The sequence below is a fragment of the Streptomyces sp. NPDC057249 genome (genome assembly GCF_042669245.1).
GTDB lineage: Bacteria > Actinomycetota > Actinomycetes > Streptomycetales > Streptomycetaceae > Streptomyces.
Window position 1 is genome coordinate 1 of sequence record NZ_JBHUXS010000023.1, and the last position, 57,274, is coordinate 57,274.

Below are 57,274 nucleotides of genomic sequence, written 5' to 3' on the forward strand. Positions count from 1 at the left end.
TCGACGTGCTCTGGGCGATGCTGCGTGACAAGAGGCTGTTCACCTCCGCCCCACCGGTCACGCAGACGGCTTGACTTCATCATTGAGATTCCTCGTCGGTGTCTTCCCGGCCCATTCTCACCCCACGGGTACCTCGGCGACGCGGCCGACCGCCTTGTAATAGAAGGTCGTCGGCTTGAGGACCCCGTCCGGGCCGGCCGCGTAGTCCGGAACGGAACCGCACTCCGTCCATCCCGCCGCGCGGTACAGCCGCTCCGCGGGGCTGCCGCTCTCGGTGTCCAGGACCAGGAGCGTGACGCCGTCCTCGGCCGCCGTGCGCTCGGCCGCGGCCAGCAGCTCGCGGCCGAGCCCGCGCCCGCGCGCCGACGGGCGGACCATCAGCTTGGTCACCTCCGCGCGGTGGCGTGCGTTGGGCAGCGGCGCCCGGACCAGGCCGATGGTGCCCGCGACGCGTTCCCCGTCCCGGGCGATCCACGCCTGGAGCCCGCCCGCCTCCACGGCCGCGGCCCGGGCGCGCCACCACTCGGCGGCGGCGCCCCGGTCCAGCGGCGCCAGGAAGCCCACGGACGAGCCGGCCTCCACGGTCTCCACCAGCAGGGCGGCCAGCTCATCGGCGTAGGTGACCAGCTCGGGGCCGGACACCGGGACGATCTCGGTCATGGGGGCAGGTCCTTCCCTGGGACGCCGGGCCGCATTCCCGCGCGGACCGGCTGCGACGTGATCCTAAGCGGGTGTCCGGCGAGCAGCGGGTGGGTGGTCGGTCAGCCCCGTGCCCGCCGGACTGCCGGACACGCGTCCTCGTGACACTCTGGAAGCGGAACGTCCGGTTCGGCACCGGTCCGCGCCGGGCGGCCATGCCAGAAAAGGAGGCCCGACATGGCCAACACGGGCAGCGCACCGGCGGCTTCACACGGCACCGACGGCTCACACCATCCCGCCCGCGCGGGCTGGACCGCGTTCGCTGCGGTCCTGATGATCTTCGGCGGCGCGATGGCGATCTTCCAGGGCATCGCGGCCATCGCCGAGGACGACGTGTTCGTCGCCACGCGCAACTACGTCTTCCAGTTCAACCTGACGGGCTGGGGATGGATCCACCTCATCCTGGGAATCGTCATCGTCCTCGCCGGCTGCGCACTCTTCACCGGCGCCTTCTGGGCAAGGGCCGTCGGGGTGGTCCTCGCCGGGCTCGGCGCGCTGGCGAACTTCCTGTGGCTGCCGCACTACCCGCTGTGGTCCATCGTGCTCATCGCCATCGACATCTTCATCATCTGGGCGCTCTGCGCGGGCCCGGACCACCACCGCGCGAAAGCCTGACCGGGCCTCACGGCTCCCTCAGCAGAACGAGCGTGTCGCCCGGAGCCGGCTCCGGGCGACCGCTCTGTGTGACCGGGACGAGCCGGCCCTCCGGCCGCACCACGAACAGCAGGTGCTCCCCGGGCGCCGGCGGACCGTCCGCGGGCCGCGTCACCACCCGCGCCCCGGCCCCGTACCTCCGGGCGATCTCGGACCGGGTGAGACCGGGCCCGAACAGGGCATCGCCGTCGGTGTACGGGGCCACCACACCGTGGTTCGCGGACGGCGGGGCGAGCCGGCCGATCTCCCCGTCGACGCTCTCCCGGAGCGTGAGCGACGCCAGCGCGTTGAAGTCGTCCTCGCCGGTGAGCAGCAGCACCGAGGTGATCCCCTCCAGCTCCGCACCGGCCCCGGTGGCCGAGGCGAGCAGTTCCCCGGGCGCCAGCTTCAGCCCCGCGGCCCTGATCCGCGCCCGCTCCTCCTCCGCGCCCGCCCACATCAGTACGTCGAGCCCCGCCGCGCTCAGTGCGCCCGCCAGGTCCACCGCCCAGGGCGCCCCGCCCACCAGCAGCGGCCGGGACCGGGCGGGCCGCAGCACCCCCAGCCGCCGCGCCGCCGGGAACGCCGTCAGGCCGTAGAGCGTCACCGTCGCCACGATCACCACGAAGGTCGCGGGCAGGATGCGCTCCGCGCCGGCGACGTGGTGCCCGGCCAGCTCGGCGGAGAACGTGGAGGCGGTGGCCGCGGCGACGATGCCCCGGGGCGCCATCCAGCCGATGAACCACCGCTCCCGCGCGGGTACGTCGGTGCCGGCCGCCGCGAGGTGGGCGATGAGCGGCCGGGTCACCAGGACGAGGAGGGCGGTCAGCGCCAGCGCGGGCAGCACCACGTGCCGCAGCGACGCCGGGGTGACCGTCGCCGAGATGGAGACGAAGAGCAGGCCGATGATCAGGGAGACCAGCGTCTCGAAGAAGGGCCGGCGCGCGGGCAGATCGAGACCGGGGAGATTGGCCATGGCCATTCCCATGACGACGGCCGAGATCAGCCCCGTGTCGTCGCGCAGCGCGTCGCAGGCCGCCGCCACCCCGACCACGGCGGCCAGCTGGAGCGACGTCTCCAGTTCCTCGCTGAGCCGCACCCGCCGCAGCACCAGCCACAGCACCGCCGCTCCGGCCGCGCCCGCCCCCACGCCCACCGCCGCGCTCGCCAGGAAGTGCCCGAGCCCGCTGCCGAACCCGGGCCGGTCGCCCGCCACGACCCCGTGGAAGACGAGCGCCCCCAGAATCCCGCCGACCGGGTCGATCAGAGCGCCCTCCCAGATGAGGATGCGCCGCAGCCGCTCCGTGGGCCGTACGAAGGCGAGCAGCGGCCCCACGACCGTCGGGCCCGACACGACGAGGATCGCCGCGAGCATGACCGCCGCCTGCGCCGACATGTCCAACACCGGGACGGCGAAGAGCGCGGCGGACACCAGTGTCAGCAGCGCTCCCAGCCACAGCAGCCGGATCACCACCCGGCGGTTGTGTCCCGTCAGCCGCTTCAGGTCCAGACCCAGCCCGGCGTCGTACAGGATCACGGCCACCGCCAGCGACACCAGCGGCGAGAAGGCGGGGCCGAGCAGCCGTTCGGGATCGATGTCGTCGGTGAGCGCCCCGGCGGTGAACCCGGCCGGCAGCAGCACGAGCAGCGCCGGCACCCGCAGCCGCTTCGCCAGCAGCTGCGAACCGACCGCGAGGACCACGATCAGCCCGAGCCCCACATACACCTGGTCCGCCGTCATCGACCCGCCTCCTCCGGCGCGCCCGGGTGCCGGACGCGACCCGCACAGCAGCGCGCGCGACCACCTTCCGTGCCGCCGCCCGGCCGGGGCGCGAGGGCTCGCCTCAAGAAGCGCACCCGGTGACGGGGATCGCCCGGACGGACTATCCGTCACGGTGGGGCGGCGCGCGGAGGGCCGGTCTCACGGCCGCACGCGGGACTCCGGCCTCACCGCCGGACGCGCTCCTCGGCGACGTCGAACGCGGGTGCGAGCGGGGCCAGTGCCGCGCGGAGCCGGTCGTCCAGGGAGCCGGCGGGCACGACGAGTCCTCCGGTGCCCGCAGCCCCGGCCGGCTGCATCCAGCCCTCCAGCGCGATGCGGACGGCGGCGGCCGCGCTCGCCGCGAGGACCCGGGCAGCCGGCGCCGATGCGTCGCCCAGGCGCGCGGCGATCGCCGTCGTGAGCGGCGGTTCGATGCCGGCGGTGGCGTCCAGGAAGGCGGCGCGCAGCGCGGGCCGGGTGGTGACGAGCAGCAGCGCCTCCGGGCCGTGCGCACCGGGGTCCGTGTACTGCTCGACCACCGCCTCGGTGACGGCGTCGGCCAGGCCCACCTCCGCCGGCCGCGCCGCGACGGCCGCCGCGACGCGCGCCTCCCGGTCGGCGGTGACGGCCGAGACGATCGCCTGTTCCCGGCTCGCGAAGTAGTTGTTGTACGTGCGCGGCGAGACGCCGGCCGCCTCGGCGATGTCCTCGACCCGCACCCGCTCGGGCCCGTGCTCGACGGCCAGGCGCAGCGCCGCCTCGCGCAGCGCCTCGCGGGTGGCCTGCTTCTTGCGCTCCCGCAGTCCCGGTGGTGTCGTCACCGCACCAGCGTTCCACAAGGGCTGCGTGCACGCAAACTTGCGTGCACGCACTTTTCCTGCGAGCCTCGGCCGGACCGACCTATCGAGAGGACGCCGCCATGCGGGCAAGAGGAATGACCTACGACACCGGATTCGTCCTGCACGGCCGCACCTCGCGCCAACACTTCGACCTCGCGGCGGTCCGGCGGGAACTGGCGATCATCCGCGACGACCTGCACTGCGACGCCGTCCAGATCATCGGCGGCGACCCGGACCGGCTGGAACAGGCCGCGTCCGCCGCCGCCGCACTCGGCCTGGAGGTCTGGTTCTCGCCCTACCCGCTGGAACTGGAACCGGAGCAGATCCTCACGCTCTTCCGCGACTGCGCCGCACGAGCGGAACGGCTCCGGCAGGAGGGCGCCGCGGTCGTGTTCGTCGCGGGCGTCGAGCTGAGCGTGATGAACCGGGGGTTCCTGCCCGGGGAGAGCCCCGAGGAACGGGTCGGACACCTGATGAGCCGCCCCGAGCGACGGGCCGAGGCGATCCGCGGACTCGGCGTCCGCGTCAACGCGTTCCTCGGCGACGCGGTGGCCGCCGTCCGCGAGCGCTACCGGGGCACCCTCACGTACGCGGCCATCCAGTTCGAGCAGGTCGACTGGGCGCCCTTCGACATCGTGACGTACGAGCTGATCCGCTCCGCCGAGATCGCCGACCGGTTCCGCGACGCGGTCCGCACCCTCGCCCGGGGCCCGAAGCCGCTCGCCGTCACCGGGTTCGGCACCGCGGCCTACCGCGGCGCGGGGGACCGGGGCGGGCGGGTCCTCGAAGTGGTCGAGCACGACCCGCTGACCAAGGACCCGGTGCGGCTGGACGGCGTCTACGAGCGCGACGAGGCCGGCCAGGCCGCGTACCTGAGCGAACTCCTGGAGGTCTTCGAGACCGAGGGCGTGGACAGCGCGTTCGTGTTCCTGTTCGCCCTGCCCGGCTACCCGCACCGCCCGGACGGCGATCCCCGGGACGACCTGGACCGGGCAGGACTGGGCATCGTCAAACTCCTCGAAGGGCGCCGGGGGCGGACCTACCCCGACATGGAGTGGGAGCCCAAGGCCGCCTTCGAGGCGGTGGCACGGAGCTACCGGAAGTGAGGGCCGTTACTCCCGCTTGTCGTCCCAGGGCGTGCCCAGCCAGCTGTCGAAAGAGGTGATCAGCGCCGTCAGCGCCGCCGCCAGCCGCTGGTCGGCCCACTGCGCGTGTACGACGAGCTCGCCGTCGGCGTGGAACTCGAACGGGGTCTCGCCGGCCGCCCGCCAGCGGATGCGGCGGGGCCCGCGCGGCACATCGCCGCCGCCGTTCAGCATGCTGCCCACGCCGATCGCCAGCCACAGCGGGAACAGCAGCCACCACACGTACCACCAGAAGATCCGGCCCTTGAGGCCGACGGCCTCGGGGCAGCCGGTCTGGGTGACCGTCCAGCGGGTGCGCAGGCCCTTGCCCGAGCACGCCTTCTCGCGGACGACGGTGCCCAGCACTTCCCCGTAGCCGCCCCGTACCTGGTACGCCGAGACCCCGTCACCGGCCGACGCTGTGACGACCGTCGCCAGCCGGGCCCGGCGCTCCGGGTCGGCCCACAGCACGAAGGAGCGGGTGCCCTCCTTGCGGGCGGCGAGGTACCCGGGTATGCCGCCCGGCGGCAGCTCCCGCTCCAGGTGGGCCAGCACCCGCGACTCCCCGCCCGGCACGTCCGTGACCTTGACGACATGGCTGAAGGGTGAGACGGGAGGGGGCGCCGGAACGCCCTTCCTCGGCTTCTTCCCCGTGGCGACGGGACTCACTTTCAGGACGGTGGCCACGTGCGCGCTCCTCCGTTGTGATGATCCGGAAGTCGAACAGTAGCCCTACCGCCTTGCGGGATTACGCGGACGGGGCGTCGCCCAGCCGCCGGAACAGACCCTCCTGCACCACCGACACCAGCAGATTGCCCGCACGGTCGTAGATCCGGCCGCGCGCCAGCCCCCGCCCGCCCGTCGCGACCGGCGACTCCTGGTCGTACAGGAACCACTCGTCCGCACGGAACGGGCGGTGGAACCACATCGCGTGGTCCAGCGAGGCCATGTCGAAGCCGCGCGGCCCCCACAACGGCTCCACCGGGATGCGGACCGCGTCCAGCAGGGTCATGTCGCTCGCATACGTCAGTGCGCAGGTGTGCACCAGCGGATCGTCGCCCAGCGGCCCCACCGCGCGCATCCACACCGCGCTGCGCGGGTCCGCGTCCTTGATCTCCTCGCGCGTCCAGCGCAGCCGGTCCACGTAACGGATGTCGAATGGCTGGCGCCGCGCCATCCGTTCCAGCGCCTCCGGCAGACCGCCCAGGTGCTCGCGCACCTCCTCGGCGACCGTCGGCAGCTCCTCGGGGTCCGGCACCACCCGGGCAGGCGGCAGCTGGTGCTCGAAGCCCGCCTCCTCCGGGCGGTGGAACGACGCCGTCAGGTTGAAGATCGTCCGGCCCTGCTGGACGGCCGTCACCCGCCGGGTGGTGAACGACCTGCCGTCCCGGACGCGCTCCACGTCGTACACGATCGGCACCCCCGGACGGCCCGGCCGCAGGAAGTAGGCGTGCAGCGAGTGCACCGGCCGGTCCCCGTCCGTGGTGCGGCCGGCCGCCACCAGCGCCTGCCCCGCGACCTGCCCGCCGAAGACCCGCTGCAGGGACTCGTCGGGGCTGCGGCCCCGGAAGATGTTGACCTCGATCCGCTCCAGGTCGAGCAGGTCGACCAGACGCTCGGCGGGGTTCGTCATGCCGTTCTTCTCCACTCTCACAACTGGCCCACGGACGTGACCCGCACGACCGCCCGGCCCTCCTCGTCCGACGCCGCGAGGTCGACCTCCGCGCTGATGCCCCAGTCGTGGTCGCCGTTCGGGTCGGCGAACGTCTGCCGGACCCGCCACACACCGTGCGCCGCGTCCTCGTCGATCTTCAGCAGCTTCGGGCCGCGCGCGTCGGGACCGGTGCCCAGCTCCTCGTACTCGTCCCAGTACGCGTCCATCGCCTCGCCCCACGCGTCCTCGTCCCAGCCCGCGTCCGCGTCCAGCTCGCCCAGGTCGCGGACCCGGTCCAGCGCGGCCAGCTCCACCCGGCGGAACATCGCGTTGCGCACCAGCACCCGGAACGCGCGGGCGTTCGCCGTGACCGGCTTGACCTCGTCGGCCCGCTCCTGCGCCTGCTCGGCGGTCTCCACCTCGGGGTTGGCCAGCTGCTCCCACTCGTCCAGCAGACTGGAGTCCACCTGACGCACCATCTCGCCCAGCCAGGCGATCAGATCCTCCAGGTCCTCGGACTTGAGGTCGTCCGGAATGGTGTGCTCCAACGCCTTGTACGCACTCGCCAGATACCGCAGCACGATGCCCTCGGTCCGCGCCAGCTCGTAGTTCGACGTGAACTCCGTGAACGTCATGGCCCGTTCGTACATGTCACGGATCACCGACTTCGGCGACACCGGATGGTCGCCCACCCACGGGTGGCTGCGCCGGTAGACGTCGTACGCGTGCCACAGCAGCTCGCTCAGCGGCTTCGGGTACGTCACCTCCTGGAGCAGCTCCATCCGCTCCTCGTACTCGATGCCGTCGGCCTTCATCTGCCCGACCGCCTCACCGCGCGCCTTGTTCTGCTGCGCGGCCAGGATCTGGCGCGGATCGTCCAGCGTCGACTCCACCACCGAGACCATGTCCAGCGCGTACGACGGCGAGTCCGGGTCCAGCAGCTCGAAGGCGGCCAGCGCGAACGTCGACAGCGGCTGGTTCAGCGCGAAGTCCTGCTGGAGGTCCACGGTGAGCCGCACGATGCGCCCCTCCGCGTCCGGCTCGTCCAGCTGCTCCACCACACCGCCGTCCAGCAGCGACCGGTAGATCGCGATGGCCCGGCGGATGTGCCGCAGCTGCGCCCGGCGCGGCTCGTGGTTGTCCTCCAGCAGATGCCGCATCGCCTCGAAGGCGTTGCCCGGGCGGGCGATCACGGAAAGCAGCATCGTGTGCGTGACCCGGAAACGCGAGGTCAGCGGCTCCGGATCGGACTGGATCAGCTTGTCGAAGGTGGTCTCCGACCAGGCGACGAAGCCCTCGGGGGCCTTCTTGCGGACGACCTTCCGCTTCTTCTTCGGGTCGTCACCCGCCTTCTTGACCGCCTTCTCGTTCTCGATGACGTGCTCGGGCGCCTGGGCGACGACGAAGCCCGCCGTGTCGAAGCCCGCCCGCCCGGCCCGGCCGGCGATCTGGTGGAACTCCCGCGCCCGCAGCGTCCGCACCCGGGTGCCGTCGTACTTGGTGAGCGCGGTGAACAGCACCGTGCGGATCGGTACGTTGACGCCGACGCCCAGCGTGTCCGTACCGCAGATCACCTTCAGCAGACCCGCCTGCGCCAGCTTCTCCACCAGCCTGCGGTACTTGGGGAGCATGCCCGCGTGGTGCACACCGATCCCGTGGCGTACGTACCGCGAGAGGTTCTGGCCGAACTTGGTGGTGAAGCGGAAGTTGCCGATGAGATCGGCGATCTTCTCCTTCTCCTCCTTGGTGCACATGTTGATGCTCATCAGCGACTGCGCCCGCTCCACCGCCGCCGCCTGCGTGAAGTGCACGATGTACACCGGCGACTGCCGGGTCTCCAGCAGCTCGGTGAGCGTCTCCGTGATCGGCGTCAGCCGGTACTCGTAACTCAGCGGTACCGGACGGGTCGCCGAGCGGATCACGGAGGTCGGACGGCCGGTGCGCCGCGTCAGGTCCTCCTCGAACATCCGGACGTCGCCGAGCGTCGCCGACATCAGGACGAACTGCGCCTGCGGCAGTTCCAGCAGCGGGATCTGCCACGCCCAGCCCCGGTCCGGCTCCGCGTAGAAGTGGAACTCGTCCATCACGACCTGGCCGATGTCCGCGTACTTCCCGTCACGCAGCGCGATCGACGCCAGCACCTCGGCGGTGCAGCAGATCACCGGGGCGTCGGCGTTGACCGAGGCGTCCCCGGTGAGCATCCCGACGTTCTCCGTACCGAACAGCTTGCACAGGTCGAAGAACTTCTCCGAGACCAGCGCCTTGATCGGCGCGGTGTAGAAGGTGACCTTGTCCTGGGCCAGCGCCGTGAAGTGTGCCCCCGCCGCGACCAGGCTCTTCCCGGACCCCGTGGGCGTGGAAAGGATCACGTTGGCCCCGGACACCACCTCGATCAGCGCCTCCTCCTGAGCGGGGTAGAGGGTGATCCCCTGCGTCTCGGTCCAGGACGAGAAAGCCTCGAAGAGAGCGTCGGGATCGTCGGTCGGGGGGAGCTGATCGATAAGGGTCACGCCCCCATCTTGCCTGTCTTCCGCCCCGATGAGGGAACCGGACGACGGCCCGAAGATCACGAACGATACGCTTCCCTCTCAACTCGGCCACGCCGCACCGGCGGTGCCGGATCTCGCGCCCGGACACCACCAGGCGCACTCGGCGACACCTACGGGGGCTCGGCAGTCATGATGGGACCGGCACACTCTCTGTCAGGGGCGGCGGCCTGGCTGGGGGTGGGTGCCGCGGCGGCGGCCACCGGCCACACCATGCCGTGGCCCGTCCTCGTCGTCGGCGCGCTGATCAGCGCGGGCGCCGCGCTCGCCCCCGACCTCGACCACAAGTCGGCGACCATCTCACGCGCCTTCGGGCCCCTCTCGCGCGGGATGTGCGAGATCGTCGACAAGCTCTCGCACGCCGTCTACAAGGCCACCAAGCTGCGGGGCGACTCCCACCGCAACGGCGGCCACCGCACCCTCACCCACACCTGGGCCTGGGCCGTCCTGATCGGAGCGGGCGCCTCCGCCGTCGCGTACACCGGCGGGCGCTGGGGGGTCCTCGCGATCCTCTTCATCCACCTGGTCCTCGCCGTCGAAGGACTGCTCTGGCGGGCCGCCCGCGTCTCCAGCGACGTCCTGGTGTGGCTGCTCGGGGCGACCAGCGCGTGGATTCTCGCCGGGGTCCTCGACAAGCCGGGCAACGGCGCCGACTGGCTGTTCACCGACCCCGGTCAGGAATACCTCTGGCTCGGTCTGCCGATCGTGCTCGGCGCCCTCGTCCACGACATCGGCGACGCGCTGACCGTCTCGGGCTGCCCGATCCTGTGGCCGATCCCGTTGGGCCGCAAGCGCTGGTACCCGATCGGTCCGCCCAAGGCCATGCGCTTCAAGGCCGGCAGCTGGGTGGAGATCAAGGTGCTGATGCCCGTCTTCATGATCCTCGGGGGCGTGGGCGCGGCGGCGGCGATGAACGTCATCTGAGCCGCCCGGGGGGGCCGGCGCACCGGCCCCCCGGACCCGTCAGCCGTGCCAGGAGCGCCAGAGCGCCGCGTACGCCCCGTCCGCCGCCACCAGCTCGTCGTGGCTGCCCAGCTCGGTGATCCGGCCCTGCTCGACCACGGCGATCACGTCCGCGTCGTGCGCCGTGTGCAGCCGGTGCGCGATCGCCACCACCGTACGGCCCTCCAGCACCCGGGCGAGCGACCGCTCCAGGTTGCGGGCCGCCCGGGGGTCGAGCAGCGACGTCGCCTCGTCCAGGACCAGCGTGTGCGGATCGGCCAGCACCAGGCGGGCGAGCGCGATCTGCTGGGCCTGCGCCGGGGTGATCACCAGGCCCCCCGAGCCGACCTCGGCGTCGAGCCCCCGCTCCAGCGCCCGCGCCCAGCCGTCCGCGTCGACCGCGGCGAGCGACGCCCACAGCTCCGCGTCCTCGGCGTCCGTACGCGCCAGCCGCAGGTTGTCCCGCAGCGAGCCGACGAACACGTGGTGCTCCTGGTTGACCAGCGCCACGTGCGACCGCACCCGCTCCGTCACCATCCGCGACAGGCGCGCGCCGCCCAGCGTGACGTCGCCGTCCCGGGGCGCGTAGATCCCCGCCAGCAGCCGGCCCAGCGTCGACTTGCCCGCACCCGACGGCCCGACCAGCGCCAGCCGCGTGCCCGGGGCGACGTCCAGCGACACCCGGTGCAGCACGTCCACCCCGTCCACGTACCCGAAACGCACCTCGTCGGCCCGCACGTCCCGGCCGTCCGGGGACACCGACGCGTCCCCCGCGTCCGGTTCGATCTCCCGGACGCCCACCAGCCGCGCCAGCGACACCTGGGCCACCTGCAACTCGTCGTACCAGCGCAGGATCAGACCGATCGGGTCCACCATCATCTGGGCGAGCAGCGCACCCGTGGTGAGCTGGCCGACGGTCATCCACCCCTCGATGACGAACCAGCCGCCCAGCAGCAGGACCGCCCCGAGGATCGTCGCGTACGTGATGTTGACGACCGGGAACAGCACCGTCCGCAGGAACAGCGTGTACCGCTCCCACGCCGTCCACTGCTTGACGCGCAGGTCCGACAGCGCGACCCGGCGCGCCCCCAGCCGGTGCGCCTCCACGGTCCGCCCCGCGTCCACGGTCTCGGCCAGGGCCGCGGCGACCGCCGCGTAGCCGACGGCCTCCGAGCGGTACGCCGAGGGCCCCCGGCGGAAGTACCAGCGGCAGCCGATGAGCAGCACCGGCAGCGCCACGACCACCGCCAGGGCCAGCGGGGGAGCGGTGACGGTCAGGGCGGCGATCAGCAGCCCCACCCACACCACGCCGATCGTCAGCTGCGGGACGGCCTCGCGCATGGCGTTGGCGAGCCGGTCGATGTCGGTGGTGATCCGGGACAGCAGATCACCCGTACCGGCCCGCTCCAGCACGCCCGGTGGCAGCCGCACCGACCGGACGAGGAAGTCCTCGCGGAGGTCGGCGAGCATCTCCTCGCCCAGCATGGCGCTGCGCAGCCGCATCATCCGGGTGGCCACCGTCTGCACGACGAGCGCCAGCGCGAACACCACGGCGGTGCGCTCCAGATGCAGGTCGCGCACCCCGTCGGACAGGTCCTCCACGAGCCCGCCCAGCAGGTACGGGCCCACGATGGAGGCGATCACCGCGAACGTGTTGAGCAGGGTCACCACCGCGAACGGCTTGCGGTGGCGCCGCATCAGTTCCAGGACGTAGGCCCGCACGGTCGCGGGCCGGCCGACCGGCAGGGTGGTCGCCGTCTCGGGGGCGGCCGGGTCGTAGGCGGGAGGTACGTGGGCCGGTGGGGCGACGCCGGTCATTGCCTGTCCTTTCATGCCCGTTCCTCGATTTCCCGCGGCGCCTCGTGGGGCGCGGCGGTCTCGTCGTCGGTCTCGCGGGTGACGACGGCGCGGTAGCGCTCCTCGGTGCGCATCAGCTCGCGGTGCGTACCGACCGCCACCACCGTGCCGCCGTGCACCAGCGCCACCCGGTCGGCCAGGTCGAGGAGCAGCGGCGACGAGGAGAACACGACGGTCGTACGGTCCGCGCGCAGGGCCTTGACGCCCGCCGCGACCCGGGCCTCGGTGTGCGAGTCGACCGCTGAGGTGGGCTCGTCCAGGACGAGCGTGTCCGGGTCGGTGAGCAGCGACCGGGCCAGGGCGAGCCGCTGGCGCTGGCCACCGGACAGGGACCGGCCGCGTTCGGTGATCCGGGTGTCCATCGGCTCGCGACCGGGTTCCGGGGACGCCTGGGCCAGAGCGGCCAGCACGTCGTCGCACTGCGCGGCGGACAGGGCGGCCGAGGCCGCCACCTGCCCGGACGACGGCACGTCCAGCAGTTCGCGCAGGGTGCCGGAGAGCAGCACGGGGTCCTTGTCCTGGACGAGTACGGCGGTCCGTGCCGCGCCCGGTTCCAGTTCGTCCAGCGGCACACCGCCCAGCAGGACGGAGGGCGGTTCGGGGGCGCCGGCCTCGGCCTCGGGCCGGGCGTGCCCGCCGAGCCGTTCCGCCAGCCGCCCCGCCTCGTCGGGGTCGCCGCAGACGACCGCGGTGAACGCGCCCCGCGGGGCCAGCAGCCCGGTGACCGGGTCGTACAGGTCGCCGGACGGGACGGTGTCGACGGTGGCCGGGCGGGTGTTCCGGCTCAGCGACAGCACGCGTACGGCGCGCTGCGCGGAGGGGCGGGAGAAGGAGTACGCCATGGCGATCTCCTCGAAGTGCCGCAGCGGGAACAGGCTCAGGGTCGCCGCGCTGTACACCGTGACCAGCTGGCCCACCTCGATCCTGCCGTCCCGGGCCAGCGCGGCCCCGTGCACGACCAGGGCGAGCAGCAGGGCGCCCGGCAGCAGGACCTGGACCGCCGAGATCAGCGACCACATCCGGGCGCTGTGCACCGCGGCCTCGCGGACCTCCTGCGAAGCGCGCCGGTAGCGGTCCAGGAACAGCTCCTCGCCGCCGATGCCGCGCAGCACGCGCAGCCCGGCCACGGTGTCCGAGGCGAGTTCGGTGGCCCGGCCGCCCTTCTCGCGCTGCACATCCGCCCGCCGGGTGGCACGCGGAAGCAGCGGCAGGACGGACAGGGCGAGGAACGGCATGGCGACCGCCACCAGAACGCCCAGCGACGGAAGGTAGAGGACGAGCCCCACGCTGATGACCACGAGGACCGTGGCGGCGGCGAGGAACCGCGAGAGCGCCTCGACGAACCAGCCGATCTTCTCCACGTCACCCGTGGACACCGCCACCACCTCGCCCGCGGCGACGCGGCGGGTCAGGAGCGAGCCCAGCTCGGCGGTCTTGCGCGACAGCAGCTGCTGGATACGGGCGGCGGCGGTGATCCAGTTGGTCACGGCGGCCCGGTGCAGCATCGCGTCGCCCAGCGCGGTCAGCACGCCCAGCAGCGCGGTCAGCCCGCAGGCCAGCGCGAGCCTGCCGCCGGACCGGTCCACGACCGCCTGGACGGCGAGTCCCACCGCCAGCGGGTACCCCGCGATCGAGCACTGGTGCAGCAGCCCCCAGAACAAGGACTTGAGCTGCCCGCGGATCTGATTGCGGCCCAGCCACAGCAGGAAGCGAGGGCCTGAACGGACGTCGGGATCGCCGGGGTCCGAGAACGGAAGATCGCGAATGTGCATGACATCCCAAGGGATCGGAAGCGGCCGGGCCCGCGAGGCGCCGCGGAAGCGCGTCGGGGCAGCACCGGGTCGCCCACGGGCTGCGCGGGCGGGGGAACCGGACCGCGTAAGCCTTGCCGGTCGCCGTGGTCGCGGCAAACGGTTTTACGCGGCGGCTGATGCGGCTGCGGCCCGAGGTGCCGGTGGGACGGGACCGGGCCGCGCACGCCCCGGACGGGTAAAGATTCGGCACGCTTTCGCCGGGGCCGCCCGGGCCGGCCGACCGCGGACGTGGCCAGGTGCGAGCATGGACGGATGCGTATAGCCGGTGCGGTTCGGATGGTGGCCTCGGCGGCCGCCTGTGGTGTCCTGCTCACGACCCTGACGTCCTGTGGTGACGGACAGGACACGAAGAAGGGCGCCGCCGCCGAGCGGCCGGCCGCCGGGAAGGGCCGTACGAAGGCCCCCGTCGAGGACCTGACGCGCATCCCCGATGTGGGCGACCGGCTCCAGTCGAAGATCCCGGCCGACTCCCGCCAGGTCGTCGCCGTCTACGGTGCCGGCAAGGACTCCGCGGACTCCACGGTCGTGCTCTACACCAAGTCCGGCTCCACCTGGGACAAGGCCGCCTCCTGGAAGGGCCACAACGGCAAGAAGGGCTGGACGTCCGACCACCACGAGAACGACAAGCGCAGCCCCGTCGGCGTGTACACCCTCAGCGACGCGGCCGGCGTCCTGCCCGACCCGGGCGCCCGCCTCCCGTACACGCAGACCGCCTCGATCCAGGCCCCGCACTACTGGGCCAAGTCCCACTGGCACGACTTCGACTACGTCATCGCCATCGACTACAACCGGGTCAAGGGCACCCCGCCCAACGACCCGACGCGCCCGCAGGGCCAGACCAAGGGCGGCAGCATCTGGCTGCACATGGACCACGGCAGCGGCACCTCGGCGTGCGTGAGCGTGTCCAAGCAGGCCATGGAGAAGCTGCTGCGCACCCTCGACCCGGAGCAGCACCCGGTCGTCGTCATGGGCGACCGGGCCAGCCTCCGCGCCTGACCCGCACCGCTCAGGCGGGGCCCGGGCGGGTCGCCCACTCCAGCTCCATCAGAGCCGAGTGGTACGAACGGCCCGTCGCCCGGTCCATGCCGATCTCGCACATCCGGTTGGCCGAGAGGTACGCGTCGTACTCCCGGGACCGCACCTCGGCGGCCTCCTTGGCGGTCGCGGACGCCGTCAGCTCCTTGTGCAGCATCCCGCGGTCGCCCGCGAAACCGCAGCACGCGGCGTCGTCCGGGATCACGGCCTCCTCCGCGCAGGCGTCGGCGACCGCGCGCAGCCGGTCCACATCGTCCAGATGCTCCATGGAACAGGTCGGATGCAGCACCGCCGAACGGGACCTGCGTACCACCGTCAGCTCCGGGAGCAGTTCGTCCGCCGCCCAGACCAGGGAGTCGACCACGGTCAGCTCGCGGTGCAGCGCCCGGTTGTCCTCGGTGAGGTACGGGACCACCTCGTGCGCGATGCCCAGCGTGCACGAGGAGGCGTCGACCACCAGCGGAAGCTTCCCGCCCGCCGTCCAGCCCCAGGCCGCCTCCACGATCCGGTTGGCCATCACGGCGTTGCCGGAGTCGTACCCCTTGGAGTGCCAGATGGTGGCGCAGCAGGTGCCGTTGACGTCGTCCGGAATCCACACGGGCTTTCCCGCCCGCGCCGACACGGCCACCACGGCCTGCGGCAGCGACGGGCCGCGATGGCTGTCCGGGCTGCCGAAGATGCGGTTGACGCAGGCCGGGTAGTAGACCGCGCTCGCCCCCGCCCTGGAGGTGCGCGGCAGCTTGCGGGGCGCGGCGCCGGGGACCTCCGGGAGCCACTCGGGGACCAGATCGGGGTGCACCGCCCGGCGGGCGAGCCGGGTCACCCCTTGCAGCAGCCGGTCGTCGATCCTGCTCGCCGCGGCGACCGCGAGCCGCGCCGCCGTCTCCGCCGTACGGAAGTGCTTGGCGGCGAGCGCGGCGATCCGCTCCTCGCGCGGGGAGTGCCGCTGGTGGCGGAAGCCCTTCATCATGGCGCCCGTGTCGATGCCGACCGGGCAGGCCAGCTTGCAGGTGGAGTCACCGGCGCAGGTGTCCACGGCGTCGTAGCCGTAGGCGTCGACCAGGCCCGTCTCGACGGGGGAGCCGTCGGGCTGGCGCATCATCTCGCGGCGCAGCACGATCCGCTGACGCGGTGAGGTCGTCAGGTCGTGGCTGGGGCAGGTCGGTTCGCAGAAGCCGCACTCGATGCAGGGGTCGGCGACCGCCTCGACCTTCGGGATGGTCTTGAGCCCGCGCAGATGGGCCTTCGGGTCGCGGTCGAGGACGATCCGCGGCGCCAGCACCCCGTCGGGGTCGATGACCTGCTTCGTACGCCACATCAGTTCGGTGGCCTGCGGACCCCACTCCAGTTCGAGAAAGGGGGCGATGTTGCGGCCCGTCGCGTGCTCCGCCTTGAGCGATCCGTCGAACCGCTCCACCGTCAGCCGGCAGAAGTCCGCCATGAAGGCGGCGTACCGGTCGACGTCGGAGGGCCGGGCCGCGTCGAAGGCCAGCAGGAAGTGCAGGTTGCCGTGCGCCGCGTGCCCGGCGACGGCGGCGTCGAAGCCGTGCTCGGCCTGGAGCGCGAGCAGCGCCTCGCAGGCGTCGGCCAGCCGGGACGGCGGGACCGCGAAGTCCTCGGTGATCAGCGTCGTACCCGAGGGGCGGGAGCCGCCGACCGCGGTGACGAACGCCTTGCGGGCCTTCCAGTAGCCGGAGATGGTGCGGGCGTCCCGGGTGAACTCGTTGGTCACCGAGGTGACGGGCCGGACCAGCTCCAGCCGCCGCACCACATCGGCCGCCGCCCGCTCGTACGCCTCCTGGCCCGCCTCGTCCGGGGCCCGGAACTCCACCAGCAGCGCGGCGGTCTCCTTCGGCAGCCCCGCCCAGTCCGCGGGAACACCCTGCACGCTCACCGAGGCGCGCAGGGTGTTGCCGTCCATCAGCTCGACGGCGATCGCCCCCGCCTCGTTGAACAGCGGGACGGCGGCGGCCGCGGCGGTCAGCGAGGGGAAGAACAGCAGCGCCGTGGAGATCCGGCGGTCCAGCGGCAGGGTGTCGAAGACGACCTCGGAGATGAAGCCGAACGTCCCCTCGGAGCCGACCATGAGGCCGCGCAGGATCTCCACCGGGGTCGAGCCGTCGAGGAACGCGTCCAGCCGGTAGCCGTTGGTGTTCTTGATCTCGTACTTGGCGCGGATACGCGCCGTGAGTGCCGCGTCCGCCTCGATCTCCGCCTTCAGCGCCAGCAGCCCCTCGCACAGGCGCGGCTCGGCCCGGGCCAGGTCCTCGTCGGCCGCCGGGTCGGCGGTGTCCACGACGGTGCCGCTCGGCAGCACGAAGGTCAGCGAGGAGACGGTCCGGTACGAATTCCGGGTGGTCCCCGCGGTCATGCCCGAGGCGTTGTTGGCGACGACTCCGCCGATCGTGCACGCGATGGCGCTGGCCGGGTCGGGGCCCAGCAGCCTGCCGTGCCGGGCCAGGGCGGCGTTGGCCCGTACGACCGTCGTCCCGGGGCGGATGCGGGCGCGGGCCCCGTCGTCCAGGACTTCGATGCCCGACCAGTTCCGCCGGACGTCCACCAGGATGTCCTCGCCCTGGGCCTGGCCGTTGAGGCTGGTGCCGGCCGCGCGGAAGACCACGTTGCGACCCTTGCCGTGCGCGTACGAAAGGATCGCCGAGATGTCGTCCAGGTCCTCGGGGACGACGACCACCTGGGGCACGAACCGGTACGGACTGGCGTCCGAGGCGTACTTCACCAGGTCGGAGACCTTCCAGAGCACCTTCTCCGCGCCGAGCAGGGCGGTCAGGCCGGCGCGCAGCTCCTCCGGCGCGCCCTGCGCCCGCACGTCGGGGACGCGGTCGTGGGCGGGCGGGCGCACCGCCGCGGGGCGCAGCGTGTCGGGGTCCGGCTCCAGCAGCGGCATGTGGTTCTCCTCGGCGGACTAGTCGGTCGGACGGCTCGGCGCCGCGGCCCGTGACCGGTCAGCAGCGGCGCGCCGGCATTCCGTCGACCAGGGTGGTCAGCAGGCCGCCGAGCACCTCGCGCTGGTCGGCGGTCAACGGAGCCAGGATCTCCTCTGCGGCCGCCCGGCGCGCGTCGCGCAGCGAGCGGAGCGTGGCGATGCCCTCGTCCGTGATCTCGATCCGGACCACCCTACGGCTGTCCGGATCGGGGACACGGCGCACCCTGCCGCTCGCCTCCAGGGCGTCGACCAGCGTGGTGACGGCGCGGGGGACCACGTCGAGGCGCTGCGCGAGATCCGCCATCCGGGGCGGCCCGTCGTAATGAGCGACGGTGCGCAGCAGCCGGAACTGCGCGGGCGTGATGCCGATCGGCTCCAGCTGGCGGCCCTGGATGCGCTGGAGCCTGCGCGTCAGCCGCAGCAGCTGTTCGGCGAGCATGCCGTCGGGATCGGGGGAGTCCATGGGGGAACGATATCAGGACCCCGTTCATTGTGAGTGTGGGTAACAATGAGCTATGCTCTCATTCGGCTCGACTGTCACGGTCGCGATCCCCGCGCCCGGGCGGCCCGCCCCGTCCCGTTGCCGCACGTCCGACGAAGGAGCCCATGAAGCCCGACGAACCCACGTGGACCCCACCGCCCGAGGACGCCGCCCGGCCGCCCGCCGAGCTGCGCCGCATCCTCCGCCTCTTCCGCCCGTACCGCGGCCGCCTCGCGGTGGTCGGACTGCTCGTCGGCGCCTCGTCGCTGGTGTCGGTCGCCTCGCCGTTCCTGCTCCGCGAGATCCTGGACACCGCCCTCCCGCAGGGGCGGACCGGGCTGCTCACGCTGCTCGCCCTCGGCATGATCCTGACCGCCGTGATGAACAGCGTCTTCGGCGTGCTCCAGACCCTCATCTCCACCACCGTCGGCCAGCGCGTCATGCACGACCTGCGCACCGCCGTCTACACCCAGTTGCAGCGGATGCCGCTCGCCTTCTTCACCCGGACCCGCACGGGCGAGGTCCAGTCGCGGATCGCCAACGACATCGGGGGCATGCAGGCCACCGTCACCTCGACGGCGACCTCGCTCGTCTCCAACCTCACCGCGGTCATCGCCACCGTCGTCGCCATGCTCGCGCTCGACTGGCGGCTCACCGTCGTCTCGCTGCTCCTGCTGCCGGTCTTCGTCTGGATCAGCCGCCGGGTCGGCCGCGAACGCAAGAAAATCACCACCCAGCGCCAGAAGCAGATGGCCGCCATGGCCGCCACCGTCACCGAGTCGCTGTCCGTCAGCGGCATCCTGCTCGGCCGCACGATGGGCCGCTCCGACTCGCTCACCCAGGGCTTCGCCGAGGAATCCGAGCGGCTGGTCGACCTCGAAGTGCGCGCCAGCATGGCCGGACGGTGGCGGATGTCCACGATCGGCATCGTCATGGCCGCCATGCCGGCCGTCATCTACTGGGCCGCCGGCACAGCCCTGCACTCCGGCGGACCCGTCGTCTCGATCGGCACCCTGGTCGCCTTCGTCTCCCTCCAGCAGGGCCTGTTCCGCCCCGCCGTGAGCCTGCTCTCCACCGGAGTGCAGATGCAGACGTCCCTCGCCCTCTTCCAGCGGATCTTCGAATACCTCGACCTCACCGTGGACATCACGGAGCCGGAGAATCCGGTGCGTCTGGAGAAGATCCGCGGCGAGGTCCGCTTCGAGAACGTGGACTTCAGCTACGACGAGAAGAGCGGCCCGACCCTCAGCGGCGTCGACGTCACGGTTCCCGCCGGAGCCGGACTGGCCGTCGTCGGCCCCACGGGGTCCGGCAAGTCCACCCTCAGCTACCTGGTGCCCCGGCTGTACGACGTGACCGGCGGCCGGGTCACCCTCGACGGGGTCGACGTGCGCGACCTCGACTTCGACACCCTCGCCCGTGCGGTCGGAGTCGTCTCGCAGGAGACGTACCTCTTCCACGCCTCGGTCGCCGAGAACCTGCGCTTCGCGAAGCCGGACGCCACGGACGAGGAGATCGAGGCGGCGGCCCGCGCCGCACAGATCCACGACCACATCGCCTCCCTCCCCGACGGCTACGACACCCTGGTGGGGGAACGCGGCTACCGCTTCTCCGGCGGCGAGAAGCAGCGCCTGGCCATCGCCCGGACGATCCTGCGCGACCCTGCGGTGCTGATCCTGGACGAGGCCACGAGCGCGCTCGACACCCGGACCGAATTCGCCGTGCAGGAGGCCATCGACGCACTCTCCGCCGGACGCACCACGATCACCATCGCCCACCGGCTCTCCACCGTCCGCGACGCCGACCAGATCGTCGTCCTCGACGGCGGCCGCACGGCGGAACGCGGCACCCACGAGGAACTGCTCCGGCTCGACGGACGGTACGCGGCACTGGTCCGCCGCGACACGGAGATGGCCCCGGTGGCGGGCTGACCGGGAAACATACCGCCGGGCATGGCGTCCCCGGGGCCGGGACCGGCGCGGGTTAGCGTGCCCGCATGGCGCACGAGACCCCGGACATCCCGCCTCCGGTCACCCCGCCCCGCCGCCGCACGCGCCTGACCCGGCGCGGCCGCCTGACGCTGCTCATCGGCTCCCTCCTCGTCCTCGTCGTGGCCGCGGCGGTGCTCGTCCCCGTGCTCACGCGAGGGCCGAAGACCCAAGAGGCGGCCCGCACCCTGGTGATCCCCGAGGGCCGCCGGGCGACCCAGGTCTACGCGGCAGTCGACCAGGCCCTCGGCATCCCCGCCGGCACGACCGCGGGGGCGGCGCCGACGTCGGACCTGCCGCTCCCGGCCGCCGCCAAGGGAAACCCCGAGGGCTACCTCTACCCGGCGACGTACCCGGTCACCTCCGCGACCACCCCGAAGAGCCTGCTGCGCTACATGACCGACACGGCGGGCCGCCACTTCGACGCCGACCGCATCACGGCGGGCGCACGCCGCAACGACGTGACCGTGTACCAGACGGTGACCATCGCCAGCATCGTCCAGGCCGAGGCGGACACCGAGGCGGACATGGGCAAGGTCGCCCGCGTCATCCACAACCGCCTCGACCGGGGCATGCCCCTCCAGATGGACTCCACCCTCAACTACGCGTTGAACCGCAGCACACTGGACACCACCACGGGCGACACGAAGCTCGCCAGCCCCTACAACAGCTACGCCCACAAGGGCCTCCCGCCCACCCCGATCGGCAACCCGGGCGAACAGGCGATGACCGCGGCGATCACCCCCACACCGGGCCCCTGGCTGTACTTCGTGACGGTGGGCCCGGGCGACACCCGCTTCACGGACGACTACGCGGAGCAGCAGCGGAACGTGGCGGAGTTCAACCGGAACCGTGAGGGAGGGGGATGAGACGAGAGGGTGCCTGCCCTCAGGCGAAGGCGGGCACCTCCGCGGGCGCCGCGGCCTGCTCCTCCCGCAGCAGCGCGACGATCTCCCGCACGGCGGCCCGTCCGGCGCGGTTGGCGCCGATCGTGCTGGCGGAGGGGCCGTAACCGACGAGGTGGACGCGCGGGTCGCGTACGGCTCGGGTGCCCTCGACCCGGATGCCGCCGCCGCGCTCCCGCAGCCGCAGGGGGGCGAGGTGATCGATGGCCGCGCGGAACCCGGTGGCCCAGAGGATGACGTCGGCCTCGATGCCGCGGCCGTCGTCCCAGGCGACACCGGTGGGCGTGATCCGGTCGAACATGGGGAGCCGGTCCAGCACCCCGGACTCGCGGGCCCGCCGGACGGAGTCGTTGACGGGCAGCCCCGTCACGCTCACCACACTCTGCGGCGGCAGCCCGCGCCGCACCCGCTCCTCCACCATGGCGACCGCGGCCCGCCCCTGGTCCGCCCCGAAGGGCCCCTCCCGGAAGACCGGCGGCCGGCGCGTGACCCAGTGGGTCTCCGCCGCGACCTCGGCGATCTCCATCAGGTGCTGCGTCCCGGAGGCGCCGCCGCCCACCACGACCACCCGCTGTCCGGCGAACTCGGCCGGGCCCGGGTATCCGGCCGTGTGCAGCTGCCGGCCCCGGAAGGTCTCCTGCCCGGGGTAGCGGGGCCAGAAGGGCCGGTCCCAGGTCCCGGTCGCGTTGACCAGGGCCCGCGTCGCGTACGTACCCTCGGAGGTCTCCACCAGCAGTCGGCCGCCTTCGCCCTCGCGTACGGCGGCGACGTCGACCGGCCGGTGCACGCGCAGCCCGAAGGCGCGCTCGTACCGGTCGAAGTAGGCCCCGATGACCTCGGACGAGGGCCGCTCCGCGTCCGCACCGGTCAGCGTCATGCCCGGCAGCGCGTGCATGCCGTGCACCTTGCCGTACGTCAGCGAAGGCCACCGGAACTGCCAGGCGCCGCCCGGTGCCGGCGCATGGTCGAGGACCACGAAGTCGCGGTCCGGCTCCAGCCCGCTGCGCCGCAGGTGGTACGCGGCGGACAGCCCCGCCTGCCCGGCGCCGATCACCACGACGTCCACCGACCGCATCGCCATATCGTTCACGCTTCTACCAACTAAGACGGGCTCACGGAACTTCCCGCGTGCCCGTCGCTCAGCGGATTCGGCCCGAGGGCGCGGCAGGATGGGCAGCATGTCTTCTGCCGCCTTCACCACCACGGTCCTGCACCTCACGACGGGCTCGACGGAGACCGTCACCGACCTGACATCGGACTGCGAACAGTTTCTCACCCGCGCGGCCTCCGGCCGCGACGGCCTGCTCAACATCTTCGTCCCGCACGCCACCGCCGGGATCGCGGTCCTGGAGACCGGCGCGGGCAGCGACGACGACCTCCTCTCCGCCCTCCACACCCTGCTCCCGGCCGACGACCGCTGGCAGCACCGCCACGGCCACCCCGGCCACGGCCGCGACCACGTGGTCCCGGCCCTCGTCCCCCCGCACGCGACCCTGCCGGTGATCGAGGGCCGCCTGGAACTGGGCACGTGGCAGTCGGTGTGCCTGGTCGACACGAACGTCGACAACGCGGAGCGGCGGGTGCGGTTGAGCTTCCTGGGATGATCGGAGGCGCTGCGGTCGGCTGCTTCCGCGCGCACCCCCTCTACGTGCTGTTCAGACGGTGCGTCTCACCTGCAGTGCACGCCGAGTCAGGAGAAGCCGGGACCAGACATGACCGACGAACTGCCTTCAGGTGCCGACGCCCCCGTTCTGCGCGACCGGTCCGGCCGGAGCTATCCGCTGGACGATCCGCGCTGGCGGGGCGACGACGGGGGTCCCCTCGCCGTCAGTGCGCTGCCGGGGCTGCGGCCGGAGCAGATCGACGCTGCCGAGCGCTCCCTCTGGCGCTATCACGCCGCCCTCCCCGTCCCGGCCGGCCGCCGGGTGAGCCTGGGCGAAGGCTGTACGCCGATGATCCCGGTCGACTGGGGCGGCCGGCGGGTGCACTTCAAGCTGGAGTGGTTCAATCCGACCTCCAGCTTCAAGGACCGGGGGGTGTCCGTGATGATCTCCCACCTTGCGGCGCAGGGCGTGGACCGGGTGCTCGAGGACAGTTCGGGGAACGGCGGCTCCGCGGTGGCCGCGTACGCCGCCGCTGCCGGTATCCGCGCCAGGATCATCGTCCCGGCCGCCACCTCGGCGGCCAAGATCCTCCAGGCCCGGGCGTACGGAGCCGAGATCGAGCTCGTGGCGGGGACCCGCGACGAGGTCTCGGAGGAGGCGATCCGGCAGTCGGAGCGGATTCCCTACGCGAGCCACAACTGGCACCCCATGTTCCTCCAGGGCACCAAGACCGTCGCCTACGAGATGTGGGAGTCCCTGGGCTTCACCGCGCCCGACAACGTGGTCCTGGTGGCCGGAGCCGGCAGCAACGTCATCGGCTGCGACCTCGCGTTCGGCGAGCTGCTCGCCGCCGGACAGATCGACAGGCGCCCGCGCCTCTTCGTCGGCCAGCCCGAGCACTGGGCGACCATCGCCGACACGCTCAACGGCGTCGCCCCGGGCCACCGGGGCGAACGGGTGCCGACGATCGCCGAGGGCGCGTCCATCGCCCGACCGGTCCGGCTGCCCGAGGCGGTGGCGGCCGTCCGCCGCTCCGGCGGAGCCGCGTACGCCGTGCCCGAGGCGGAGATCCACGCCGCCGTACGCGCCCTGAGCGCACGCGGCCTGTACGCCGAGCCGACCAGCAGCGTCGCGGCGGCGGCCCTCGACCACTTCATCGCCTCCGGTGAGATCGCGTCGGACGAGACGACCGTCGTCGTGCTCACCGGCGCGGGCCTCAAGTCCGCCGAGAAGATGGCCGCGGTGTTCACCGGTTACGGTGACGGCGTCCGGGAAGCGGACAGCACGGAGTAGCCGTGCCGACGAGCGAGGGACCCATCATGAGTGAACCGGCCAAGCCCGAGGTCGAGGTGCCGGAGGGCGCCGCGCCCACCGAGTTGACGACCCGGGACCTGGTGGTCGGGGAGGGGCCCGAGGCGCTGCCGGGCAGGGTGGTCCGGGTCCACTACGTCGGGGTCACGTTCGCGACCGGGAGGGAGTTCGACTCCTCCTGGGAGCAGGACCGGCCGTTCAAGTTCGCCGTCGGTGGCGGCAAGGCCGTCAAGGGCCTGGACCGGGGCGTGCGCGGCATGAGGGCCGGCGGCCGGCGCGAGATCGTCGTGCCCCCGCGTCTCGGGTACGGCAAGCAGGCACCCTCCGCCTCCATCCCGCCGGACTCGACCCTGATCTTCGTCGTGGACCTTCTCACGGTGGTGGGGCCGGGCGGCGCGGCCTGAACCCGGCGCGCCCTACCTTCCGCCCCGCCGCCGACGCGCGCGCTCGAACGCGGCGTGGTCCGAGATCCACGGGCCCAGTCCGTCGAGCGCCGCGCAGCCGCCACGGACGAAGGCGCTCACCAGGCTCCGGTACCCGCCGATTCCGTCGACCAGGCCGTACTCGACCCGGTACTCCGGGCCGGCCCCGCCCGCGCCCTCGCGCACGGTCGTGATCCGGGCGGCGGAATCCGCGTAGAAGTGGACCTGGATTCCTTCGCCCCTCTCCTCGTCCTCGATGGTGAAGACCTCGTTGTCCGACGCGACACGATCCTCGACGAACTGCCAGAACTCCACCGCGGCGCTGCGGGGACCGCCCGGGCGCCACTTCTTCTCGGCGTCCTTGTCGTCGGTGAACGTCAGGACCGTGCGGCCCTCGGCGGTCTCCTCGTACGCTTCCAGGGGGGTGCTCCTGGCGCGGTCGACGGCCTCGGAGCACATCAGGAATCCCACGCTGCGCACCGCCTCGTCGGCGAGGCCCGGGTGCGCCCGGCGGACGGCCGCCCCGACCGCCGTCGCCATCCGCTCCCAGTCCGCCTTGTCCGTGCCCCGCCGGCCCCGGCGCGGATCGCGGCCGATCCGCAGGCCGGCGCACGCGTGCTCCGCGGTCGCGACCACCCGCATGACCTCGGGCAGCAGCACGGCGTCGACGGCGTCGGGCAACCGTCGCGGGACCGTCGCGCCGTGCACGTACTGGCCGGTGTACCTCAGAACCGCCGCGTCGAGCGGCCCGAGCACGGTGCCGCGCTCGGCACGACGGCGTCGGGCGTGGTACTCCTGGGCCCGTTTCGCGTCGGACGCCTCCGTCGCGGTGCGCATCGCCGCACAGACCTGCCCCCGGTCGAGCAACTCGACGCCGGCTCCGTGCGCGACGAGCCGGCCCCTGTCCCAGGGGATGCGCCGGAAGTACGCGTCGACGGCGGCGGGCCCGGCGAGCAGGACCGGGTCCAGGAGCGCGACGGCGGCTTCCTCATCGAGAGGGCCCCGTGTTCCGGCGGCATCGCACAGCGGAAGAACCGCGCTCCACAGCAGCAGATGCCGGCCCAGGTCCTCCCGGATAACCGCGAGATGCTCCTCCGCGATCGGGAACGAGAACGTACGGGGCTCATGATTGGCATCCGCCCCGGCCCCGAGCACCAGCCTCAGCACACCGTCCTCGCGGACCACGCTCGGAATCCAGCCGCTCCCGCGCGTGAACACGACATCACTCATGGCCCCAGTCTTCCCCACCGGCCGAGACCGGCTCCGTCCGGGCTTGACCGGGCGGTACGGCTCCGGGGATACCTTGACGCATGGATCTTCGTACCCGGACCTCCCCCTGGCTCACGCGTCGTCGCGAACGGGGCGGCGCGGCGCTCCACGTGTATGTGTTCGCGCACGCCGGGGGGTCCTGCGGAGAGTATCTGGCATGGGGTGACCTGGTGCCGGAGGTGCAGTTCTGGGGCGTGCAGTTGCCCGGGCGGTCCGTACGGCGGGCGGAGGACGCGCACACCTCCGTCGGGGCGCTCGTCGGTTCGCTGGTCGGTGAGACGCGGTTCGCCGGGCCCTTCGTGCTGCTCGGGCACAGCTTCGGCGGGCTGCTGGCGTACGAGACGGCGCGGGCGTTGCGGCGGCTGGGGCGGGAGATGCCCGAGCAGGTGATCCTGTCGTCGTGCCCCGCGCCGCACTCCTTCGGCGGCGCGGAGCCGGCCCGGTGGCTGCACACCCTGCCCGACGACGACCTGATCACCGCCGCCGAGGCGCGGTGGGGGCCGCTGCCCGAGCAGGTGCACGGGGACGCGCGGCTGCGGCGGCTCGTCCTCGCACCGCTGCGGGCCGACATCCAGCTCTTCGAGACGTACGCCCACGCGCCGGGGCCCCCGCTGGACGTGCCCGCGACCCTGCTCTGCGGCACCGAGGAGCAGGACCGGCTGGCCGGCGAGAGTGCCGGCTGGGGGCGGTGGCTGAGCCGGGTCACCCGCCGGCTCGCCCTGCCCGGCGGGCACTTCTACTTCCGCGAGGACCCCGGGCCGCTGCTCGACGTCGTCCGCATGGTGGCGGGGGAGGTCCGTGAGGCGCGGTCTACCAGGCGTCCTCGTCCAGCGTCATGAGGACGGCGTCGTCGCGGTCCGCGATCTCCCGCTGGGCGGCGACGAGCGGAAGCACCTCCGCGGCGAAGAAGGCCGCCGTCGCCACCTTCCCCCGGTAGAAGGAGCGCTGGGCGCCGCTCCCGGCGGTGGCGGGGTCCGCGAGCAGGCGCGTCGCCACCCCGGCCTGCCGCAGGAGCAGCCAGGCCAGCAGGACGTCGCCCGCCGCCATCAGCAGCCTCGTCGTGCCGCGCCCCACCTGGTAGGCGGCCTGCGGGTCCTCCAGGGACGCGAGGAGGTGTCCGCCGAGGCCCGTCGCCATGGCCTGGAGATGGTCGGCGGCCCGGGCGAGCAACGTATGGGCGTGGGCGAGCGTGCCGTCCTCCGGGGTCCCGGCGGCGGTCGCCCGCACCTCGTCGAGGAGGGCGGAGAGCGCGCCGCCCTGGTCCCGGGCGATCTTGCGGAAGAAGAGGTCCATCCCCTGGATCGCGGTCGTGCCCTCGTAGAGCGTGTCGATCCGGGTGTCGCGGATGTACTGCTCCATCGGGAAGTCCTGCGTGTAGCCCGCGCCGCCCAGGGTCTGCAGCGCGTGCCCCAGCTGCTCGCAGGCCCGCTCGGAGCCGTAGCCCTTGACGATGGGCAGGAGCAGGTCGTTGAGGGCGTGCGCCGCGTCGTCGCGGGTGCCCGCCGCCTCCGCTTCCGCGATCCGGTCCTGGACGGCCGCCGTGTGCAGGACGAGGGCCCGCAGCCCCTCCGCGTACCCCTTCTGCAGGAGCAGCGAACGGCGCATGTCCGGGTGGCGGAGGATGGGCACCCGGGGCGCCGACTTGTCGGCCAGTGCGGTCAGATCGGCTCCCTGGGTACGGGACTTGGCGTACGCGAGGGCGTTGCGGTAGGCGGACGAGAGCGTCGCCATCGACTTGGTGCCGATGATCATCCGGGCCTGTTCGATGATGTGGAACATCTGCCGGATGCCGTCGTGCCGTTCGCCGAGCAGCATCCCGACGGCCGGTTCCCCCGCGCCGAAGACGAGTTCGCAGGTGGCCGACGCCTTGAGGCCCATCTTGTCCTCCAGCGCGGTGGCGAACACCCCGTTGCGAGGCCCCGGTTCACCCGTCAAGTCGGCCGGCCGGTACTTGGGGACCAGGAAGAGCGAGAGCCCCTTCGTCCCGGGGCCGGCGCCCTCCGGACGGGCCAGCACGAAGTGCAGGATGTTCTCCGCCAGATCGTGCTCGCCCGAGGTGATGAACCGCTTCACGCCCTCGATGTGCCAGGTGCCGTCCGGCTGCGGGACGGCCCTGGTCCGGCAGGCGCCCACATCGCTGCCCGCCTCCGGCTCGGTCAGGACCATCGTCGCGCCCCACCCGCGCTCCACGAGCAGCCGCGCCAGCCCCCGCTGGCCGGGCGTGCCGAGGCGGTCCAGGATCTTCGCGAAGCCGGCGGTCGACTGGTACATGTACAGCGCCGGGTTGGCGCCCAGCACCAGTTCGGCCACGGCCCAGCGCAGCGACGGCGGCACGCCCGCCCCGCCGAGCGACTCGGGGAGGTCGAGCAGGTGCCAGCCGGAGTCCGTCCAGCGGGCGTACGCCTTCTTGAACGCCTCGGGCAGCGTGACGGTACGCTCCGCCCGGTCGTACATTGGCGGGTTCCGGTCCGCCTCGACGGCGGAGTCGGCGAGCTCGTGCACGGCGAGGCGTTCCACCGCGGCGAGGATGTCCCGGGCGGTCTCCGGCGTGGTGCCCGCGAAGGGCCCGCGGCCGTACGCCCGCGCGCGGCCCAGGACCTCGAACAGGTTGAACTCCAGGTCCCTGAGGTGCGACTTGTAGTGGCTCATCGCCGGTGATCTGCTCCTTCTCGCCTCGTACGGCGGCGTGGATACGGGTGGGGCCGTCCGGAGGGGCTGGCGGCACGGGCCGCCGGCCCCTCCGGCGGGTCAGGCGAACGTCACCCGGGCGACGGGTTCGATCAGGCCCTCGTCGAGCAGGGCGCGGCAGCGGAACCGCTGGATCTTCCCGCTGGGCGTCTTCGGGATCACCCCGCGCGCCAGGAACAGGCACTCCGCGAGTGCGACCCCGGTCCGCTCCAGGGCCAGCAAGGCCGCCTCCTCGGCGATCGGCCGGAAGTCCTTCGGGTTGCCCTGCGCCTCCACCATCAGCACCAGCCGGGCCGTCCCCGAGTCGCCCGCGTCGACCACGGCCGCGCACCCCTTGCGGATGTTCCTCAGCGCGTCGACCGCCGACTCGATCTCGGAGGCGTACACCTTCCGGCCGCCCACCGAGAGCATGTCGTCGGCGCGTCCGAGGACGTACAGCTCGTCGTCCAGCACGAAGCCGAGGTCACCGGTGCGCAGCCGGCCGTCCTGGAAGCGCGCGGCGGTGCGCTCCGGGTCCGCGTAGTAGCCGCCGGCCAGGCTCGGCGACGACACGAGGATCTCGGACACGGAGCCCGCGCCGCCCGCCCGGACCGAGACGCCCGGCAGGGCCACGCCGTTCGAGACGAGCCGGGTCGCCCTCGGGTGGTCCGGCGCCACCTCCACCACCGAGCCCTCGACCAGCGCCGGACCGTCGAACGCGAGGGCCTTCGGCGCCTGCGCCCACGGCTTCCCGGCCACCGCGAGCGTCGCCTCGGCCATCCCGTACGCGGGCTGGAAGGCGGTGTCGGCCAGACCGAAGGGCCGGAACTTCTCCGTCGCCGCCGCGAGGGTGTCCCAGTCGACGCGCTCCGCGCCGATCACGGCCGCCCGCAGTTTCAGCTCCTTGGGCAGCGTCCCCCTGCCCTGGGCCCGCGCGGCCAGATACACGGCGGTGCTGGTGCCCGCCGTCATCGTCGCCCCGTACTCGGACATGTCACGGAACCAGGTGCGCGGCGCCATGCCGAACCGCTCGGGCGTCGACAGCACGAAGTCGAAGTCGTACGCCCACGAGTACAGCAGACAGCCGAACATGCCCATGTCGTGCGAGACGGGCAGCCAGGAGGCCACGGTGTCCGCTCCCGGGCGGCCACCCGTCAGATGCAGGATGATCCGCAGCTGCTCCTCGATCGCCCGGGTGGTGAGCGCGCAGCCCTTCGGGGTGCTCGTCGAACCGGACGAGTACTGGATGAAGGCCACGTCGTCCCGGCCCGGCGGGCTCGGCTCGACACGCCCCGTGCCGCGCAGCATCGCCCACCCGTGCACCGGGAGCTCCTTGCTCAGCTCCGCCGGGACCATCGGGGTCAGCGCGTCGTCGGTCACCAGCAGCGTGGGGTCCAGCCGCGCCGTGAGCGCCACCAGTTGCTCCCCGTACGCCTCCTGGCTCTGGCCCCGGGTCGGCAGCGGCAGCGAGGCCACCGCGCCGCCGGCCAGCCACGCCGCCAGGAGGCCCCGGACCGAGTCCGGCGTGTTGGTGAGGACGGCGGCCACCCGGGTGCCCGGCCCGACGCCCAGCGCACGGAGCTGGGCGGCCATGCCGTGGGCGTCCCTGACGACTTCGCGCCAGGGGGTGTGCTCGAACGCCTCGCCCGTCCACTCGTGCAGCACGCCGTGCGCGTCGCCGTAGGTCAGGGCGTTGAAGAACTCCATCTGCGTGATCCCCCTCTGCTCGTCTCGTTGTGCGGTGGCCGGGCTATTCCACGTCCACCAGTGAGGCGTCGGCCTCGCGGGCGGAGCGGGCGCGCTCCGCCATGGGCGCGATGTTCTGCTGGGTCTCCAGGAGCTGCCGCTTGTCGGCGGAGGCCGCGTTGACCCGGCTGACACCGGCCTCGCGCATCTCCATGCGCTCGGGATCGATGCGCACGACCTTCCACGCCAGACGGGTCTTCTCCAGGCTCCAGATGAGGATCGCGGAGAGGTCGACCTCGTACCACTTCATCCCGTGCCGGGCCGAACGCGGGAAGGCGTGGTGGTTGTTGTGCCACGCCTCGCCGAAGGACGGGATGGAGAGCCAGGCGACGTTGCGCGACTGGTCGGTGGTGTCGAAGCGGCGGCGGCCGAAGACGTGCCCGACCGAATTGACCGCGTACGTCATGTGGTTGATCAGGAAGATGCGGACGAGGCCGCCCCAGAGCATGCCGGTCAGTCCGGCCCGCCAGTCGCCGCCGGTGATGCCGTACGCGATGAGGCCGGGCAGCACCACGCTGGACGCGGTGACCAGGACCAGGTGTTCGCTGAGCCACCGCAGCGACTTCTCGCGGACCAGGTCCGGGCAGTAGCGCATCGGGTCGGAGGTCAGGTTGACGTCGAACAGCCAGCCCAGGTGGGCGTGCCAGAGCCCGGCCATCGTGCCCTTGAAGCCCGGCTCGAAGTCCAGCACCGGGCTGTGCGGGTCACCGGGCTTGTCGGCGACGCGGTGGTGCTTGCGGTGGTGCGCCGCCCAGATCAGCGGCGGCCCCTGTCCGGCCATCACCCCGGCGGTGGCCAGCGCGACCCGGATCGGCTTGTACGTCTCGAACGAGCGGTGGGTCAGCATGCGGTGGTAACCGGCCGAGATACCGAAGCCGGAGATCGCGTACATGATGACCAGGACCACCACGTCCGACCAGCCGAAGATCCGGTTCCAGAGCAGGACCATGGCGCCGAAGACCGCGACCAGCGGTATCAGCGACGCCCCGAGTATGAACCAGCGGTGCTTGAGTCCGTCCATGTGCGTGTGCCTCTCACTTGCGGAAGTCGGGTGTACGGGTGGCGCCGCGGGCGCTGCGGAACACCGGCAGCACCACCGCGCGCAGCACGGGGAAGAGCAGGGGGCGGGGGGTGTGGCGGCCCGCGAGGTACTGGGCCTTGGCGGCCGGCCCCGGGACCACCAGGCGGCGTCCCCGGGCCATGCCGCGCAGACCGGCCTCGGCGACCCGCTGCGGTGTCAGCCAGGCCAGGAACGCCTGGTCCTGGAGCCCGGACATGCCGGCCACCGCGTAGAAGTTGGTGCGCACGGGGCCGGGGGCGAGCAGGGTGCAGCTCACCCCGGTGCCGCGCAGCTCGACGTGCAGGGCCTCGGCGAAGGAGTTCGCGAACGCCTTGGTGGCGGAGTAGGTGGCCGCGGTCGGCACCGGCTGGCAGCCCGCGGTCGAACCGGTGATCAGGACGGAGCCGCGCCGCCTGGCGAGCATGCCGGGCAGCAGCGCCTGCGTCAGCGCGTGCAGCGCGACCACGTTGAGCTGGATCTCCGCGCGCTCCTCGGCGGGGTCGTTCTCGCTGAACGGCCCGCAGGTGGGGAAGCCCGCGTTGGCGCAGAGCACGGAGACCGGCTCGGTGGCCAGTTCCTCCGCGAGGACCTGCCGGGCCGCCGGGTCGGCGAGGTCGCAGGTGCGCACGTGCACCGGGACGCCGTGCCGGCCGCGCAGTTCGGCCGCCAGCTTCTCCAGCGCCTCCGTCGAGCGGGCGACGAGCCACAGCCCGTGGCCCCGGGCGGCCAGGCCCCGGGCCAGGTGCTCCCCGATGCCCGAGGAGGCGCCGGTGACGACGGCCCACCCGGCCGGGCCGCTCACGCCGCCGCCCCGGGCGCCGAGGGCGAGGCGAGGTGGGCGGCGAGCCGGCCGGCCGCGGCCCGGCCCGTACGGGCGCACGCCTCGATGGACACGCCCTGGATGTAGTCGCCGGCGAGCTCCAGACCCGCGACGCCCGCGACGTTCTCGCGCACCTCGGCGAGGAACCCGGCGTGGTACGGGAGGTAGCCGCTGTAGGCCGCCTTCCAGTGCTTGACCAGGAGGTTGACCCGTTCGGCGCGCGGTGCCCCGAGGTACTTCACGAGGCGGTCCTCGGTGGCGGTGGTGAGCCGGTCGATGTTCTCCGGGCTGAGGTCGGTCAGGCGTCCCTCCCGCCCGCTGTACGTGTAGCGGACGATGTGCCGCTCCTCCATCCCGTACGAACCGGCGTTGCTGCACGGTCCGTCGTCCATGGCGAGCGCCCGCACGTCGTGGTCGAAGACGGGGCGGTCGTACTCGACGAGCACCACGGTCGACGGGAAGTAGCTCACGTCGGAGAGCCGCCGGGCCAGTGCGGGGCGTGCGGAGCGGACGATCTCGGCGGTCGCGTAGGCCGGGGTCGCCAGCACCACGCCGTCGTAGTCGCTGGTCCGTGGCGGCTCCCCGCCCTCGCTGACGCGCAGCCCGGTGACCTTGCCGTCGCGGACCTCCAGCCCCTCCACCGTGGCGCCGAGGCGCACCGGTACGCGCTTGGCGAAGGCTTCCAGGACGGGCTGGATGCCGCCGGACAGCTGGTCGTAGTGGTCCATCAGCATGGCCAGGTTGGTGCCGAACGTGCCCGGGTACACCTCGTCGGGCTCGGCCCCGTTGTTGCGGATGACCATGGGCCGCACCAGCATGTCGGTCATCTCGCGGCCGAAGAAGGAGCTGAGCGGGGCGTGGTCGTGGCGCCGTGAGACCCCGCTGAAGTACCGGGAGCCGAGGAAGCGGTTGCGGCCGTCGGCGCGGATGCGGGCCGCCATCGCCGCCATCCGCGCGAAGTCCCGGGCCGAGCCCATCCGGCGGATGTTCTTCAGGGTCTGGCTGCGCCGCTCGCTGTCGATGGTGAGGATCTCACCGTCCTTGATGCGGGACGCGTTGTAGCCGAAGGACTCGTACGCGTCGGCGCCCAGCTCCGAGGTGAACCAGCGGAAGGTGTGGTAGCGGCGGCCGATGTTCTTGCCGCCCGTCATGACGGGCCGGTCGCCGAGCCTGTCGAGGCCGAACCGGCCGCCGAGGATGTCGGCCGACTCGACGACCTCGACGTCGTAGCCGAGGAGGTCGAGGCGCAGGGCCGCGGTGAGGCCGGATATGCCCGCCCCCACGACGGCCACGCGCCGCCGGGTGCCTGTGCGCTCGTTCGTGTGTGCAACTGCCATGGATCAGACTCCGTGCGCTTGCTCGGTGGATGGGTGGTGCGGGGCCGTGTCGGGCAGCAGGTCGATGCGCCCCTCCACGACGGGGCTGCCGAACTGCCGCAGGACCACGGTGACCGGGACGCGGCCGTCCGCACCGGGTGCGCCGACCTCCGTCTCCTGCACCAGGTCCGCCTCGAATTCGGCGAAGTCCAGGAAGGCCGCCTCGCAGCCGACGGTCAGGGCGTGCGGGGTGCCCGTCGCCCCGGCCCGGTGGGCGGCGGCCACGGCTGCCTGCCGCATGGCCTCCACCATCAGCGGCCCCGGGATGTGGTCGTACTCGTGGTCGAAGAAGCCCGGATGACGCGGGTCGGCCGCCAGCAGGAAGCGGGACGCGCCGGAGGCGTCCGCGTTCTCGGGGACACCGATGACGACGTTGCGCGGGTTCTCGCGGCCCACCAGCTCGGGGCCGAGCCGCCGTACCGGGGTCAGCCGTGCCCGCGCGACCGGTTTCTGCCCGCGCTGGAACGCCCGGAAGACGTCGTAGTCCTCCTGCGACATGAACGCGAGCACCGCGCTCAGCGTCATGGCGCGCAGCCCGCCGATCTCCATGACCCCTTCGAGGACCATGCTCACCACGTCGGAGCCCTTGCCCCGCCGCTCGGCGACCCGGTAGTGCAGACGGCCCCGGAGCGCCGACGTCCCGTCCTCGGCGTACGCCTGCGGATGCGTCACCCGCAGGGCGATCCGCTGGAGACTGAACGGCAGCCCCACGGGCACCCCGACGTGACGGTGCAGCAGCACGAAGATGGACTGCCGGGCCGCCTCCACGGACGCGAACGGGTCGTGGAAGCCGGCCTTCCGGTCCGACCAGTGGCTGTGCGCGCGGGGGATCTCGAACGCGAGGTGGAAGTCGTCGTCGCCGCTCTGCGCGGAGTCCGTGACGAACACCTCGCCGATCTGACGGCGGTGCGCGAGGGACCGCGGCACGGTCTGCTCGAAGGTCAGTTCGATGTCGGAGGGTGGCAGGGGGCCGCGCACGGCGGCGGGAGGGATCGTGCTCGTCATCGGCTCAGCTCCGGTTCGGGCGTGTCCTGCTGGACGGGGCGTGGTGAGGGGCCGCTCCGGAAGACGGGTCTGCGCATCGCCTTCCTGCGCCGGACCTCGGTGGTCGCGAGGTGCCCGAGCTCGCCGAGCACGGCGCGGCGCCCGCCGGGGGCGCGCAGCAGGTGCCCGGCGGTGGCCCCCAGCACCCGGGCGGGCGTGAGGACGTCCAGCACGGAGGCGCGGTGGCTGAGCAGGTTCAGCACACCGTCGAGCCTGCCGCGCGCGTGCAGACCGCCCACGACGCGGGGCACGACGCCGGCGATCGGCCCGGCCACGCCGAGGTCCGCCGCCAGGCCGTAGTACTCGGCGTACGTACGGTCCCGCCAGCGCCCGAACTCCGCCGCCGCCCGGTCCACTCGGGCGTCCGGGCCCGGGAGCGCGTCGCCGAGCGCTTCGGCGAGCCGTTCCGCCTGGTGGAAGGCGTCCCCGATGCCGCGTCCGCCCGCCGGGTCCTTGAAGTGCCCGGCGTCGCCGAGCAGCACCCAGCCGGCGCCCGCCGCCTCGCGGAAGTAGCCGAAGAAGCGCCGTATCCCGTAGATCCTGGTCGCCCTGGTGGCCCCGGTGAGCGCCTCCGCGATCGGGGCGCAGCGCAGGGCGTGGGCGCGGACCGAGGCGTCGAGGTCGGCGCGGAAGCTGTCCCGCTCGTGCTGCTGCGGGGAGACGCCGACGATGTAGAGGCCGTTGTCGGCGGGGCCGCCCAGCATGTGCCGGTCGCCCCAGCGGTGGAAGACGAACGTCGGCCGGGGGCCGGTGTCCGCGCCCTCGAAGTACGTCCAGTAGTAGCTGCGTTCGCCGGGGCTGACGTGGTACATCCGTGCTCCGCACGCCTCGGCCACCTTGGAGTTCCGTCCGTCGGCGCCGACCACCAGGCGGGCCCGCAGCCGGGTCTCCACGCCGCCCGAGACCACCCGGACCCCGGCCACCCGACCGGCCGCGCGGTCCACCCCGACGACCCGGGTGCCCAGCCGCACGTCGGCACCGGCCGCGCGGGCCGCGTCCACGAGGACCGGGTCCAGGACCTCGCGCCGGATGCACGCCGCGCCGCCCACGTCACCGGGCTCCTGCGGGAACGCGGCCCGGCAGCGGAACTCCTCCAGCCGCATGTCGACATGGCTCATGGTGGTGACCCCGGCGGCCCGCAGCCGGTCCATCACGCCGAGCCGGTTCAGGAAGGCGAGGGAGTCGGCCTGAAGGATGTTCGAGGAGAGCGTCGAACGGATCTCGGCGGCCTGGTCGAGCACGGCCACCCGCAACCCGCGACGCGCCAGCAGCGCGCCGAGCGTCGCCCCGGCGCAGCGGGCCCCGACGACCACCACGTCGAACTCGGTCTCCGTGGACGGGGTTTCCCCGGGCGGGCCGCCCTGCTCGTGCGTCTCGTACGCCCCGCTCATGAGGCCCCGTTCCAGCGCACCGCGGCGGCGGCGGCGAAGTCACCGGCGTGCGCGAACCCCGACATCACCACGAGGTCGCCGTCCCGCAACCGCCCGGCGCGGGCCGCCCGGTCGAGGGTGACGGGCACGGCCGCGCCGTACAGGTTGCCGCAGGTGTCGAAGGTGTCCAGATGGCGTGCCTCGTCCAGCTTCAGGGCCTGGCGCCAGTTCTTGAGGAAGATCCGGTTCGGCTGGTTGGTGACGAGCACGTCGATGTCGGACGGCTGCTCCCCGAGGTCGGAGCAGAGCTTCCCCACGAGTTCGGGCACCAGGCTGTTGCCGCGCTGAAGGATCTCCGCGGTCTTGCCGGCGTCGAAGTGGATGTCCATCTGCCCCTCGCCCGGCTCCCAGTACTTGCGCCCGTCGGAGGTCTTGATGCCGAGGTCCGCGGAGTACGCGGGGATGCTGCGGGTCCGTACGCCGAGGATCGGCGAGCCGGCCCCGGCCTCCAGATAGGCCACCCCGCAGCCGTCGCCGGGGATCGGCGCGTGGGACAGCCTGCGCACCTCGGACTGGGCGAACATCTGGCCCGCGGTGTTCTGCACGTTGGCGATGAGCGCGGTGCGCGCCGCCCCGTCGGCCATGATCTTCTGTGCCAGCGAGAGCATGTACGGGAACGAGGCGCACCCTCCGTTGTGCAGGTCCACGACCCACTGGGGGTCGATGCCGAGCGCGTGCGCGGCCTGGGCGCCGACGCCCATGAAGGGCTCGTCCGGAAGCAGCACGTTGGTCAGCAGGACGTCGACCTGACCGGCCGGGTCCTTCCCCAGGCGCTCGAAGACGGGCCGGGCGGCCTCGGCGATCATGTCGGCCGCCCGCTCGGTGGGGGCGACGTGGTGCCGGGCCGGCGGGACACGGAACAGCGGGGTGTTGGCGAGGGGGTCGACCGGGGCGTTCTCGTCCAGGAAGAACTCGGGGCCCACCACCTTCTCGGGCAGATAGCTCCCGAAGTCGACTATGCCGACGGGCTGCATGACAGTTCCTTTCGAAGCCAGTCCTCGACGGTGCGTGCCGTGTGAGCGGCGTGCTCCTCAAGGAGCGAGAAGTGGTCGCCGGTGACGGGCGCGACGGTGGCCGCCGCCTGCCATGGACGCCATGCGGCGCCTTCGGGCGCGTCGGGCCCCCGCTCGGCGGTCAGGAGCAGGGCGGGCGCGGTCAGCCGATCGGCCGCCCAGTCGTCGAACAGCCCCAGATAGCCGCCCATGGCCAGCACACCGTCGTCGCCGATGCCGGCCGCCGCGTCCGCACGGGCCAGGATGCGGCCCATCGCCCAGGCGAACACCTCCCGCTGCTGCGCGGGTTCCGGTTCGTAGGTGTCGATCAGGACGACGCCCGCGACCCGGTGCCCGGCGCGTTCCAGCGATGCGGCGGCGGCATGCGCGAGGGCGCCGCCGATGGAGTGCCCGGCCAGGACGAGCGGGGCGCCGCCCGCCGCGTCGAGGGCCGCCCCGGCCACGGCGTCGACGGCCGCCGGCCACGACCCGGGCAGCAGCGGTGACGCCCCGAGCCCGGGCAGCGTGAGCGCGGACATCCGCGGGCGGTGGGTGAACCCGGCGGCGAACCGCGCGAACTGGTGCGGTCCGGAACCGGCCAGGAAGGACGGCACACAGACCACCGCCGGTGCGGCCGGTCCGTCCGAGAGCAGCACGGCGCCCGAGGGGCCCGGGGGCCGCGATCCGGCCGTGGCGAAGACGGGACGGTCCGCTGCCGCCGCCCGCAGCAGGGGCACGGCGTCGGTGAGCCGCCCCTGCCGGTGCAGGGCCCTGAGCAGGTCGGCGGGGCCGCTGCATGCGTCGGGGGCCAGCCGCGGTCGCAGGTGTTCCGCGAGGGCCGCCGGTGTGGGGTGGTCCACGAGCAGGGTGGCCGGGAGGTCCAGCCCGGTGACCGTGGCCAGGCGGCGCTGCAGGCGCACGGCCCCGAGCGAGTCGATGCCGAGGTCCAGCAGCGACAGGTCCGGGTCGATCGACGCGCCGTCCTCGTACCCCAGGACGGACGCCGCCTGGGCGAGCACCAGTTCGAGCGGGTCCTGGCCGCGCGGGGATTCCTCCAGGCGTTCCGGGTCCGGCGCCGGGCCGGAGGAACGTTCCGCCGCAGGGTTCTCCCGCGTGCCGCGCACGGTCTGCGGGACGTCGATCCAGTGGCGGCGCGGCTGGAAGGCGTACGTGGGAAGGGGCACCCGGCGAGCGGCCTCCCGGGGCAGCAGGGCGGCGAGGTCGCCGCTCACGCCGTGCGTGTGCAGTTCGGCGAGTGCGGCCATGAGGGCGACGGGCTCGGACGCCCGCCCGTCTAGCGCGGGAGCGAGCACCACGGGGCCGGGGTCCCGCAGGCAGTCCCGGGCCATCGAGGTCAGCACCCCGCCGGGCCCCAGCTCCAGGAACGCCGTGACGCCCGCGTCCTCCAGGACGCGGATTCCGTCGTGGAAGCGGACGGGGCGCTCCGCGTGCCGGACCCAGTAGTCGGGCGTGGCCAGGGCGGCGGCGTCGGCCGGCGCCCCGGTCACGTTCGACACGATCGGCACCCTCGGGGCGTGGTAGCTCAGACCGGCGGCCACCGCCGCGAGTCCGTCCAGGGCGGGCCGCATCAGGGGCGAGTGGAAGGCATGGCTGACGCGCAGCCGGCGCGTGCGGCGGCCCGCCTCCCGCCATGGCCGCAGCCACTCCGTGAGCGGTTCGCCGGCCCCGGAGACGACGACCGAGCGGGGCCCGTTCACCGCGGCGACCGCGAGCCCGTCCCGGCCGCGCAGGCTCTCCAGCACCTCGTCCTCGGCCGCCTCCACGGCGACCATCGCACCGCCGTCCGGCAGCGCCTGCATGAGCCTGCCCCGCGCGGCGACCAGCGCGCTCGCGTCGGCCAGCGACAGCACCCCGCCGACGTGCGCGGCGGCCAGCTCGCCGACCGAGTGGCCCATCAGGAAGTCCGGCCGGAAGCCCCAGGACTCCACGAGGCGGTAGAGGGCCACCTCGACCGCGAACAGCGCCGGCTGCGTCCAGCCCGTGCGGTGCAGCAGTCCGGCCTCGGGAGCGCTCTCGGGGGCGTCCATCACCTGGTGCAGGGGACGTTCGAGATGCGGGTCGAGCGCGGCCCGGACCTCGGCCAGGGCGTCGGCGAACACCGGGTACGCGTCGGCCAGTCCACGCCCCATGCCCACCCGCTGCGAGCCCTGCCCGGAGAACAGGAACGCGGTCCTCGGAGCCCGCGCCGCCACGCCGAGGGCCGCGTTCCCGGGCAGTTCGCCCGCTCCGAACGCCGCCAGGTCCGCGAGGAGTCCGGCGCGCCCGGTGCCGGTGAGGACGGCACGGTGGTCGAAGTGGGCGCGGGTGTGCGCGAGGGCGGCAGCCACATCGGCCGGCGCGGCACCGGGGTGCGCGGTGGTCAGGTGCGCGTGCAGGCGGCGGGCCTGGGCGCGCAGGGCGGCGGGGGTCCTGGCGGAGAGCAGCCAGGGCACCACGGGCGGCGCCGCCGGCCCGGTCGGGCCGGCCTCCGGCGCGTCGAGCGGGGCTTCCTCCAGGACGACGTGCGCGTTGCTGCCGCTGATGCCGAACGAGGACACTCCGGCCCGGCGGACGCGTTCGCCGCGGGGCCAGGGTGCGGGTTCGGTCAGCAGGGAGATTCCGCCGTCGGCCCAGTCGGCCTTGGGTGTGGGTCGGTCGACGTGCAGCGTGCGGGGCAGTGTCTCGTGCCGGAGGGCCTGGATCATCTTGATCAGTCCGCCGACGCCGGCGGCGGCCTGGCTGTGCCCGATGTTCGACTTCAGGGACCCGAGCCGAAGCGGCCGCGTCGCGGAACGCCCGCGCCCGTAGACCGCCGCGAGGGCGTCGATCTCGATCGGGTCGCCCAGGGTGGTCCCGGTGCCGTGCCCTTCGACCGCGTCGATGTCCTCGGGCCGCAGCCGGGCCGCGGCGAGCGCCTGGGCGATGACGCGCTCCTGGGAGCCGCCGTTGGGCGCGGTCAGCCCGTTGCTGGCGCCGTCCTGGTTGACCGCGGAGCCCGCGACGACGGCCAGCACCCGGTGATCGTTGCGGCGGGCCTCGCTGAGGCGCTCCAGCAGGACGACCCCGACGCCCTCGCCCCAGCCGGTGCCGTCGGCGGCCTCCGCGTACGAACGGCACCGGCCGTCCGGCGACAGCGCGCGCTGCCTGCTGAACTCGGTGAAGACCCCGGGCGTCGACATCACGGTGACCCCGCCGGCGACGGCGAGCGAGCAGTCTCCGTTGCGCAGCGCCTGGGCCGCCAGGTGCACGCCGACCAGCGAGGACGAGCACGCCGTGTCGACGGTGAGGGCCGGACCCTCGAAGCCGAGTACGTACGAGACGCGCCCGGAGAGCACGCTGCCCGCCGAGCCGATGCCCCAGTATCCCTCCAGCTCGTCCGGACCCGACCGCGCCAGTTGTGCGTAGTCCTGGCCCGTCGTCCCCACGAACACCCCGGTCGGCGAGCCGCGCAGGCCGCCCGGGTCGATGCCCGCGTGTTCCAGGCACTCCCACACGGTCTGCAGGAGCAGCCGCTGCTGCGGGTCCATCGCCTGCGCCTCGGTGCGGCCGATCCCGAAGAACTCCGCGTCGAACTCCGTCGCCCCGTCCAGGAAACCGCCGCCCCTGGCGTACGTCGTGCCGGGGTGGTCCGGGTCGTCGTGGAAGAGCCTGCCGAGGTCCCAGCCCCGGTCGGCCGGGAAGTCCGAGACCACGTCCCGCCCGGCGGCGACCAGGTCCCACAGACCGTCGGGGGAGTCCACCCCGCCCGGGTAGCGGCAGGCCATGCCCACCACCGCCACCGGTTCGTTGGCGCGCTGCTCGATGCGCAGTAACTCCTCACGGGTGGACTGCAGTTCGGCCGTGACGCGCCTGAGGTACCGCAGTGTCCTGTCGTCGTCCCGCATGGTTCAGCCCACCCCCAGGTCGTTGTCGATCAGCGCGAAGAGGTCGTCGGCCGACGCCTCGTCGATGCGTTTCCTGCGCAGGCCGTCACCGCCCTCGCCACCCCTGTCGTCCAGCGTGGCGAGCAGCGCGCGCAGCCGGGCGCGCACATCCGGCACGTCGGCCTCGGCGACCACGGGCAGCAGCCCGGCGAGCCGGTCCAGATCCCCGCGCACATCGGGCGCCGCAGGCTCCGGGTCCCCGGCGGCCTCCTCGTCCAGCAGCGTCCGCAGATGCGCGGCGAGCGCGAGCGCCGTCGGATGACCGAACACCAGCGTGGACGGAAGGGTGAGTCCGGTGACCCGGCCCAGCCGGTTGCGCAGCCGTACCGCACCCAGCGAGTCCAGCCCCAGCTCCTGGAAGGGGCGCTCCGGATCGACCGCGCCCGCGTCCTCGTGGCCCAGGACCGCGGCGACCTCCGCCGCCACCGCCGACAGCACCAGCGCGTCCCGCTCCTCGGGCGCCGCGGCCGCCAGCCGGCCGGGCAGCGCCGCTCCGGCCCGGTCCGCGAGCCCCTGCGCCGCCGCCGGTACGAGGGCCCGCAGCACGGCGGGGAGCGCGCCCTCACGGGCCTGGGCGCGCAGGGCGGCCTGGTCGAGCCGGGCGGGCAGCAGCAGCGCGTCCCGCGTGCCGTGCACCGCGTCGAACAGGCGCAGCCCGTCGGCGGTGGTGAGCGGCGCCAGCCCCGATCTGGCCAGCTGGGCCACCCCGGAGTCCCCGAGGTGCCGTGTCATGTCGCTCGCCTCCTCCCAGAGCCCCCAGGCCAGCGAGACGGCCGGCAGCCCCTGGGCGCGGCGCCACTGCGCCAGCGCGTCGAGGAAGGTGTTCGCGGCGGCGTAGTTGGCCTGCCCCGGACCGCCGATGGTGCCCGCGACGGACGAGAACAGCACGAACGAGCGCAGCGGCGTCGACGCCGTCAGCTCGTGCAGGTGCAGGGCCCCGTCCACCTTCGGCCGCAGCACCCGGTCCAGCCGCTCCGGCGTCAGCGCCTCCAGGAGGCCGTCGTCCAGCGTCCCGGCGGAGTGCACCACGGCGGTCAGCGGATGCGCGGCGTCGACCGACGCGAGGAGCGCCGCCGTCGCCGCCCGGTCCGTCACGTCACAGGCGGCGACGGTCACCCGCGCGCCGAGGGCGGTCAGCTCGGCCGTCAGCTCCGCCACCCCCTCCGCGTCCGGGCCACGGCGGCCGGCCAGCAGCAGGTGCCGCGCACCCCGTTCGCCGGCGAGGTGCCGGGCCACCAGTGCGCCGAGCCCCCCGGTGCCCCCGGTGACCAGGACCGTGCCCTCCGGGTCGAAGGGCAGCGGTCCGCCCTCGGCGCCCCGCTCCCGGACGGCACGCGGTACGCGCAGGACGCCGTCGCGGACCGCGAGCTGCGGCTCCCCGGCGGCGAGCGCCCGGGGCAGCACACCGGCGGGATCGTCGTCGGCGTCCGGCGCCAGGTCCACGAGGACGAAGCGGTCCGGGTGCTCCGACTGCGCGCTGCGCACGAGCCCCCACACGGGCGCCAGTTCGGGGGCGACGGACTCCCCGGGAGCCGTCGCCACGGCGCCACGGGTCACCAGCACGAGGCGTGCTCCCGCGAAGCGCTCGTCGGCCAGCCAGCCGCGCACGAGGGCGAGGGTCCGGTGCGCGCGGGCCCGGACCGCATCGGCGGTGGGCGCGCCGCCGGCCCCGGCCACGAGCGCGACGACGGTCTCCGGCACGGGCTCGCCCGCGTCGGCGAGGTCCGCGAAGGTCACCGCACCGTCCTCGCCGGCGAGGGCGTCCTCCGTCAGGACCGCCCAGCGGCCGGACAACGGCACGGGGGCCGGCTCCGGGACCGCCTGCCAGTCCACCCGGAACAGGGAGCCGGCGGTCCCGCGCGCCCCGGCCAGCCGGGCCGGGGACACCGGGCGGGCGACGACCGAGTCGACGGTGACCACCGGTGCGCCGGCCGCGTCGGACGCGGACATCGCCGCGGTCCCCTCGCCGAGCGCGGTGAGCGACACCCGCAGCCCCGTGGCCCCCGGCCGCAGGACGCGCACCCCGGACCAGGTGAACGGGAGCCAGGCGTCGCCGGACGACCCGTCGGCACCGGCGAGGCCGGTCAGCTGGGCGTGGAACGCGGCGTCGAGCAGGGCCGGGTGCACCCCGTACCCCTCGGTGTCCGCGCGGTCCCCGCCCGCCACCTCGGCGAGGAGCGCGTCCCCGGACCTCCAGGCCGCGCGCAGCCCCCGGAAGGCGGGCCCGTACTCGAAGCCCCGGTCGGCGAGGCGGTCGTACAGGCCGTCGACGTCCAGCGGGCCGGCACCCGGCGGCGGCCAGGCAGCGGCACCGGGGGGCGCGGCGGAGGGGGAGGCGGAGTGTGCGGGCGCCGGGGCGAGGAAGCCGCTCGCGTGCCGCGTCCACGGTGCGCCGTCGGCCGCGCCGGAGGGCCGGGAGTGGACGGCCACCGGCCGCCGTCCCCGGTCGTCCGGGGCGCCGACGGCCGCCTGGAGGTCGGCGGCGCTCTCGTCGGCGAACACCAACGGCTCCTCCAGGGTCAGCTCCTCGACCACCTCGCAGCCGGTGTACGAGGCGGCGAGGACGGCCATGTCCACGAACGCGGTACCGGGCAGCAGGACCGTGCCGTGGACGGCGTGGTCGTCCAGCCAGTCGTGCGTGTCCCGCGAGACGCGCCCGGTGAACAACCACCCGCCGCCGTCGGCGAGTTCCGCGCCGGCTGTCAGAAGGGGGTGGCCGGTCGGTTGCAGCCCCGCCCCCGCGACCTCGCCGGCCCCGGGCCGGGGGACCGCCCAGTAGCGCGTCGGTTCGAAGGCGTACGTGGGCAGCTCGGCCTCGTACGCGGTGGCCGGGTCGAACACCGCGTCCCAGTCGACCGGCACGCCGTGGGCGTACGCGGCGGCCAGCGAGGCGGTGAAGTGGGCCTGCTCGTTCTCCCGCCTGGCGGAGGAGAGGACCGCCGGGGCGGGCCGGCCGCTGCCGCCCGTCCCGCCCGCGGCCTGCTCCACCGTCTGCTCGATCGCATGGGTGAGGACCGGGTGCGGACTGATCTCGATGAACGTCGTGGGGCCCTGGTCGAGCAGGCCCCGGACGACCTCCTCGAACCGGACGGTGCTGCGCAGGTTCCGGAACCAGTAGCCGGCGCCGAGGGAGCCGGTGTCGAACGGTCCGGCGGTGACCGTGGAGTGGAAAGCCACCTCCCCCTGGCGCGGTGCGATGGGCGCCAGTTCCTCGGCCAGGACCTGTCGGAGCGGTTCGACCTGCGGGGAGTGCGAGGCGTAGTCGACCGGGACGCGCCGCGCCCAGATGCCCTCGGCCCCACACCGTTCGAGCAGTTCGTCCAGGGCGTCCGGGTCTCCCGACACCGTCATGGAGGAGGGCCCGTTGACGGCGGCGACGGACAGCAGGCCGTCCCGGTCCGCGAGCAGCGGCAGCAGTTGCTCGGGTGACGCGGTCACCGAGGCCATGCCGCCCCGTCCCGCCATCCGCGCGATGGCCCTGCTGCGGAGCGCGACCACCCGGGCGGCGTCCCGGAGCGACAGGCCGCCCGCGACGTACGCGGCGGCGATCTCGCCCTGCGAGTGCCCGACCACGGCGTCCGGGTGCACCCCGTGGTGGCGCCAGAGCGCGGCGAGCGCGGACATCACCGCGAACAGCGCCGGCTGCACGACGTCCACCCGGTCCAGCGAAGGAGCGCCGGGCGCGCCGCGCAGCACCGCGTCGAGCGAGAAGTCGGTGAAGGGTGCCAGGGCGTCGGCGCAGGCGGCGAGCTCGTCGGCGAACACCGGGTGGACGGCGGCCAGTTCGCGGCTCATGCCGGGCCACTGGGAGCCCTGCCCGGGGAAGACGAAGACGGTCCTGCCACCGTGGGCCCTGGCCCGGGTCACCTGCTCCGCCTCCTCGCCCCGGGCGACCGCGGCGACCGCTTCCAGGAGTGCGGCGCGGGTGTCGCCGGTGAGGGCGGCGCGGTGCTCGAAGTGACCGCGGGTGTGGGCGAGGGCGGCACCGGCCTGGGCGGGGGTGACGTCGGGGCGGGCGGTGAGGTGTGCGTGCAGGCGGCCCGCCTGGGCGCGCAGGGCGGCGGGGGTCTTGGCGGAGATCACCCAGGGGACGGCCGGGCCGGGTATCCGGGCCCGCGGTGCCTCGGCCGCGGGCGATTCCGGCGCGTCGGACGGCGCCTCCGCCACCAGCACGTGCGCGTTGGTCCCGCCCACCCCGAAGGCGGACACCCCGGCGCGGCGGACGCGTTCGCCGCGCGGCCAGGGTGCGGGTTCGGTCAGCAGGGAGATGCCGCCGTCGGCCCAGTCGGCCTTGGGTGTGGGGCGGTCGACGTGCAGGGTGCGGGGCAGTGTCTCGTGGCGGAGGGCCTGGATCATCTTGATCAGTCCGCCGACGCCGGCGGCGGCCTGGCTGTGCCCGATGTTCGACTTCAGGGACCCGAGCCGAAGCGGCCGGCCGGGCGGGCGGTCGCCGCCGAAGACGGCCCCGAGGGCGTCGATCTCGATGGGGTCGCCGAGGGTGGTCCCGGTGCCGTGGCCCTCGACCGCGTCGATGTCACCGGGGCGCAGTCCGGCGTCGGCGAGGGCCTGGGTCAGGACGCGTTGCTGGGAGCCGCCGTTGGGCGCGGTCAGCCCGTTGCTGGCGCCGTCCTGGTTGACGGCCGTGCCCGCGACGACGGCCAGCACCCGGTGGTGGTTGCGGCGGGCGTCGCTCAGGCGCTCCAGGACGAGGACGCCGACGCCCTCCGCCCAGCCGGTGCCGTCGGCGGCCTCCGCGTACGAACGGCACCGGCCGTCCGGCGACAGCGCGCGCTGCCTGCTGAACTCGGTGAACACCTTCGGCGTGGACATCACGGTGGCGCCGCCCGCGACGGCGAGCGTGCACTCCCCGCTGCGCAGGGCCCGCACCGCGAGATGGACGCCCACCAGCGAGGACGAGCAGGCTGTGTCCACGGTGAGGGCCGGGCCCTCGAAGCCGAACGCGTAGGCCACCCGGCCCGACAGGACACTGCCCGCCGAACCGATGCCCCAGTAGCCCTCCAGCTCGCCGGGGCCCGACCGTGCCACGTTCTCGTAATCCTGGCCGCTGCTGCCCACGTACACACCGGTCCGCGACTTCCGCAGCCGGGCGGGGTCGATGCCCGCGTGTTCCAGGGACTCCCACACGGTCTGGAGCAGCAGCCGCTGCTGGGGGTCCATCGCCAGGGCCTCGCGGCGGGCGATGCCGAAGAACTCCGCGTCGAAGTCGGCGACCGGGTCGAGGAACCCGCCCCGGCGGGCGTAACTGGTGCCGGGCCGCTCCGGGTCGGCCGAGTACAGCCGGTCGAGGTCCCAGCCCCGGTCACGCGGGAAGTCGCCCACGGCGTCGCGCCCCTCGGCCACCACGTCCCACAGCTCGGCGGGGGAGGCCACCCCGCCCGGATACCGGCAGGCCATGCCCACCACGACGACGGGGTCGTCGCGGTTCGCGCCCCCGACGGGGTCCGGGGCGGTCTCCGGGGCCTCGGCGGACGCGAAGCCCAGCAGACCGAGCAGGTGGTCCGCCACGGCGGCGGCCGTCGGGTGGTCGAAGAGGAGGGTGAGCGGCAGCTCGATCCCGGTGGCCAGGCTCAGCCGGTTGGTCAGCTCCACCGCCGCCAGCGAGCTGTAGCCGTAATCGCTGTAGGCCATCGCGGGGTCGATGCCGAGCGGGTCGGTGCCCGTCAGGCCCGCGGTCTCCTCGCGCACCAGGTCGAGCAGTGCCGCCGGGCGCCGCGCCGCGGGCAGCGCCGCCAGGCGCTCCACCAGCCCACCGGGCGGCCCGGACTCCCCGTTCCCCGCGTCCTGCTCCGCCCCTGATCGCCGGGCCCGCTCGTCCATCCGGTCAGCCATGCCGTCCTCCACGTCGTCTCTCCGCGCCCCCGCGCCTTGCCGCCGCCCCGCACACGGGAAACGGCCACAGAGTTCCGTCGCCCCCGGCCGGGAGCCCTCCTCCGCCACGAGGGCTCCCCGGGGTGTCCGGTCTAAGGCGTCTCGGCCGGTCCGCCGTCCAGCAGGAAGGACCGGATGTGGCCGCTCAGCTGTGCCGGCTGGTCCTCGGGGATCAGGGTGTAGCTGTCCTCGATCTCCACGAGCCGGCCCTTGGGCAGCAGCTCGGCGAGCCGGCGCCCGTGCTCCGGGGGCATCACCTTGTCCTCCGCCGCCCACACCACGAGGGCGGGCCGGTCGAAGTCCCTCAACTTCTCCGCCCAGCCGAGCAGTTCGCTCTTGGGCGGGACACCCAGTACGTACTTGCGCAGGTCCCGGCGGATCTCCTTGGAGGTCCACAGCGGGGTGAACCAGGCGTTCATCACCTCGTGCGGGACCGGCCGCTTGCTCATCCAGCCCCAGGTCATGGGCAGTCGGCGCATCGGCTTCAGCTTCAGCAGCTTGAACGCGAGGTTGATGCCGCCCGGCAGCTTCGCCGAGGTGAACAGGTTGCTGCCCGGCACGCCCGGCGGGAAGTTGTCGAATGCCTCGCAGGATGTGATGACGAGCCGCCCGATCCGCTCGTCCCTGCCTTCCGAGACCAGGGCCTGCGCACCGCCCCAGTCGCTCATCACCAGCGTGACGTCGCGCAGGTCGAGCCGTTCGAGGAACTCGGCGACCAGCCGGGCCACGCCCGCGATCGACAGATCGGCGTCGGGGCGCATCGGCCGGCGGTGACCACCCAGCGGCAACGTCGGCACCACACAGCGGAAATCGGATCGCAGAGGCTCCACCACGTTCCGCCACAGGGAGCCGTCCATGGCGACGCCGTGCAGCAGGACCACGACCGACCCCTCACCGCCGGTGTCCAGATACTCCACCGTGCCAGCCGAAAGGTCTACCTCAGCCATTTCACATCTCCTCGGATCGCTACGGGATCGGGGGGCCGGGAAGGGAGGACCGCGCCGGACGCGGCCCTCGATGCCCAGTTGCGCGGCGTGGCAGCCGCCGGGACCGGTGAGCAGGTGCAAGCAAAACACCTCAGCAACATTTTCGCCACCAACGACCTTACCGACGGCGGCCATTGCCCCTAAGGGCAATAGTCGGCCGCCGGCCGGCTGGGTACCGTGGCAACTCCCGTGCCGGAGCAGTCCCGCCGCAAGGCGAAGGAAGCGAGCGCACGGACGGGTTACGCCGTGCGGCTCCGGCCGCACCCGCGGGCCGCCGTCGCGGAAATTCCGCTTCCGACCGGCTGCCCGAGCAGCCTCGTCGCGGACCGCCGAACTCATGGCCCTCCCGACTTCCGTGTATCAGAAAGGCCGTACCGTGATCACCGCAGAAGAAGTCTGTGCCCGTATCGCCAAGAAGCTGGGCAGCAAGGCGAATTCCTTCACCCTCGACGAGAACACCGCATTCGACTCGGTGGGCCTGTCGAGCCTCCAGATCGCCGACATCGTGTACACGATCGAGGACGACCTGGACATCGAATTCGACGAGAGCCGGGCCGCGAGCGTGAAGACGGTGGCGGACCTGGTGAAGCTCGCCGAGGAGACCAAGCAGGGCAGCGCCGCCGCGTGACCGCCATCGACTACCAGGGCGCCACGGCGGAGTCCATCCGGCACCATTACGACGTCTCCAACGACTTCTTCGCGCTGTGGCTGGACCGGGACCTCACCTACACCTGCGCGCTGTGGGACGAGGGCGACACCCTGGAAAGCGCCCAGAAACGCAAGCTGGACCATCTGGTGGAAGGCGCCCGGGCGGCCGGCGCCCGCCGTGTCCTGGACGTGGGCTGCGGCTGGGGGAGCCTCCTGGAACGGCTGGTCCGCACGCACGGCGTGCAGCAGGCCGTGGGGCTCACCCTCAGCGACAGCCAGGCGGAACACCTGCGCGGACTGGCCCTCGAACGCACCGAGGTACGGGTGGAGAACTGGCTCGACCACGAGCCGGACGAACCCTACGACGCGATCATCTCGATCGGGGCCTTCGAGCACTTCGCGCGCACCGGCCTGTCCCGGGCGGAGCGGGTCGCCGCGTACCGGGAGTTCTTCGAGCGCTGCCGCTCCTGGCTGCCGGCGGGCGGCAGGCTGGCGCTCCAGACGAACATCAAGGGGAACAACGTCCGTATGGACAAGCAGACTGTGCGCGATCTGCAGTTCATCATCGACATCATTTTCCCCGAATCCGAGATTCCGGCGCTCTCCGAGGTCGTCGAAGCGAGCGAAAAGCGGTTCGACGTCGTCCGACTGCGTAACGACCCGGACCACTACAGCCGTACCTGCCAGGAATGGTTCGACCGGTTGCGGGCCAACCGCGAGCGTGCCGTCGAGGTGGCCGGCGAGGAGAACGTCGCCAACTACGAGCGCTATCTGAGCTCCACGGTCGGCCATTTTCGGAACCGTCATCTGGGACTGTCCAGGATCGTTCTCGAAGCGGTGTGACCGAAAGCTCCAGCGGCGGGTCCTCTTGAGGAGAGCACTCACTTGAACGTGTACAAACACGTCGTCTATTGGCACGACACCGAAGAAGTCACCGCGCAGGCCCCGCTGCGGGACCGCGTCGACTGCGACATCTGCATTGTCGGCGGCGGATTCACAGGTCTCTGGACCGCCTACTTCCTCAAAGAGGCCGAGCCGGCACTCGACATCCGTATCGTGGAAGCGCACCACTCCGGCTACGGTGCCTCGGGCCGCGCCGACGGATTCGTCACCCCAACCATCGGCAAAGACATTCAAGCCTTGGTGAAGGAATTCGGGTCCCAGCGCGCGCTCGAGGCGTCGCAGGCCGTCGGCCGGTCGATCCTGGAGATCGGCAGGTTCACCCGTAAGAACCGCGTCGACGCCCAGTACGAGGCCAACGACTACCTGATGGTGGCCACCGACGACGCTCAGCTCAGGCGCCTGGAGCACGACCGCGCCCTCGCCGAGCGGATGGGCGCCGCCCAGGCCGGCATCCTCTCGCGCGAGGAGTCGCAGGCCCTGGTCGGCTCGCCCGCCGTGCTCGCCGCCCTGCGCACCGGCGGGGCGCTCGTGAACCCGTTCCGGCTCGCCCGCGGCATCGCCCGCGTGGTGCGTGAGAAGGGCGTCACGATCTACGACGACTCGCCGTGCCTGCAAGTGGTTCCGGGCGTGCGGCCGACCGTCGTGACCGCCGGGGGACGGATCACGGCCGACAAGGTCGTCCTCGCCACCAACGTCCACATGGACGCGTTCCCGCCCTTCCGCCGGAAGGTCATCCCCGTCTGGACGTACGCCATGGTGAGCGAACCGCTCACCGACGCGCAGCTCGGGCGCGTCAACTGGGAGGGCCGCGAAGGACTGGTCGAGGCCAAGTCGCTGCTGACGTGCACCCGGCTGACGCACGACAACCGCGTCATGTTCGCCGGCGGCCCCGCCCCGTACTTCTACGGCAGGGACAAGCGGCAGCGGAACATGAACCGGCCCGAGGCATACCGCGAGATCCACCGGGAGTTCCTGCGGTTCTTCCCGATGTGGCACGACGTGGAGTTCGGTTACGCGTACGGCGGGACCGCCGACGTCGTACGCGACTACGCCCCGCACTTCGGCACGCTCGGCGGCGGCAACATCGCCTACGGGTACGGCTACTGCGGCAACGGCATCGCGGCCACCCACACCGGCGGCAAGGTCCTGCGCGACCTCGTCCTGGGCAAGGACACGGACTACTCGCGGCTGCTCTTCGTGGACGACGACCGGCGCAAGCCGCCCGCCTCGTTCCCGCCCGACCCGTTCCTGTACGCCGGTGCCCGCGCCGTGACCCGCCTCATGGAGTGGAAGGACGCGCGCGCATGAGCGGCACCCGGAACGGCCGGGGCGGCCGCCCCACCGTCCTGCTGACCGGCGCGTCCGGAGTCGTCGGACGTTCCCTCCTGCGGGAGCCGGACGGCCCCCGGTTCGTCGTCGCCACCCACAGCACGCCGGTGCCCGTGGAGGGGGACTCCCGGGCGGTCCGCCTGGACCTGACCGCGGAGCGCTTCGGACTCGGCGCGGACGACTACGCGGCCCTGGCCGCCGAGGTCGACGTCGTCATCCACTCGGCGGGCCTGACCGAGTGGGGCCTGCCCGCCGAGGACTACCGGCCGATCAACATCGAGGGCACCCGGCGCGTCGCCGAGTTCGCCGGACGGGCCGGCGCCCCGGTCCACTTCATGAGCACGGCGTTCGTCGCGGCGCTCGCGGACACCGCTCCCGTGCCGCTCGGCCCGGACAACGTCTGCCGCAACTACATCGCCTCCAAGCGGGAGGCGGAGCGCGTCCTGCGCGACAGCGGGGTGCGGCACACGGTCTTCCGCCCCACCAACCTCATCGGCGACTCCGCCACCGGCTGGACCTCCCAGGGCCAGATCGTGCAGCTGATGTCGGACTGGCTGGGCCGCGGCCGGGCCCCGTTCGTCCCCGTCCACCCGGGCATCCGGATGGACTTCGTCCCGCAGGACCTGCTGTCCAAGGCGGTGCTCCGGGCCATCGAACTGGGCGACGACTCGGGCGAGTTCTGGGTGACGTACGGCCCCGAGGCGATGGACGTCGAGTCCTGCATGCGGGTCCTCGCCGAGCACGCCGCCGGCCGCGGGCGCGCGCTCACCCCGCCCCCGCTCGTGAACGCCGACGAGCTCGGCCCGGACGCCATCGCCGCCACCCCGCCGCGCGCCCGTGCCTACCTGTCCGTCCTGCGGGACGTCAGCGAGGTCACCCGGTGCAGCGGCGGCGTGCTGCCCACCTCCATGCCCGAGCTCCGCGAGCGCTACGGCGTACCCCGTGTGGACGACACGGCCGCCTACCTGACGAGCCTGGAGTACGCGGCGGAGCACCTCGGCTAGGTGTCCGCACCAACGGAAGGACAAGCTGTGAACGACGACTGGAAGACACCCGACCTCGACGGCACGGTGGCCGTGGTCACCGGTGCCAGCCGGGGCGTGGGCCGGGGCATCGCGCTCGCGCTCGGCGCGGCCGGCGCCACCGTGTACGTCACCGGCCGCAGCACCCGCGAGGGCACGCGCACCGAGGGCCTGCCCGGCACGGTGGACGACACCGCCGACGCGGTCACCGAGCGCGGCGGCAGGGGGATCGCCGTCCGCTGCGACCACGGGGACCCGGCGGACAACGAGGCGCTGGCCGCCCGGGTGCTGGACGGCCACGGAAAGCTGGACCTGCTCGTCAACAACGCCTGGGGCGGCTACGAACGCTCCTCGGAGGTCCGCTTCGACGCCCCGTTCTGGGACCAGCCGATGTGGCGCTACGAGCTGTTCGAGACCTCGCTGCGCGCGCAGTACGACGTCACCCGGAGGCTCGTCCCGCTGATGCTGCCGCAGCAGCGCGGCCTGGTCGTCGGGATCAGCTTCTCCGACGGCGACATCTACCTCGGACAGGTCGGCTACGACGTCTTCAAGACGGCCTCCGACCGCATGTGCCGGGGGTTCGCCGCCGACCTGCGCAAGAAGGGTGTCACGGCGCTGTCCCTGCACCCGGGGTTCGTCCGCACGGAACGGGTCGAGGCGGCGTGGGAGGCCATGGGCGAGGGACCCGCGTCGGTGGTGCACTCACCGGAGTACGTGGGGCGGGCGGTCGCCGCCCTGGTCGCGGACCCGGAGCTGAAGGAGCGTTCCGGCCAGGTCCTCAGCACCGGTGACCTGGCGGTCGAGTACGGCTTCGCCGACGTGGACGGACGGCGGCCGCCGGCGTTCCGCCTGGAGGGCCGGATGAGCCTGGCGACGCGGATGCACCGCCTGAACAAGATGGTCGGTTCGGCGGCGCAGCGGTAGGGCGGTGGGCCGCCGAACCCGTTTTGGCCCCGGCCCGGTCATTCCAGCAGCAGTCGGGAGGTACGCATGAGAGGGGGCCGTCCGCGCGCCGTGCCGCCCGGGAGCTTCAGGGCGACGGCCGCCCGGCAGCCGTCGGGCGCCGGTGCGTCGAGGAGGGCCCAGCCGGCGGGGCCGGGCGGCGCCCAGGGAGGGGCCAGGGCCGAGGCGAGTCCGACGTGATGCGCACCGACCCCGCCGGGCAGCCCGGTGCCGATGCCCTTGAGGAACGCCTCCTTGCGCACCCAGCAGCCGAGCAGCGCGTCCCCGCGCAGCGCGGGCGCCAGTGCGTCGACGGCGCGCCGCTCGTCCGGGTGGAGCCGCCGCGCCATCCGTTCGAGGCCGTCCCCCGCCGTGTCCGGCGCCTCGATGTCGGCTCCCACCGGGGTGGCGGCCAGCGCGTACAGCGCGAAGTCCCCGGCGTGCGAGAGGGAGAAGTGCAGCCCGGTGCGGCCGGCGACGGCGGGGCGCCCGTGCGGTTTCGCGCAGCCCGGCAGCCCGCAGCGTTCGCGGACCAGGGAGACGTCCTGCGGGGCGGTGCCGAGGCGGGTGCCGAGCAGGACGCGCAGGCCCACGTGGGAGGCGACGTAGCGGGCGCGGGCCGCCGGGTCCAGGAACCCGGCGGCCCGCGCGGTCTCTTCCGCGTCGAGGATTCCGGCCCGTGCGGCGGCGGTCGCGGCATGGTCGGGAATCCGCAGCGTCCACACGTCCACCACGGCGGGCGCGTTCCCCGGACCGTCCGGGGCGTGAGGCGTGGGGACGGCGTCGTCAAGCCGTGCGGGGCGTCCGGACGCGGTCCCGGACGGAAGGGACTCGGTCATGCGAGGCCGCTACGGCCTGTCGGCGCCGGGCTGCGGCGCGTCCGACCACTCGGCCGACAGCAGGGCGGCCTCCACCCGGGACCGGAGCCCGAGCTTGCGCGTGATGCTGGTGAGGTGGGCCTTCACCGTCCGCTCCGCGATGCCGAGCCGGCGGGCGAGTTCGCGGTTGCCCTCGCCGTCCGACAGCACGCTGAACACTTCGAGCTCCCGTGGCGTCAGGACCCGCAGCGCGGTCGACCGCTCCATCGCCGCCAGTCGGCCCCCGCCGGTTCCTATCCGTCCTTCGGCCCCTCCGTCGGCCTGAATCTTCTCCCCGTGCATGCGTTCTCCAACTCCTTGAGGAATTCGTCACCGCAAGGGGATCCGAGCATGCGTAATAGCCGCAACCGGTATTCCCCCTTCGACTCGACCGTGCATAAGGCGGCACCCGACCCGGGCGGTCGCCGCGATCACTCACGTCTCTTGCACTGTACCCCGCTGGTGAGACAGCCGACGGGGGCCCCGGGGCGCCGCGAGAGGAGTGGTTGCATGCTCAACCTACTTCGTCTGCAAGCATGTTGGCGGCGGCCGGCGGTGCCGTCCGGCCCCGCCGCGGCGCGGGAGCGCGGGCCCGCCGCGCGGCGCGGAGAAATTCTCTCCAAGGGTGCAGGAATGAAATCCCCGGCGAAATCAGGCCATTATTCGGCCGTTCCGCTCGTAGTCCGTCGCGGTCGCGCCGGCGTCGGATGGAGGCATGACGGAGCTTTCGATAAACGGAATTGACGGCTCCGTGCAGAAAGCCGTCGCATTCGGGGCCCGCCGGGAACCGGAACGCTTCCCGGCGGGCCCGCCCCACGCCGCAGACAGCCAGAGGTGATCCCATGTTCTCCCCTTCATCTGCTCCCGCAGGATTTCCCGGCACGGCCGGGTCCCGTATCGCCGCCGTCGCCGGTGTCCGCCCCGAACGCGTCGTCAGCAACGAGGAGCTGGGCGGCGGCCTGGGCGTCGCGGCCGAGTGGATCGAGCGCCGCGTCGGAGTCCGCGAGCGGCGCTTCGCCGGGCCGGAGGAGACCGTGACCGCCATGGCGGCCGGTGCCGCGGCCAAGGCCCTCTCCACGGCGGGCCTGACCCCCGCCGACATCGATCTCCTGGTCCTGGCCACCTGCTCCATGCCGTCGCCCATGCCGAGCGGCGCGGCGTCCGTCGCCGCGCTCATCGGCGCCCCGCACCTCGCGGCCTTCGACGTCAACGCCGCCTGCGCGGGCTTCTGTTACGCCCTCGGCGTCGCCGACGGCCTGATCCGTTCGGGTACCAGCCGCCGGGCCCTGGTGATCGGGGCCGAGCGGATGACCGACTGGGTGGACCCGGACGACGTGGACACCGCGACCGTCTTCGCCGACGGTGCCGGGGCGGCGGTCGTCGTGGCGTCGGAGCACCGCGGCATTCACCCCGTGGAGTGGGGCGGGGACGGCGACAAGGCCGGGCTGATCGCCATCCCGGACCGGCACGGCAGTGTGGGCATGCAGGGCCAGGCCGTGTACCGCTGGGTGACCACGGAGCTGGCGGCGGTCGCGGCGGCGGCCTGCGCGCGCGCCGGGATCGCACCCGCCGACCTGCGGGGCTTCGTGACGCACCAGGCGAACCTGCGCATGATCGAACGCCTGGCGAAGAGCCTCGGCGCCACGAACGCCGTGGTGGCCCGCGACATCGTGGAGACCGGCAACACCTCGGCGGCCTCCGTACCGCTGGCCCTGGCCCGGCTGATCGACCACGGCCAGGTCAGACCCGGCGACCCGGTCCTGCTGATGGGCTTCGGCGCCGGCCTCAGCTACGCGGCCCAGGTGATCGCCTGCCCGTGACGCGGGCGAACCGGGCGAGCGGGCGCACGCCGGGCGATTTTCGGCCAGACCGATCGGCGGCACCGGGAACACCGGGTCCGGTCGGTGCGGTTGCACCGACCGGGAGCGCGGTGCGTCAGCCGCGCCTCCGTACCGCATGCTCGATTCCGCTGGAGGACCGTGTGATGACCGACCGGCCGCTGACCCTCATGGCAGTGCACGCCCACCCCGACGACGAGGCCACCGGGACCGGGGGCGTGCTCGCCCGGTATGCGGCGGAAGGCTTCCGCACGGTGCTGGTGACCTGTACCGACGGCGGTTGCGGTGACGGACCGGGAGGGGCGAAGCCGGGCGATCCCGGCCACGACCCGGCCGCCGTCGCCGTGATGCGGCGCAGGGAGCTGGAGGCCAGTTGCGAGGTCCTGAAGATCAGCGATCTGGAGACGCTCGACTACGCCGACTCCGGGATGATGGGCTGGCCGGCCAACGACGCGCCGGACTCCTTCTGGGGGACGCCCGTGGCGGACGGCGCCGCGCGGCTCGCCGAACTGATGCGCCACTACCGCCCCGATGTGGTCGTGACCTATGACGAGAACGGCTTCTACGGCCACCCCGACCACATCCAGGCCAACCGCATCACGATGGCCGCCCTGGAGCTGACCGAGCTGACGCCGAAGGTCTACTGGACGACGGCACCGCGCTCGATGATGCAGCGCTTCGGGGAGATGATGCGCGAGTTCGGCGGCGAGGACCTGCCGGAGCCGGACCCCGAGGAGGCCGCCGCGATGGCGCGGATCGGCCTGCCCGACGACGAGATCACCACCTGGGTCGACACCGCCGCGTTCAGCGGCCAGAAGTTCGACGCCCTGGCCGCACACGCCAGCCAGGGCGAGAACATCTTCTTCCTCAAGATGGGCAAGGAGCGGTTCGGCGAGCTGATGGGCATGGAGACCTTCGTGCGCGTCCGGGACACCACCGGCGCCCCCCTCCCGGAGAACGACCTCTTCGCCGGACTGCGCTGACCCCCGGCCCTTCGGCCCGTCCTTCCGGATCACACCCGGCCCGGGTGTGATCCGGAAGGCGTGCTCAGTGCTCGCAGAGGGAGAACTCCCGCTCGAACAGCTGGTCGTTGTGCTCGTCCACGAAGAACTTGCGCTCCCGCATCAGCTCTTCGCGGTACGCCTTGGCCTCTTCGAGCGTCATGGTCGACGTCTCGGCCCAGGGCTGCTGCGGGGGCACGTCGGAGGTCGAGACGACCGACGCCGACGGGTCCACCAGGAAGAACGCCAGGATCTTGCGGTGCCCGGCGCGGCTCGGGTCCGCGAGGCGGAACGGACCGACGCGGTGCTGGAGGACATTGGGGAACGCCAGACAGCGGCCGGCCGGGGTCGAGGCGGAGCCCAGCACCTGGTTCAGCGCGCCCTCGTTCTCCAGGCCGTACACCTCCTGCACGCCGTCGTAGTCGCTCTGCTCGTACTCCGGCTCGTCGACCGCGGTCCGGAAGCCCAGCCGGCTCTCCGTGATGTTCTCGCTGTCCCAGTAGTAGATGCCGGTCGAGACGATCCGCTCGTTCAGCATCCCCTCGACGTGCCAGGAACCCCCTGCGTACTCGGGCTTCTCCGGCGTCAGACGGATGGTCGCCAGCTTGGTGATGACCTGGAGCCGGCGGCCGCGCAGACCGACCGGCGCGAAGTCCTCGCCCGGCTCGGGCGGGGTGAACTCCGGGGCGTCCGGGACGTCCGGACGACGGGTCTCGTACCAGTCGTCCTGGGCTTCCTCGTGCGCCTGGACCGCTCGCTCGTACGCCTCCTTGTCGCTGAAGTCCTCCTCGTCCGGGTACTCCGGCTCGGGCCCGTACCAGCCGAACGGGTCGGCCTCGATCCGCGGGGGCCGCGGGCGGCGCAGATCGGTGAGCACGTTCTCCCACAGCGGGAGCATCCGGGTGAACAGCTCCGGCAGGACGGCGGCCAGTTCCCGGTGGTCCTCGGGATGGACGTTGTTCACGTACGAAC

General features: G+C 73.2%; 43 protein-coding genes (1 of these 43 cut by a window edge). 17 read left to right on the forward strand and 26 right to left on the reverse strand.

All coding sequences use genetic code 11. The features are described from left to right. Nucleotides 1-117 precede the first annotated feature (117 nt). On the reverse strand, nucleotides 118-660 hold the full coding sequence (locus ACFUJY_RS31030) for a GNAT family N-acetyltransferase (RefSeq protein WP_383305721.1): 543 nt from the start codon (nucleotides 658-660) through the stop codon (nucleotides 118-120). Between the two features lie 216 nt (nucleotides 661-876). Here ACFUJY_RS31030 and ACFUJY_RS31035 point away from each other — a divergent pair, with 216 nt between their 5' ends. Continuing rightward, nucleotides 877-1,314, forward strand: a complete 438-nt coding sequence (locus ACFUJY_RS31035; RefSeq protein WP_383305722.1) for a hypothetical protein — start codon at nucleotides 877-879, stop codon at nucleotides 1,312-1,314. 7 nt (nucleotides 1,315-1,321) lie between these two features. Here the strand turns inward: ACFUJY_RS31035 and ACFUJY_RS31040 are convergent, their stop codons facing one another. Next, complete coding sequence (locus ACFUJY_RS31040) at nucleotides 1,322-3,073, reverse strand: cation:proton antiporter (RefSeq protein WP_383305723.1); 1,752 nt, start codon at nucleotides 3,071-3,073, stop codon at nucleotides 1,322-1,324. A gap of 206 nt (nucleotides 3,074-3,279) precedes the next feature. Further along, a complete protein-coding gene (locus ACFUJY_RS31045) occupies nucleotides 3,280-3,915 on the reverse strand; it encodes a TetR/AcrR family transcriptional regulator (protein ID WP_383305724.1) in 636 nt (211 codons plus the stop codon). A 98-nt stretch (nucleotides 3,916-4,013) separates the two neighbouring features. Here ACFUJY_RS31045 and ACFUJY_RS31050 point away from each other — a divergent pair, with 98 nt between their 5' ends. Next, a complete protein-coding gene (locus ACFUJY_RS31050; RefSeq protein ID WP_383305725.1) occupies nucleotides 4,014-5,039 on the forward strand; it encodes a hypothetical protein in 1,026 nt (341 codons plus the stop codon). A gap of 6 nt (nucleotides 5,040-5,045) precedes the next feature. Here ACFUJY_RS31050 and ACFUJY_RS31055 read toward each other — a convergent pair whose 3' ends face one another. From ACFUJY_RS31055 to ACFUJY_RS31065, 3 genes are all read right to left on the reverse strand, one after another. After that, nucleotides 5,046-5,744, reverse strand: coding sequence for a hypothetical protein (locus ACFUJY_RS31055; protein WP_383305727.1), 699 nt, complete (start codon nucleotides 5,742-5,744; stop codon nucleotides 5,046-5,048). Nucleotides 5,745-5,805: 61 nt separating this feature from the next. After that, nucleotides 5,806-6,690 (reverse strand): acyl-CoA thioesterase, encoded by an 885-nt coding sequence (locus tag ACFUJY_RS31060; RefSeq protein ID WP_383305729.1) that lies wholly within the window; start codon nucleotides 6,688-6,690, stop codon nucleotides 5,806-5,808. 17 nt (nucleotides 6,691-6,707) lie between these two features. Next, the gene (locus ACFUJY_RS31065) at nucleotides 6,708-9,221 is read right to left on the reverse strand and encodes a DEAD/DEAH box helicase (protein WP_383305731.1); all 2,514 of its coding nucleotides are present in this window, start codon (nucleotides 9,219-9,221) and stop codon (nucleotides 6,708-6,710) included. Nucleotides 9,222-9,389: 168 nt separating this feature from the next. Here ACFUJY_RS31065 and ACFUJY_RS31070 point away from each other — a divergent pair, with 168 nt between their 5' ends. Then, nucleotides 9,390-10,181: a metal-dependent hydrolase gene (locus tag ACFUJY_RS31070; protein ID WP_383305733.1), complete on the forward strand. Its 792-nt coding sequence runs from the start codon at nucleotides 9,390-9,392 to the stop codon at nucleotides 10,179-10,181. Nucleotides 10,182-10,220: 39 nt separating this feature from the next. Here ACFUJY_RS31070 and ACFUJY_RS31075 read toward each other — a convergent pair whose 3' ends face one another. Together ACFUJY_RS31075 and ACFUJY_RS31080 are read right to left on the reverse strand one after the other, a co-directional pair. Further along, nucleotides 10,221-12,017 (reverse strand): ABC transporter ATP-binding protein, encoded by a 1,797-nt coding sequence (locus ACFUJY_RS31075; protein ID WP_383305855.1) that lies wholly within the window; start codon nucleotides 12,015-12,017, stop codon nucleotides 10,221-10,223. Between the two features lie 11 nt (nucleotides 12,018-12,028). Next, on the reverse strand, nucleotides 12,029-13,828 hold the full coding sequence (locus ACFUJY_RS31080) for an ABC transporter transmembrane domain-containing protein (protein ID WP_383305735.1): 1,800 nt from the start codon (nucleotides 13,826-13,828) through the stop codon (nucleotides 12,029-12,031). A gap of 318 nt (nucleotides 13,829-14,146) precedes the next feature. Here ACFUJY_RS31080 and ACFUJY_RS31085 point away from each other — a divergent pair, with 318 nt between their 5' ends. Next, on the forward strand, nucleotides 14,147-14,866 hold the full coding sequence (locus tag ACFUJY_RS31085) for a L,D-transpeptidase family protein (protein WP_383305857.1): 720 nt from the start codon (nucleotides 14,147-14,149) through the stop codon (nucleotides 14,864-14,866). A gap of 10 nt (nucleotides 14,867-14,876) precedes the next feature. Here ACFUJY_RS31085 and ACFUJY_RS31090 read toward each other — a convergent pair whose 3' ends face one another. Next, on the reverse strand, nucleotides 14,877-17,810 hold the full coding sequence (locus tag ACFUJY_RS31090) for an FAD-binding and (Fe-S)-binding domain-containing protein (protein WP_383305737.1): 2,934 nt from the start codon (nucleotides 17,808-17,810) through the stop codon (nucleotides 14,877-14,879). A gap of 58 nt (nucleotides 17,811-17,868) precedes the next feature. After that, a complete protein-coding gene (locus tag ACFUJY_RS31095; protein WP_383305739.1) occupies nucleotides 17,869-18,312 on the reverse strand; it encodes a MarR family winged helix-turn-helix transcriptional regulator in 444 nt (147 codons plus the stop codon). A 143-nt stretch (nucleotides 18,313-18,455) separates the two neighbouring features. On the opposite strand from ACFUJY_RS31095, the gene ACFUJY_RS31100 reads away from it, so the two are divergent. Further along, nucleotides 18,456-20,261, forward strand: a complete 1,806-nt coding sequence (locus tag ACFUJY_RS31100) for an ABC transporter ATP-binding protein (protein WP_383305741.1) — start codon at nucleotides 18,456-18,458, stop codon at nucleotides 20,259-20,261. A 65-nt stretch (nucleotides 20,262-20,326) separates the two neighbouring features. After that, entirely contained in the window at nucleotides 20,327-21,187 is an 861-nt protein-coding gene (gene mltG, locus ACFUJY_RS31105) for an endolytic transglycosylase MltG (protein WP_383305743.1), read from the forward strand. 19 nt (nucleotides 21,188-21,206) lie between these two features. Here mltG and ACFUJY_RS31110 read toward each other — a convergent pair whose 3' ends face one another. Beyond that, nucleotides 21,207-22,298 (reverse strand): NAD(P)-binding domain-containing protein, encoded by a 1,092-nt coding sequence (locus ACFUJY_RS31110; protein ID WP_383305859.1) that lies wholly within the window; start codon nucleotides 22,296-22,298, stop codon nucleotides 21,207-21,209. Nucleotides 22,299-22,401: 103 nt separating this feature from the next. Between ACFUJY_RS31110 and ACFUJY_RS31115 the strand changes: the two genes are divergently transcribed. From ACFUJY_RS31115 to ACFUJY_RS31125, 3 genes are all read left to right on the forward strand, one after another. Beyond that, nucleotides 22,402-22,827, forward strand: a complete 426-nt coding sequence (locus tag ACFUJY_RS31115) for a secondary thiamine-phosphate synthase enzyme YjbQ (RefSeq protein WP_383305745.1) — start codon at nucleotides 22,402-22,404, stop codon at nucleotides 22,825-22,827. A 108-nt stretch (nucleotides 22,828-22,935) separates the two neighbouring features. Then, nucleotides 22,936-24,120, forward strand: coding sequence for a pyridoxal-phosphate dependent enzyme (locus tag ACFUJY_RS31120; protein WP_383305747.1), 1,185 nt, complete (start codon nucleotides 22,936-22,938; stop codon nucleotides 24,118-24,120). A gap of 26 nt (nucleotides 24,121-24,146) precedes the next feature. Continuing rightward, nucleotides 24,147-24,542, forward strand: coding sequence for an FKBP-type peptidyl-prolyl cis-trans isomerase (locus tag ACFUJY_RS31125; protein WP_383305749.1), 396 nt, complete (start codon nucleotides 24,147-24,149; stop codon nucleotides 24,540-24,542). Nucleotides 24,543-24,554: 12 nt separating this feature from the next. On the opposite strand, the gene ACFUJY_RS31130 is transcribed toward ACFUJY_RS31125, so the two are convergent. Next, a complete protein-coding gene (locus ACFUJY_RS31130; RefSeq protein ID WP_383305751.1) occupies nucleotides 24,555-25,790 on the reverse strand; it encodes a DUF6357 family protein in 1,236 nt (411 codons plus the stop codon). 80 nt (nucleotides 25,791-25,870) lie between these two features. Between ACFUJY_RS31130 and ACFUJY_RS31135 the strand changes: the two genes are divergently transcribed. Continuing rightward, on the forward strand, nucleotides 25,871-26,668 hold the full coding sequence (locus ACFUJY_RS31135; protein WP_383305753.1) for a thioesterase II family protein: 798 nt from the start codon (nucleotides 25,871-25,873) through the stop codon (nucleotides 26,666-26,668). Here the strand turns inward: ACFUJY_RS31135 and ACFUJY_RS31140 are convergent. From ACFUJY_RS31140 to ACFUJY_RS31190, 11 genes are all read right to left on the reverse strand, one after another. Continuing rightward, nucleotides 26,640-28,478, reverse strand: a complete 1,839-nt coding sequence (locus ACFUJY_RS31140) for an acyl-CoA dehydrogenase (protein ID WP_383305755.1) — start codon at nucleotides 28,476-28,478, stop codon at nucleotides 26,640-26,642. The genes ACFUJY_RS31135 and ACFUJY_RS31140 overlap by 29 nt on opposite strands. Before the next feature lie 99 nt (nucleotides 28,479-28,577). Next, complete coding sequence (locus ACFUJY_RS31145; protein WP_383305757.1) at nucleotides 28,578-30,203, reverse strand: AMP-binding protein; 1,626 nt, start codon at nucleotides 30,201-30,203, stop codon at nucleotides 28,578-28,580. Between the two features lie 43 nt (nucleotides 30,204-30,246). After that, nucleotides 30,247-31,263 carry an acyl-CoA desaturase gene (locus tag ACFUJY_RS31150; RefSeq protein WP_383305759.1) on the reverse strand — a complete coding sequence of 339 codons (1,017 nt, stop codon included), beginning with the start codon at nucleotides 31,261-31,263 and terminating at the stop codon, nucleotides 30,247-30,249. 13 nt (nucleotides 31,264-31,276) lie between these two features. Further along, entirely contained in the window at nucleotides 31,277-32,104 is an 828-nt protein-coding gene (locus tag ACFUJY_RS31155) for an SDR family NAD(P)-dependent oxidoreductase (protein ID WP_383305761.1), read from the reverse strand. Next, nucleotides 32,101-33,459: a protoporphyrinogen/coproporphyrinogen oxidase gene (locus ACFUJY_RS31160; protein WP_383305763.1), complete on the reverse strand. Its 1,359-nt coding sequence runs from the start codon at nucleotides 33,457-33,459 to the stop codon at nucleotides 32,101-32,103. The genes ACFUJY_RS31155 and ACFUJY_RS31160 overlap by 4 nt, the downstream gene beginning before the upstream one ends. A gap of 3 nt (nucleotides 33,460-33,462) precedes the next feature. Then, nucleotides 33,463-34,503 (reverse strand): AfsA-related hotdog domain-containing protein, encoded by a 1,041-nt coding sequence (locus ACFUJY_RS31165; RefSeq protein WP_383305765.1) that lies wholly within the window; start codon nucleotides 34,501-34,503, stop codon nucleotides 33,463-33,465. Continuing rightward, on the reverse strand, nucleotides 34,500-35,933 hold the full coding sequence (locus tag ACFUJY_RS31170) for an NAD(P)/FAD-dependent oxidoreductase (protein WP_383305767.1): 1,434 nt from the start codon (nucleotides 35,931-35,933) through the stop codon (nucleotides 34,500-34,502). Before ACFUJY_RS31170 ends, ACFUJY_RS31165 begins: the two co-directional genes overlap by 4 nt. After that, nucleotides 35,930-36,946 (reverse strand): 3-oxoacyl-ACP synthase III family protein, encoded by a 1,017-nt coding sequence (locus ACFUJY_RS31175; protein ID WP_383305769.1) that lies wholly within the window; start codon nucleotides 36,944-36,946, stop codon nucleotides 35,930-35,932. Before ACFUJY_RS31175 ends, ACFUJY_RS31170 begins: the two co-directional genes overlap by 4 nt. After that, nucleotides 36,928-40,848, reverse strand: a complete 3,921-nt coding sequence (locus ACFUJY_RS31180) for a type I polyketide synthase (RefSeq protein WP_383305771.1) — start codon at nucleotides 40,846-40,848, stop codon at nucleotides 36,928-36,930. Before ACFUJY_RS31180 ends, ACFUJY_RS31175 begins: the two co-directional genes overlap by 19 nt. Before the next feature lie 3 nt (nucleotides 40,849-40,851). Continuing rightward, on the reverse strand, nucleotides 40,852-46,737 hold the full coding sequence (locus ACFUJY_RS31185; RefSeq protein ID WP_383305773.1) for a type I polyketide synthase: 5,886 nt from the start codon (nucleotides 46,735-46,737) through the stop codon (nucleotides 40,852-40,854). A gap of 131 nt (nucleotides 46,738-46,868) precedes the next feature. After that, nucleotides 46,869-47,723, reverse strand: coding sequence for an alpha/beta fold hydrolase (locus ACFUJY_RS31190; RefSeq protein WP_383305775.1), 855 nt, complete (start codon nucleotides 47,721-47,723; stop codon nucleotides 46,869-46,871). A 415-nt stretch (nucleotides 47,724-48,138) separates the two neighbouring features. Here ACFUJY_RS31190 and ACFUJY_RS31195 point away from each other — a divergent pair, with 415 nt between their 5' ends. The 5 genes from ACFUJY_RS31195 to ACFUJY_RS31215 are packed head-to-tail and all read left to right on the forward strand — an operon-like array spanning nucleotide 48,139 to nucleotide 52,588. Beyond that, nucleotides 48,139-48,390, forward strand: a complete 252-nt coding sequence (locus tag ACFUJY_RS31195) for an acyl carrier protein (RefSeq protein WP_383305777.1) — start codon at nucleotides 48,139-48,141, stop codon at nucleotides 48,388-48,390. After that, nucleotides 48,387-49,253, forward strand: a complete 867-nt coding sequence (locus ACFUJY_RS31200; protein ID WP_383305779.1) for a class I SAM-dependent methyltransferase — start codon at nucleotides 48,387-48,389, stop codon at nucleotides 49,251-49,253. Before ACFUJY_RS31195 ends, ACFUJY_RS31200 begins: the two co-directional genes overlap by 4 nt. Before the next feature lie 48 nt (nucleotides 49,254-49,301). After that, complete coding sequence (locus ACFUJY_RS31205; protein ID WP_383305861.1) at nucleotides 49,302-50,621, forward strand: NAD(P)/FAD-dependent oxidoreductase; 1,320 nt, start codon at nucleotides 49,302-49,304, stop codon at nucleotides 50,619-50,621. Beyond that, the gene (locus tag ACFUJY_RS31210) at nucleotides 50,618-51,646 is read left to right on the forward strand and encodes an SDR family oxidoreductase (RefSeq protein ID WP_383305781.1); all 1,029 of its coding nucleotides are present in this window, start codon (nucleotides 50,618-50,620) and stop codon (nucleotides 51,644-51,646) included. The genes ACFUJY_RS31205 and ACFUJY_RS31210 overlap by 4 nt, the downstream gene beginning before the upstream one ends. Before the next feature lie 27 nt (nucleotides 51,647-51,673). Continuing rightward, the gene (locus ACFUJY_RS31215; protein WP_383305783.1) at nucleotides 51,674-52,588 is read left to right on the forward strand and encodes an SDR family NAD(P)-dependent oxidoreductase; all 915 of its coding nucleotides are present in this window, start codon (nucleotides 51,674-51,676) and stop codon (nucleotides 52,586-52,588) included. 38 nt (nucleotides 52,589-52,626) lie between these two features. Here the strand turns inward: ACFUJY_RS31215 and ACFUJY_RS31220 are convergent, their stop codons facing one another. Then, the gene (locus ACFUJY_RS31220) at nucleotides 52,627-53,445 is read right to left on the reverse strand and encodes a 4'-phosphopantetheinyl transferase family protein (RefSeq protein WP_383305785.1); all 819 of its coding nucleotides are present in this window, start codon (nucleotides 53,443-53,445) and stop codon (nucleotides 52,627-52,629) included. 9 nt (nucleotides 53,446-53,454) lie between these two features. Further along, the gene (locus ACFUJY_RS31225; protein WP_383305787.1) at nucleotides 53,455-53,766 is read right to left on the reverse strand and encodes a LuxR C-terminal-related transcriptional regulator; all 312 of its coding nucleotides are present in this window, start codon (nucleotides 53,764-53,766) and stop codon (nucleotides 53,455-53,457) included. A 539-nt stretch (nucleotides 53,767-54,305) separates the two neighbouring features. Here ACFUJY_RS31225 and ACFUJY_RS31230 point away from each other — a divergent pair. Continuing rightward, nucleotides 54,306-55,283 carry a beta-ketoacyl-ACP synthase 3 gene (locus ACFUJY_RS31230; RefSeq protein ID WP_383305789.1) on the forward strand — a complete coding sequence of 326 codons (978 nt, stop codon included), beginning with the start codon at nucleotides 54,306-54,308 and terminating at the stop codon, nucleotides 55,281-55,283. A 164-nt stretch (nucleotides 55,284-55,447) separates the two neighbouring features. Then, nucleotides 55,448-56,284, forward strand: coding sequence for a PIG-L family deacetylase (locus ACFUJY_RS31235; protein ID WP_383305791.1), 837 nt, complete (start codon nucleotides 55,448-55,450; stop codon nucleotides 56,282-56,284). 64 nt (nucleotides 56,285-56,348) lie between these two features. Here ACFUJY_RS31235 and ACFUJY_RS31240 read toward each other — a convergent pair whose 3' ends face one another. Continuing rightward, nucleotides 56,349-57,274: the 3' portion of a DUF4246 domain-containing protein gene (locus ACFUJY_RS31240; protein ID WP_383305793.1), read on the reverse strand. It continues 643 nt past the right edge of the window; 926 of the gene's 1,569 nt are visible here — the last part of the coding sequence; its start codon lies beyond the right edge, outside the window; its stop codon occupies nucleotides 56,349-56,351.

What these genes read in the sequence shown, in the direction of transcription:
- ACFUJY_RS31080 (WP_383305735.1), bottom strand. Translation starts at nt 13,828, where the DNA reads ATGCACATTCGCGATCTTCCGTTCTCGGACCCCGGCGATCCCGACGTC.
- ACFUJY_RS31150 (WP_383305759.1), bottom strand. Translation starts at nt 31,263, where the DNA reads ATGGACGGACTCAAGCACCGCTGGTTCATACTCGGGGCGTCGCTGATA.
- ACFUJY_RS31145 (WP_383305757.1), bottom strand. Translation starts at nt 30,203, where the DNA reads ATGGAGTTCTTCAACGCCCTGACCTACGGCGACGCGCACGGCGTGCTG.
- ACFUJY_RS31125 (WP_383305749.1), top strand. Translation starts at nt 24,147, where the DNA reads ATGAGTGAACCGGCCAAGCCCGAGGTCGAGGTGCCGGAGGGCGCCGCG.
- ACFUJY_RS31100 (WP_383305741.1), top strand. Translation starts at nt 18,456, where the DNA reads ATGAAGCCCGACGAACCCACGTGGACCCCACCGCCCGAGGACGCCGCC.
- ACFUJY_RS31035 (WP_383305722.1), top strand. Translation starts at nt 877, where the DNA reads ATGGCCAACACGGGCAGCGCACCGGCGGCTTCACACGGCACCGACGGC.
- ACFUJY_RS31075 (WP_383305855.1), bottom strand. Translation starts at nt 12,017, where the DNA reads ATGACCGGCGTCGCCCCACCGGCCCACGTACCTCCCGCCTACGACCCG.
- ACFUJY_RS31140 (WP_383305755.1), bottom strand. Translation starts at nt 28,478, where the DNA reads ATGAGCCACTACAAGTCGCACCTCAGGGACCTGGAGTTCAACCTGTTC.
- ACFUJY_RS31130 (WP_383305751.1), bottom strand. Translation starts at nt 25,790, where the DNA reads ATGAGTGATGTCGTGTTCACGCGCGGGAGCGGCTGGATTCCGAGCGTG.
- ACFUJY_RS31040 (WP_383305723.1), bottom strand. Translation starts at nt 3,073, where the DNA reads ATGACGGCGGACCAGGTGTATGTGGGGCTCGGGCTGATCGTGGTCCTC.
- ACFUJY_RS31085 (WP_383305857.1), top strand. Translation starts at nt 14,147, where the DNA reads ATGGTGGCCTCGGCGGCCGCCTGTGGTGTCCTGCTCACGACCCTGACG.
- ACFUJY_RS31095 (WP_383305739.1), bottom strand. Translation starts at nt 18,312, where the DNA reads ATGGACTCCCCCGATCCCGACGGCATGCTCGCCGAACAGCTGCTGCGG.
- ACFUJY_RS31235 (WP_383305791.1), top strand. Translation starts at nt 55,448, where the DNA reads ATGACCGACCGGCCGCTGACCCTCATGGCAGTGCACGCCCACCCCGAC.
- ACFUJY_RS31110 (WP_383305859.1), bottom strand. Translation starts at nt 22,298, where the DNA reads ATGCGGTCGGTGGACGTCGTGGTGATCGGCGCCGGGCAGGCGGGGCTG.
- ACFUJY_RS31070 (WP_383305733.1), top strand. Translation starts at nt 9,390, where the DNA reads ATGATGGGACCGGCACACTCTCTGTCAGGGGCGGCGGCCTGGCTGGGG.
- ACFUJY_RS31165 (WP_383305765.1), bottom strand. Translation starts at nt 34,503, where the DNA reads ATGACGAGCACGATCCCTCCCGCCGCCGTGCGCGGCCCCCTGCCACCC.
- ACFUJY_RS31180 (WP_383305771.1), bottom strand. Translation starts at nt 40,848, where the DNA reads ATGCGGGACGACGACAGGACACTGCGGTACCTCAGGCGCGTCACGGCC.
- ACFUJY_RS31175 (WP_383305769.1), bottom strand. Translation starts at nt 36,946, where the DNA reads ATGCAGCCCGTCGGCATAGTCGACTTCGGGAGCTATCTGCCCGAGAAG.
- ACFUJY_RS31120 (WP_383305747.1), top strand. Translation starts at nt 22,936, where the DNA reads ATGACCGACGAACTGCCTTCAGGTGCCGACGCCCCCGTTCTGCGCGAC.
- ACFUJY_RS31090 (WP_383305737.1), bottom strand. Translation starts at nt 17,810, where the DNA reads ATGCCGCTGCTGGAGCCGGACCCCGACACGCTGCGCCCCGCGGCGGTG.
- ACFUJY_RS31135 (WP_383305753.1), top strand. Translation starts at nt 25,871, where the DNA reads ATGGATCTTCGTACCCGGACCTCCCCCTGGCTCACGCGTCGTCGCGAA.
- mltG (WP_383305743.1), top strand. Translation starts at nt 20,327, where the DNA reads ATGGCGCACGAGACCCCGGACATCCCGCCTCCGGTCACCCCGCCCCGC.
- ACFUJY_RS31190 (WP_383305775.1), bottom strand. Translation starts at nt 47,723, where the DNA reads ATGGCTGAGGTAGACCTTTCGGCTGGCACGGTGGAGTATCTGGACACC.
- ACFUJY_RS31210 (WP_383305781.1), top strand. Translation starts at nt 50,618, where the DNA reads ATGAGCGGCACCCGGAACGGCCGGGGCGGCCGCCCCACCGTCCTGCTG.
- ACFUJY_RS31185 (WP_383305773.1), bottom strand. Translation starts at nt 46,737, where the DNA reads ATGGCTGACCGGATGGACGAGCGGGCCCGGCGATCAGGGGCGGAGCAG.
- ACFUJY_RS31170 (WP_383305767.1), bottom strand. Translation starts at nt 35,933, where the DNA reads ATGAGCGGGGCGTACGAGACGCACGAGCAGGGCGGCCCGCCCGGGGAA.
- ACFUJY_RS31230 (WP_383305789.1), top strand. Translation starts at nt 54,306, where the DNA reads ATGTTCTCCCCTTCATCTGCTCCCGCAGGATTTCCCGGCACGGCCGGG.
- ACFUJY_RS31050 (WP_383305725.1), top strand. Translation starts at nt 4,014, where the DNA reads ATGCGGGCAAGAGGAATGACCTACGACACCGGATTCGTCCTGCACGGC.
- ACFUJY_RS31225 (WP_383305787.1), bottom strand. Translation starts at nt 53,766, where the DNA reads ATGCACGGGGAGAAGATTCAGGCCGACGGAGGGGCCGAAGGACGGATA.
- ACFUJY_RS31030 (WP_383305721.1), bottom strand. Translation starts at nt 660, where the DNA reads ATGACCGAGATCGTCCCGGTGTCCGGCCCCGAGCTGGTCACCTACGCC.
- ACFUJY_RS31220 (WP_383305785.1), bottom strand. Translation starts at nt 53,445, where the DNA reads ATGACCGAGTCCCTTCCGTCCGGGACCGCGTCCGGACGCCCCGCACGG.
- ACFUJY_RS31160 (WP_383305763.1), bottom strand. Translation starts at nt 33,459, where the DNA reads ATGGCAGTTGCACACACGAACGAGCGCACAGGCACCCGGCGGCGCGTG.
- ACFUJY_RS31060 (WP_383305729.1), bottom strand. Translation starts at nt 6,690, where the DNA reads ATGACGAACCCCGCCGAGCGTCTGGTCGACCTGCTCGACCTGGAGCGG.
- ACFUJY_RS31115 (WP_383305745.1), top strand. Translation starts at nt 22,402, where the DNA reads ATGTCTTCTGCCGCCTTCACCACCACGGTCCTGCACCTCACGACGGGC.